General features: G+C 42.7%; 54 protein-coding genes (2 of these 54 cut by a window edge). 6 read left to right on the plus strand and 48 right to left on the minus strand.

From position 1 onward, the window contains the following. The 5 genes from hisC to V7D18_RS12200 all read right to left on the minus strand — a co-directional run. On the minus strand, window positions 1–561 hold the 5' portion of the coding sequence (hisC, locus tag V7D18_RS12180) for a histidinol-phosphate transaminase (RefSeq protein ID WP_426154544.1). Its footprint begins 498 nt before the window's first position; the window shows 561 of its 1,059 coding nt (coding positions 1–561); the start codon lies at window positions 559–561; the stop codon falls past the left edge of the window. Further along, entirely contained in the window at window positions 558–1,766 is a 1,209-nt protein-coding gene (locus tag V7D18_RS12185; protein WP_426154545.1) for a pyridoxal phosphate-dependent aminotransferase, read from the minus strand. The genes hisC and V7D18_RS12185 overlap by 4 nt, the downstream gene beginning before the upstream one ends. Window positions 1,767–1,842: 76 nt before the next feature. Beyond that, window positions 1,843–5,655 carry an EAL domain-containing protein gene (locus V7D18_RS12190; RefSeq protein WP_426154546.1) on the minus strand — a complete coding sequence of 1,271 codons (3,813 nt, stop codon included), beginning with the start codon at window positions 5,653–5,655 and terminating at the stop codon, window positions 1,843–1,845. Between the two features lie 432 nt (window positions 5,656–6,087). Then, window positions 6,088–6,948, minus strand: a complete 861-nt coding sequence (gene dapF, locus V7D18_RS12195; RefSeq protein WP_426154547.1) for a diaminopimelate epimerase — start codon at window positions 6,946–6,948, stop codon at window positions 6,088–6,090. 2 nt (window positions 6,949–6,950) lie between these two features. Next, window positions 6,951–7,970, minus strand: coding sequence for a D-alanine--D-alanine ligase family protein (locus V7D18_RS12200; RefSeq protein WP_426154548.1), 1,020 nt, complete (start codon window positions 7,968–7,970; stop codon window positions 6,951–6,953). 137 nt (window positions 7,971–8,107) lie between these two features. Between V7D18_RS12200 and V7D18_RS12205 the strand changes: the two genes are divergently transcribed. Continuing rightward, on the plus strand, window positions 8,108–8,962 hold the full coding sequence (locus tag V7D18_RS12205) for an AraC family transcriptional regulator (protein ID WP_426154549.1): 855 nt from the start codon (window positions 8,108–8,110) through the stop codon (window positions 8,960–8,962). Window positions 8,963–9,050: 88 nt separating this feature from the next. On the opposite strand, the gene V7D18_RS12210 is transcribed toward V7D18_RS12205, so the two are convergent. From V7D18_RS12210 to V7D18_RS12295, 18 genes are all read right to left on the minus strand, one after another. Continuing rightward, on the minus strand, window positions 9,051–10,343 hold the full coding sequence (locus V7D18_RS12210) for an O-antigen polymerase (protein WP_426154550.1): 1,293 nt from the start codon (window positions 10,341–10,343) through the stop codon (window positions 9,051–9,053). Between the two features lie 101 nt (window positions 10,344–10,444). Beyond that, entirely contained in the window at window positions 10,445–12,160 is a 1,716-nt protein-coding gene (gene ptsP, locus V7D18_RS12215; RefSeq protein ID WP_426154551.1) for a phosphoenolpyruvate--protein phosphotransferase, read from the minus strand. A gap of 34 nt (window positions 12,161–12,194) precedes the next feature. After that, complete coding sequence (locus V7D18_RS12220) at window positions 12,195–12,458, minus strand: HPr family phosphocarrier protein (RefSeq protein ID WP_426154552.1); 264 nt, start codon at window positions 12,456–12,458, stop codon at window positions 12,195–12,197. Window positions 12,459–12,504: 46 nt separating this feature from the next. Beyond that, a complete protein-coding gene (locus tag V7D18_RS12225; RefSeq protein WP_426154553.1) occupies window positions 12,505–13,815 on the minus strand; it encodes a CdaR family protein in 1,311 nt (436 codons plus the stop codon). Beyond that, window positions 13,793–14,665, minus strand: a complete 873-nt coding sequence (cdaA, locus tag V7D18_RS12230; RefSeq protein ID WP_426154554.1) for a diadenylate cyclase CdaA — start codon at window positions 14,663–14,665, stop codon at window positions 13,793–13,795. The genes V7D18_RS12225 and cdaA overlap by 23 nt, the downstream gene beginning before the upstream one ends. Before the next feature lie 26 nt (window positions 14,666–14,691). Next, window positions 14,692–15,639 carry an ABC transporter permease gene (locus V7D18_RS12235; RefSeq protein WP_426154555.1) on the minus strand — a complete coding sequence of 316 codons (948 nt, stop codon included), beginning with the start codon at window positions 15,637–15,639 and terminating at the stop codon, window positions 14,692–14,694. After that, entirely contained in the window at window positions 15,636–16,064 is a 429-nt protein-coding gene (locus V7D18_RS12240) for a hypothetical protein (protein ID WP_426154556.1), read from the minus strand. Before V7D18_RS12240 ends, V7D18_RS12235 begins: the two co-directional genes overlap by 4 nt. A gap of 121 nt (window positions 16,065–16,185) precedes the next feature. Then, window positions 16,186–17,397 (minus strand): ABC transporter permease, encoded by a 1,212-nt coding sequence (locus V7D18_RS12245; RefSeq protein WP_426154557.1) that lies wholly within the window; start codon window positions 17,395–17,397, stop codon window positions 16,186–16,188. 8 nt (window positions 17,398–17,405) lie between these two features. After that, entirely contained in the window at window positions 17,406–18,614 is a 1,209-nt protein-coding gene (locus V7D18_RS12250) for an ABC transporter permease (protein WP_426154558.1), read from the minus strand. After that, a complete protein-coding gene (locus tag V7D18_RS12255; RefSeq protein WP_426154559.1) occupies window positions 18,608–19,375 on the minus strand; it encodes an ABC transporter ATP-binding protein in 768 nt (255 codons plus the stop codon). Before V7D18_RS12255 ends, V7D18_RS12250 begins: the two co-directional genes overlap by 7 nt. Before the next feature lie 12 nt (window positions 19,376–19,387). Next, entirely contained in the window at window positions 19,388–20,767 is a 1,380-nt protein-coding gene (locus V7D18_RS12260) for an efflux RND transporter periplasmic adaptor subunit (RefSeq protein ID WP_426154560.1), read from the minus strand. Between the two features lie 161 nt (window positions 20,768–20,928). Beyond that, window positions 20,929–21,204, minus strand: a complete 276-nt coding sequence (locus tag V7D18_RS12265; RefSeq protein WP_426154561.1) for a hypothetical protein — start codon at window positions 21,202–21,204, stop codon at window positions 20,929–20,931. 7 nt (window positions 21,205–21,211) lie between these two features. Then, window positions 21,212–22,084 carry a glycine betaine ABC transporter substrate-binding protein gene (locus V7D18_RS12270; protein WP_426154562.1) on the minus strand — a complete coding sequence of 291 codons (873 nt, stop codon included), beginning with the start codon at window positions 22,082–22,084 and terminating at the stop codon, window positions 21,212–21,214. A gap of 37 nt (window positions 22,085–22,121) precedes the next feature. Continuing rightward, on the minus strand, window positions 22,122–22,961 hold the full coding sequence (locus tag V7D18_RS12275; protein ID WP_426154563.1) for an ABC transporter permease: 840 nt from the start codon (window positions 22,959–22,961) through the stop codon (window positions 22,122–22,124). Beyond that, complete coding sequence (locus V7D18_RS12280; RefSeq protein ID WP_426154564.1) at window positions 22,954–24,147, minus strand: quaternary amine ABC transporter ATP-binding protein; 1,194 nt, start codon at window positions 24,145–24,147, stop codon at window positions 22,954–22,956. The genes V7D18_RS12275 and V7D18_RS12280 overlap by 8 nt, the downstream gene beginning before the upstream one ends. Before the next feature lie 389 nt (window positions 24,148–24,536). Beyond that, window positions 24,537–25,175, minus strand: a complete 639-nt coding sequence (locus tag V7D18_RS12285; RefSeq protein ID WP_426154565.1) for a TrkA C-terminal domain-containing protein — start codon at window positions 25,173–25,175, stop codon at window positions 24,537–24,539. Window positions 25,176–25,254: 79 nt separating this feature from the next. Continuing rightward, window positions 25,255–25,521: a hypothetical protein gene (locus V7D18_RS12290; RefSeq protein ID WP_426154566.1), complete on the minus strand. Its 267-nt coding sequence runs from the start codon at window positions 25,519–25,521 to the stop codon at window positions 25,255–25,257. Between the two features lie 127 nt (window positions 25,522–25,648). Then, the gene (locus V7D18_RS12295) at window positions 25,649–26,257 is read right to left on the minus strand and encodes a flavodoxin family protein (RefSeq protein ID WP_426154567.1); all 609 of its coding nucleotides are present in this window, start codon (window positions 26,255–26,257) and stop codon (window positions 25,649–25,651) included. A gap of 377 nt (window positions 26,258–26,634) precedes the next feature. Here V7D18_RS12295 and V7D18_RS12300 point away from each other — a divergent pair, with 377 nt between their 5' ends. Beyond that, entirely contained in the window at window positions 26,635–27,084 is a 450-nt protein-coding gene (locus V7D18_RS12300; protein ID WP_426154568.1) for a DUF2798 domain-containing protein, read from the plus strand. Between the two features lie 46 nt (window positions 27,085–27,130). Here the strand turns inward: V7D18_RS12300 and V7D18_RS12305 are convergent, their stop codons facing one another. From V7D18_RS12305 to V7D18_RS12350, 10 genes are all read right to left on the minus strand, one after another. Continuing rightward, window positions 27,131–27,367, minus strand: coding sequence for an oxaloacetate decarboxylase (locus V7D18_RS12305; protein WP_426154569.1), 237 nt, complete (start codon window positions 27,365–27,367; stop codon window positions 27,131–27,133). Between the two features lie 110 nt (window positions 27,368–27,477). After that, on the minus strand, window positions 27,478–28,539 hold the full coding sequence (locus V7D18_RS12310; protein WP_426154630.1) for an electron transfer flavoprotein subunit alpha/FixB family protein: 1,062 nt from the start codon (window positions 28,537–28,539) through the stop codon (window positions 27,478–27,480). 25 nt (window positions 28,540–28,564) lie between these two features. Then, window positions 28,565–29,347, minus strand: coding sequence for an electron transfer flavoprotein subunit beta/FixA family protein (locus V7D18_RS12315; RefSeq protein ID WP_426154570.1), 783 nt, complete (start codon window positions 29,345–29,347; stop codon window positions 28,565–28,567). A 12-nt stretch (window positions 29,348–29,359) separates the two neighbouring features. Further along, window positions 29,360–30,511, minus strand: coding sequence for an acyl-CoA dehydrogenase family protein (locus V7D18_RS12320; RefSeq protein WP_426154571.1), 1,152 nt, complete (start codon window positions 30,509–30,511; stop codon window positions 29,360–29,362). 37 nt (window positions 30,512–30,548) lie between these two features. Next, window positions 30,549–31,988 carry an AMP-binding protein gene (locus V7D18_RS12325; RefSeq protein ID WP_426154572.1) on the minus strand — a complete coding sequence of 480 codons (1,440 nt, stop codon included), beginning with the start codon at window positions 31,986–31,988 and terminating at the stop codon, window positions 30,549–30,551. Continuing rightward, entirely contained in the window at window positions 31,975–33,180 is a 1,206-nt protein-coding gene (locus tag V7D18_RS12330; RefSeq protein ID WP_426154631.1) for an acyl-CoA reductase, read from the minus strand. The genes V7D18_RS12325 and V7D18_RS12330 overlap by 14 nt, the downstream gene beginning before the upstream one ends. Continuing rightward, window positions 33,170–34,243, minus strand: a complete 1,074-nt coding sequence (locus V7D18_RS12335; protein WP_426154573.1) for an acyl-protein synthetase — start codon at window positions 34,241–34,243, stop codon at window positions 33,170–33,172. The genes V7D18_RS12330 and V7D18_RS12335 overlap by 11 nt, the downstream gene beginning before the upstream one ends. A gap of 44 nt (window positions 34,244–34,287) precedes the next feature. Continuing rightward, window positions 34,288–34,524, minus strand: a complete 237-nt coding sequence (locus V7D18_RS12340) for an acyl carrier protein (protein WP_426154574.1) — start codon at window positions 34,522–34,524, stop codon at window positions 34,288–34,290. A 41-nt stretch (window positions 34,525–34,565) separates the two neighbouring features. Further along, window positions 34,566–35,288 carry a MaoC family dehydratase gene (locus tag V7D18_RS12345; protein ID WP_426154575.1) on the minus strand — a complete coding sequence of 241 codons (723 nt, stop codon included), beginning with the start codon at window positions 35,286–35,288 and terminating at the stop codon, window positions 34,566–34,568. A gap of 20 nt (window positions 35,289–35,308) precedes the next feature. Next, a complete protein-coding gene (locus V7D18_RS12350) occupies window positions 35,309–36,199 on the minus strand; it encodes a LysR family transcriptional regulator (protein ID WP_426154576.1) in 891 nt (296 codons plus the stop codon). A gap of 114 nt (window positions 36,200–36,313) precedes the next feature. On the opposite strand from V7D18_RS12350, the gene V7D18_RS12355 reads away from it, so the two are divergent. Beyond that, window positions 36,314–36,601, plus strand: coding sequence for a NifU family protein (locus tag V7D18_RS12355; protein WP_426154577.1), 288 nt, complete (start codon window positions 36,314–36,316; stop codon window positions 36,599–36,601). Window positions 36,602–36,606: 5 nt separating this feature from the next. Here V7D18_RS12355 and V7D18_RS12360 read toward each other — a convergent pair whose 3' ends face one another. The 6 genes from V7D18_RS12360 to V7D18_RS12385 are packed head-to-tail and all read right to left on the minus strand — an operon-like array spanning window position 36,607 to window position 43,610. Continuing rightward, entirely contained in the window at window positions 36,607–36,957 is a 351-nt protein-coding gene (locus V7D18_RS12360; protein ID WP_242996444.1) for a hypothetical protein, read from the minus strand. 21 nt (window positions 36,958–36,978) lie between these two features. Further along, window positions 36,979–38,286, minus strand: a complete 1,308-nt coding sequence (locus tag V7D18_RS12365) for an acetyl-CoA hydrolase/transferase family protein (RefSeq protein ID WP_426154578.1) — start codon at window positions 38,284–38,286, stop codon at window positions 36,979–36,981. 4 nt (window positions 38,287–38,290) lie between these two features. Continuing rightward, window positions 38,291–39,607, minus strand: a complete 1,317-nt coding sequence (locus V7D18_RS12370; RefSeq protein WP_426154579.1) for an acetyl-CoA hydrolase/transferase family protein — start codon at window positions 39,605–39,607, stop codon at window positions 38,291–38,293. A gap of 41 nt (window positions 39,608–39,648) precedes the next feature. Then, complete coding sequence (locus V7D18_RS12375; RefSeq protein WP_426154580.1) at window positions 39,649–41,097, minus strand: 4-hydroxyphenylacetate 3-hydroxylase family protein; 1,449 nt, start codon at window positions 41,095–41,097, stop codon at window positions 39,649–39,651. 27 nt (window positions 41,098–41,124) lie between these two features. Beyond that, entirely contained in the window at window positions 41,125–42,240 is a 1,116-nt protein-coding gene (locus V7D18_RS12380; protein ID WP_426154581.1) for a 4-hydroxybutyrate dehydrogenase, read from the minus strand. Window positions 42,241–42,251: 11 nt separating this feature from the next. Continuing rightward, window positions 42,252–43,610, minus strand: a complete 1,359-nt coding sequence (locus tag V7D18_RS12385; protein WP_426154582.1) for an aldehyde dehydrogenase family protein — start codon at window positions 43,608–43,610, stop codon at window positions 42,252–42,254. Between the two features lie 486 nt (window positions 43,611–44,096). Here V7D18_RS12385 and V7D18_RS12390 point away from each other — a divergent pair, with 486 nt between their 5' ends. After that, a complete protein-coding gene (locus V7D18_RS12390; protein WP_426154583.1) occupies window positions 44,097–44,990 on the plus strand; it encodes a LysR family transcriptional regulator in 894 nt (297 codons plus the stop codon). A gap of 129 nt (window positions 44,991–45,119) precedes the next feature. Here V7D18_RS12390 and V7D18_RS12395 read toward each other — a convergent pair whose 3' ends face one another. Together V7D18_RS12395 and V7D18_RS12400 are read right to left on the minus strand one after the other, a co-directional pair. Further along, window positions 45,120–45,797, minus strand: a complete 678-nt coding sequence (locus V7D18_RS12395; RefSeq protein ID WP_426154584.1) for a fructose-6-phosphate aldolase — start codon at window positions 45,795–45,797, stop codon at window positions 45,120–45,122. A 48-nt stretch (window positions 45,798–45,845) separates the two neighbouring features. Further along, window positions 45,846–48,260 (minus strand): glycyl radical protein, encoded by a 2,415-nt coding sequence (locus V7D18_RS12400; protein ID WP_426154585.1) that lies wholly within the window; start codon window positions 48,258–48,260, stop codon window positions 45,846–45,848. Between the two features lie 259 nt (window positions 48,261–48,519). Between V7D18_RS12400 and V7D18_RS12405 the strand changes: the two genes are divergently transcribed. Beyond that, window positions 48,520–49,434, plus strand: a complete 915-nt coding sequence (locus tag V7D18_RS12405) for a glycyl-radical enzyme activating protein (RefSeq protein WP_426154586.1) — start codon at window positions 48,520–48,522, stop codon at window positions 49,432–49,434. Window positions 49,435–49,555: 121 nt separating this feature from the next. After that, complete coding sequence (locus V7D18_RS12410; protein WP_426154587.1) at window positions 49,556–50,302, plus strand: DeoR/GlpR family DNA-binding transcription regulator; 747 nt, start codon at window positions 49,556–49,558, stop codon at window positions 50,300–50,302. A 67-nt stretch (window positions 50,303–50,369) separates the two neighbouring features. On the opposite strand, the gene V7D18_RS12415 is transcribed toward V7D18_RS12410, so the two are convergent. The 7 genes from V7D18_RS12415 to V7D18_RS12445 form a co-directional block, all read right to left on the minus strand. Then, the gene (locus V7D18_RS12415; protein WP_426154588.1) at window positions 50,370–50,774 is read right to left on the minus strand and encodes a DUF2809 domain-containing protein; all 405 of its coding nucleotides are present in this window, start codon (window positions 50,772–50,774) and stop codon (window positions 50,370–50,372) included. Next, entirely contained in the window at window positions 50,734–51,084 is a 351-nt protein-coding gene (locus V7D18_RS12420) for an MmcQ/YjbR family DNA-binding protein (protein ID WP_426154589.1), read from the minus strand. The genes V7D18_RS12415 and V7D18_RS12420 overlap by 41 nt, the downstream gene beginning before the upstream one ends. A 65-nt stretch (window positions 51,085–51,149) precedes the next feature. Next, the gene (locus V7D18_RS12425; protein WP_426154590.1) at window positions 51,150–51,551 is read right to left on the minus strand and encodes a (deoxy)nucleoside triphosphate pyrophosphohydrolase; all 402 of its coding nucleotides are present in this window, start codon (window positions 51,549–51,551) and stop codon (window positions 51,150–51,152) included. A 29-nt stretch (window positions 51,552–51,580) separates the two neighbouring features. After that, window positions 51,581–54,535, minus strand: a complete 2,955-nt coding sequence (locus V7D18_RS12430) for a DUF3427 domain-containing protein (RefSeq protein ID WP_426154591.1) — start codon at window positions 54,533–54,535, stop codon at window positions 51,581–51,583. Window positions 54,536–54,550: 15 nt separating this feature from the next. Beyond that, window positions 54,551–55,720 (minus strand): HNH endonuclease domain-containing protein, encoded by a 1,170-nt coding sequence (locus V7D18_RS12435; protein ID WP_426154592.1) that lies wholly within the window; start codon window positions 55,718–55,720, stop codon window positions 54,551–54,553. 54 nt (window positions 55,721–55,774) lie between these two features. Beyond that, window positions 55,775–56,116 (minus strand): nucleotide pyrophosphohydrolase, encoded by a 342-nt coding sequence (locus tag V7D18_RS12440; protein ID WP_426154593.1) that lies wholly within the window; start codon window positions 56,114–56,116, stop codon window positions 55,775–55,777. 734 nt (window positions 56,117–56,850) lie between these two features. Continuing rightward, window positions 56,851–57,671, minus strand: partial view of a type II toxin-antitoxin system HipA family toxin gene (locus tag V7D18_RS12445; RefSeq protein WP_426154594.1) — the 3' portion only. It continues 304 nt past the right edge of the window; 821 of the gene's 1,125 nt are visible here — the last part of the coding sequence; the start codon falls outside the window, past its right edge; it ends in the stop codon at window positions 56,851–56,853.

Raw genomic sequence — 57,671 nt, forward strand, 5'->3', positions numbered from 1 at the left:
GCCGAAATCAACGTAAGCTTCATCCACAATCACAACGGAATCCTGATTATGGGCAATAATGTCTTCCACTTCACTTAACGGCATAAATACACCTGTAGGCGCATTGGGGTTAGGAAATATGATTCCCCCATTCTCTCTGTAATAATCTTCCTTATGAATGAGAAAGTTCTCATCAACAGCAGGTGTTTCATAAGGAATGCAAAATAACTCCGCCCATACCTTATAAAACGAGTAAGACACATCAGGAAATAAGACTGGTTTCTGAGAATTAAAAAATGTCAGAAATGACATGGCGATGACATCATCGGAACCGACTCCCACAAAAATCTCATCTTCCTCCATCCGATAATATTCGCAAAGTGCCTTAGTCAGAACTGCGGATGCAGGATCCGGATATTTGCGGAACTTATCGTAATCCATCTCATCCATAGCCTTTTTTACAAACGGAGAAGGCGGATAGGGGTTTTCATTGGTATTCAGTTTCACTAAGTGCTCTCCCTTTGGCTGTTCACCTGGAACATAAGGGGTCACCGCCCGGATATTGGCCTGCCATGCTCTCATCTTAAGTCCTCCTTAACGGCTGTAAGTCCATATTCCTGTGCAATCCTTTTAAATGCCGGAAGCGAACGTTCAATCTGTTCATAAGAAACACAATAGGCGATACGTGCATAACCAGGACATGCAAAAGCACTTCCCTGCACCAGAAGAACCCGGTGCTTCTGGCAAAATTCACAGAACTTCTTATCATCCTCCGGAGTCTTTATAAACAGATAAAATGCTCCTTCCGGCTTAATACACGGAAAGCCGTATTCTTTTAAGCTGTTGTAAAGAAGTTCACGGTTTTTATTATAAGCAGACAAGTTCACTTTTTCATCCACACAGCGCAGAATCACTCTCTGCATCAGAGACGGAGCATTGACACAGCCAAGTACACGGTTTGAAATGGCAGCTGCGGCAATCACAGCCTTTGAATCCTCCACTTCATCCGGAATCACCAGATATCCGATTCTCTCCCCTGGAAGAGATAAGGATTTACTGTAAGAATAGCAGACGACCGTATTCTTATAAAAAAGCGTCACATAAGGAACCTCAACACCGTCATATGCAAGCTCCCGGTAGGGCTCATCTGAAATCAGGAGTATGGAAGTCCCATACTCGTTCTCTTTCCGTTCCAGAATGGCTCCGATCTGCCGCAGGGTTTCAGAAGAATATACCACTCCTGTCGGATTATTGGGCGTATTTATGATTACAGCCTTGGTCCTTTTCGTTATACTTCGTTCAAAATCCAGGAGACCTGGCTGAAAAGTTTCTGTATTGGGCGGAATAACCGTAAGTACACCGTCGTAATTGCGTACGTAAGAACCGTATTCCATAAAATAGGGTGCAAACACGATCACTTCATCGCCAGGATCCAGAATGGTTTTTAAAATCACATTCAGGCCGCTGGCTGCACCCACCGTCATAAGAAGATTGCCCCCATGAAAATGAGTCCCGAACCGCCGGTTGATGGAAGCTGCAATCACTTCCCTCACATCATCAAAACCAGCGTTGCTCATATATCCATGAACCATGGTTGATTCTTCCTCGTTCATAATATCAATGATTGCCTGTTTTACTGATTTCGGTGCGGGTACATTGGGATTTCCAAGGCTGAAATCATAGACGTTTTCTGCACCATATTCAGCGGCCATCTTTTTTCCTTCTTCAAACATGGCGCGGATGGCGGAATTGTTTTCTACAAGGGGTCTCATCTTGTCTGCTATCATATCATTATTCCTTCCTTTATCCTGAAATGGTTTACGTGGATTATAACACATATGAAAAAAGAGGTCCATTCTTAATTTACAATTCCTGATCTGTACTGAGGGCCGTATTTAACAGGGAAGCTCTCACTCTGGCGTAGCATTCCTCAAAGTCTTCATCCTGTACCCGTATAACAGTCATCCCCGCCCGGACAGGAAGAAGTGCTTTTGACGCCTGGCTCATCATCTGGTATCTTAGTTCCTTTAAAATGCGCCTGCATTTTATTTTTATATCCTCTTCTCTGATGTTCCGGCACAAAATCAGAATTTCATACTCACCATCCAGACACATAATGTCATCTTCTCTGAAAAACCGTTTCATAAACAGTGCCTGTTCAAGAAATGACTGTCTGGCATACTTCATCCCGGCAGCATCTGCATTTTCACTGTTGAATGAAAACAAAACAAGACCTGAGGTTAAGAATCTGTGGCGTGATAAATAATTCTGCATTCTTCCCACTGCCGCCTCACGGTTCTGGAATAAACGTACCCCCTCCGGCAGCATGGGAGTTCTGCATTCTTCCACCTGGCTGTACAGCTCGCCAAGCTCTTCAATATCCAGCATAACTCCATAAAGGAAACTGTCCCCTGATTTTACAGAAAGTCTGGAGTGACAGAGAATCCATTTGTAACCGTTGCGTGTCAGGATACGGTATTCCACACCCTTTAAACTCTCATCCGGACTTAAAGTTTCAGTCATGAGCCTGATTTTTTCCCTATCACCCGGGTGTATCATATTTAAAAGCCGATTCTGGAACAGCTCAGCCAGCTCATTGCTGCTGTAGCCAAGTATTTCAAGAAAACGGGGGCTTGTATACAAAAACTCCATGTCTTCCGTTTTTCTGCAGCGGTAATATCCACCCAGCATTCCGGAACTTAAAAACTCCAGCTCATCATTCTTAAACCGCAGGGTCCTGTTGGCTTCCTGAAGTCTCTTCTGTGCCAGTACCGTATCGGTAATATCCATACAGGCGCTTACAATTGCAAACCTGCCGTCTTCTGCCTGTACCACCCGGCCTTTCGCCACCATCCACAGCCATGTTCCATCCTTCTTTCTCATTCGGTGGCGGAAGGTATATTCCATGCCAGGGGCCATAAAGCGCAGCGAATGCCCCTGTATCATATTTAAATCTTCCGGGTGAAGGAGGTTTCGTCCCAGGCCGTCAACTTCTCTGGTAAATTCCTCGTAGGAATCATAATTTAAAATGCGAAGCATCTCATTATTGGCAAAATACAGAGGAAGTCCCTTATCGCAGTAGACTCCTATCAGGCCTCCCGGTGCCATCTGGGCAAAAATGGCGCTTGCTGCCCATTGATTCTCTTCAGCAATATTATTAAACGAAATATTCCTGCCTGCAATCTTTAATACATCTCTCAGCATCTTCTGGGAGTCTTTGAGCTTCTGCCTCTGCTCCATCTGTTCTGTCGCATCCCTTACCGCCCCATAGTAAAGGCGGTGGTCATCCTGTTCCCGCAAAAAGAAGACGCGAAGATGCACCCACATCAGTTCTCCGCTGTTACGGTAACGCCTAAATGTCCCTTCCGCGCCCTGCAGCGGGTTATTGTATGCCTCTTCAAAGATATTAAGAACCCAGTCCATATCCTCTCTGTAAACCTTGTTTAACACATACCGTTTCCGCTCTTCCATATCAATGGGATTGTCTCCGGTTACACGGTAATATTCTTCATTCACCCTGAGAATCTCGCAGCTGTCCTCAAAGATCTCATAGAGCGCAATGGCACCAAGCATATTATTAAGCATAGCTTCACTGATAATATTTTCATTAAACAGATCTTCCAGTTTCAGCTGCTTTAGCTGGCGTGCCTGGATTCCTCTGTAATCTAAATTGTTGTCTTCTTCCAGCAGCTTTTCCAGTACATCAACAGGAAGAGGTTCATGATAATAAAAGCCCTGTCCGTAAATACAGCCGATATTAATCAAAAAATCCACCTGTTCTTTTTCTTCCACACCCTCTGCTATGACCTTTAACTGCATCACTCTGGCCATACGGACAATGGTTTCTAAGATTCCCATGCCTCTGCCCTTGCTGTTCTCATTCATATCAAGGAATTTGGTGTCGATCTTGATTACATCCACATTCACATCCTTTAACATATTTAAGGATGAATATCCGCTTCCAAAGTCGTCCATAAATACAGGGAAGCCGGCCCTTCGCAGATCCTCCACAACTTTCCGGATCAGATCATAGTCTTCCGCATATGCACTTTCCGTAATCTCGATTTCCAGATACTTGGGATCAATCTCATAGCGGCTTACCAGCTGTTTAAACTTCTCAACCACGTCAATAGCATAAATATCCATGCGTGACATATTGACGGAAATTGGGATGGGACGCCGCCCTGCTTTGATCCAGGTATTTAACTGTCTGCATACCAGTTCCCAGACATACACATCCAGATATGTAATAAAACCGTTCTGCTCCAGCAGCGGAATGAATTCTCCGGGTGATATAATACCTTTTTGCGGATGCTGCCATCTGACTAAGGATTCCAGACCTATAATCCTGCCGGTCAGCATGTTGCACTGGGGCTGGGCATAGAATATGAACTCCTTTTTCTCAAGGGCTCTCTGAATCTCAGAAAGAAGAACCTGGTCGCTTTCCATCTTCCGTTTCATTCCGGGATCGTACCAGCCCACACGCTTCGTATAATTACCCTTTACGGAATTAAGCGCTATGGCAGCTCTGTCGTACATCATGCTGACAGGAAGACTTAAATCCTCCACCCGGTACACACCAAAAGCAGGCATAAACCCTGCATTACCGCCATACTGCTTGGCATATACGTTAATTACATCCTCCAGTTCTTCCAGCACGGATAAATCTTCCGGAATGAGAATAACAAAATCATCTCCGCCCATATAACCGGCGACAGAGGAGTAAAATTTCTCAATCTCTTTTAAGTAATCCCCGATTCTTATTAAAAAGCGGTCCCCTTCCTCTTCTCCATACCACTCATTAAACAGCTTAAAATGTTCAATATCGATTGCAACCATAAAAAAGCCGGTGGAATCGGGTTTCTTTAACAGCTGGTCAGCCTTCTCAAAGAATGGGCCGTAGCGGTAAAGACCGGTCATGGAATCGGTCTCTTCTCTTATCACCCTGAGCCGCTTTTCTTCTTCCTCATCCTTTTTCTTTCTCTCATCGATATCCTGGATATAACACATGATAATGGTATCCAAATCATCCCGGCAGCGGAAGAGAACCAGAATCAGGTTTACCCAGCAGTATCCGTCACCAGGCATCTTTCTGCGGAACTCTCCCTTTAATACCCTCCCGCTTTTCTTTAAGCGGTCGGCCATTGTAGATAAATCCCAAAACTCTTCAAAGCTCTGCTTTTCATCCGGGTGGACCATAAAATTCAATGCTTCTGTCAGAATCTGGTCCAGCCGTCCTTCCTCAGGCGATAAATCCAGTTTATCATTTTCATGAAAAAGAACCTTATAAGTATTCGATAAAAAATTCAGTTCAATCAGTCCATCATATACCGTCGTCTCTGTAAGATGGTAGAACATATTTTTATTTTTTTCATCCACAGGCCGGGACATAATAAGCCTGCTGTTTTCACTGCCCGGCCAGTCAATCATTCCGGAGGACACCGCCATCCATGTCTGAGTGGCAGCATTATAACGAATCACATGACCGCTGTTCTCATCAATCCACGGGCAGTCCTTACAGGGATCCGATACAACTCCTATTCCCTGATAGCAGTACATTCCTACCTGTAAATCCGGATAATATAATTTTGCCATATCATTGAGATATACAATCTTGTAATCCTGGTCAATTATGTAAATACCAGCTTCTCCGTTTTCACACGACATACGCTTCATAAGCTCCCGCCTCTCCTGCAATATATCTTTTATGCAGTAACTAAATTAAGGTATATTATAGTATGAAAACGCTGTTTTCGTCAACACGTTAACAATACACCACAGCAGAATTTTTATTCAAAATCAATAATAAATATTCATATTTATTCCCGGGTTGATCTGTTCTCACCCAAAGAGATCCGTTTTTTACTGGTAACTTTTTCCATTTACCTTGATAAACAGGGAACTTCAGGCTCTAAAATATCGAGTCTGCCAATTAAATTTATTGCAACATAATTTTAATAACAGGGTTTAATATGCAAGGAAATTTTCTTATTTTATAAATATTTTTTTTATCCCTTTCAAACAAAAAAAGCATGACCTGCCGTCTGCATCGGCCGGAATTTCCCATACGGCTTCCTGCAGGCGGCTGTCATGCCAGAATGCTCCTTTTTACTGAAGCGCCTTCACCTGTTCTGCAAATTCATGGGACAGGGTAAATCTGCCCACATAACCGACTTCACCTGTCATCAGAACACTGTAATTTTCTTTAATTTCCACTTCCAGGACTCCGCCGGGCATATGGACATACATCTTGGGATCTGTCAGACCCATGCGGTATGCGGCTCCGGCAGCTGCACAGCCGCTGGTCCCTGATGCAAGAGTATAACCGGCTCCCCTTTCATAAATCTCAATCTCAATATTCGTCCGGTCAAGCACTTTTAAAAGCTGGGTATTGATCCGCTCCGGAAAATATTCGGCATTTTCAGAATGCTTTCCGATCCGGCATACCAGATCCTTTGATATATCATTCAGCCAGATTACACAATGAGGATTTCCGATGTTTACACAGGTGACACGGTAAGGAATGCTGCCAAACAGCATGGTTTCATTTAAAACCTCTCTTCTCGGCCCTGTAACAGGTATTTCATCGCTGTAAAAGCTGAGTTTTCCCATGGAAACCTTGATTCTTGTTCCCTCTTCGTTTAAGTACTGAATGGTCTGTTCTCCGCTTAACGTGCTGATTACAAATTTGTTTTTCTGTACATAACCGGCATCCTTTAAGTACTTTCCAAATATCCGTACTCCGTTCCCGCTTAATTCAGCTTCACTTCCATCAGGATTTAATATTTTCACTTCCAGCTTATCCTGCCCCAGTATGGGTCCCACTAACAGCCCGTCTGAACCCACGCCGAAATTCCGGTCACAGATCAGACGGATATTTTCTTTTGTCAGCCTGCACTCATTTTTATTGGGATCAAAAATCAGATAATCGTTTCCAAGACCGTGATATTTTTCCAAAGTAATATTCATTTTTATTCCCCTTTCCCATGCTTCGCAATTGCGTCACACAGTTCCTGATAAGATATTCCTGCAGCCGCTGCTTCCTGAGGAAGTAAGCTGTAAGGTGTCATTCCCGGTAATGTATTTGCTTCCAGACAATAAAGGCTGCCGTCCTCTTCCATCATAAAATCCACTCTGGAGTAATAACCAAGCCCAAGCGTCTTATGTACGTTTAAAGCCAGGCCCGCCATATGGTCCGCTTCTTCTGCGGTTAAACTGGCAGGACAGATTTCCTCTGTCAATCCCGGCTGGTATTTGTTCTCATAATCATAAAAACCGCTTTTCGGCTTAATTTCAATAGCCGGCAAGGCAATTCCTCCGAGAATCCCGACTGAGAATTCTCTGCCGGAAATCTTCGCCTCAGCAAGAACTGTATTTTCACAGGAAAATGCTGTATCAAGCGCCTGTTTCCACTGGTCTTCCCCTTCCACCATGGTAACTCCCACACTGGACCCGCAGCCGCATGGTTTCACAACACAGGGAAATAAAAACGGCTCTGCCTGGGCTCCTTTTTCATAAAGTCTCCACTCAGGAGTTGGAATATTCACCTCCCGCATTAAAAGCTTGGCAAGGTGCTTATCCATCGCTTTTAAGCACCCTTCATATCCGGTTCCTGTATAAGCAATTCCATATCCGTCAAGAATTGCCTGAATCTGCCCGTTTTCACCGGCTCCTCCGTGAAGTGCCAGGAAAACCATATCCGACTGCATACAGACTTCTATTACCCGGCTGCCCATGATTCCCCTGGAGCCGGACTTTCGTTTTAACTGCTCCAAATCGGGAGCACTGCTGCCAATATGGCTGGAAAATTTCATTCCATCTTTTAAACTGTAAAACCGGATCTCTTCCCCATCCGGAATTCCCAGATACGAATCTGCAAGACATACTTCATGTCCCCGCTCCATCAGTGCGTTTGTGATCATGGCTCCTGAGGATAAGGAAACCTCCCGTTCCGGGCTGTACCCGCCCGCCAGTACTGCTATCTTCATCATTCATTCCTTTTCATTCCATTGTTTGGTTGATATCATCTATTATAAACAGCACTTTCTATCATTTCTATTAATATAATGCTTTATACATTGCAAATTGTGTTGTATTATAGAAAGGAAGGGAGGCGTAACCTGCCGCAATGAATAACTACGAAAAACGAGGATATTTAAACAGTAATTTTAAGCTGTTTCATCTTCTTGATGAAGGAAATCAGAACTACGACTACCATTACCACGATTTTGATAAAATAATTATTTTTATACAGGGATCCGTAACTTACCGGATTGAAGGCTGTGCCTATCGTCTGGAGCCATATGACATCATTCTGGTAAGCCATAACGACATACACCGGCCGGATATCGCCCCGCAGGTTCCTTACGAAAGAATCATAGTCTATCTTTCTCCCGGCTTCTTAAATGCATACCAGTCGGAAAGCTATGATTTAAGTGCGTGTTTTCAAAAGTCCAAAGAGCTTCATTCCCATGTTCTCAGAATTCATTCCATGGAAAAAAGCAGTTTATACCGGACCCTGACCAACTTAGAATACGCCTGCACCCATGACGGCTATGCGAAAGATTTATACTGTCAGGTGGTCTTTCTTGAATTTATGATCCAGTTAAACCGGGCTTCTTTGACAAACAGAGTTCAGTACCTGCCCCCATCTACGGGGGATGCCAGGATCTTAAGCATCATGGACCATATTAACACCCGCTTAACGGAGGATATGACGGTGGATTCCATAGCAGAATCATTTTTTATCAGCCGCTACCATCTGATGCATCTTTTTAAAGAAGAGACCGGCTATACACTCTTTGATTATATTACGGAAAAACGCCTGCTGCTGGCAAGAGAACGTTTAAGAACCGGTAATTCCGTTACAGAAGTATGCTTTTCCTGCGGATTTAAAAACTATTCCACCTTTTCAAGAGCCTATAAAAATAAGTTTCATATCTCCCCTTCCGAAACCATGAAGGAAGATACCATTCTGTTATAAATATAGCTGCCAGACATAAAACATGCGCATGAACCGGGCTTTTTGGCCAGATCCATGCGCATATTTTATAAAAGTTTCTATTTTCAAATTATTCATGCCTTCCGTTATTCTTACACGAACAGAACACATATAAAGCACCGGTCAGTGCGAAATAAAACCAGGTAGCCGGATTACTGAACCAGGTTGTGAAAAATGACAGAATCAGATACATGGCAAACTGGGCGTAAAACAGATAGCCGATTGGGTTTCTCACCCGCTTTACCAGCCGCATTAAGAAAAATGCAACCGCCCCCAGTATACAGCTGAACAAAAGAACTCCCACAATACCAAAATCATAAAAGGAATCATAAAAAAGTGTGACTGTTGTCAATTCTTCTTTTGTCACGTAAATGGGAAAATCCACCAGTGCAGGTACCAGGAATTTAAGTCCTGTTAATGCCCATAAAGGAAACAGCATTCTAAGACCGAATGTATGGGATGGAAGCCACTCCACCAGGCAGTTGAAATTATCGTAATTATTGGCGATATACATATACGGCTGCGTGATAAATATGGGCATCTGGCTGTATTTCATCTGAAAAATACCATTTAAATAAGCGACATCATGTCCTCTGGCTATGGTAAGAATCACATAGATGGGAATCATGCCAAGCATTAGCCCTGCACCGTATATGATCTTCAGCCTGTGCTCCATGGCGATGTAGGTGAGGATTGCCAGACCAACAGCCAGAATCAGCTGAAACCGGGAAACACATAAAACCGGAATGGCACAGGCAACAAGATCCATGATCACGGTAAGAACCAGCCTGACCCCGTTCCTTCCCTGCTCAATGCTGAAATACAGCACGGAAAGAGCAGGAACCAGAACGCAGGATACGGTAAAATAATGGATTCCCGTGATATGGAACGTGGAATACGCATGAGGCACTCCCTTGATAAAAAACGGGATAAAGCCCAGTACAGCTGCCTCTGTCAGAAATGCAGCAAGTGACAGTAGTGTAGTCAGCAGCATGGCCAGAAACAGCGGTTTTTCATATCCTTTAAAGCTAAACCAGCTGGAACGCTGCCCTCCTGCAGTGCCCTGGGTTCGGATCATAAACTCAAACATCACCCAGAAGCCTGACTGCGCCACCAGAAAACAAAGCCAGGTAATGATGCTCCAGTCAGAAGACAGTTCTGACAGCTTTAAGCAGGCAACGCCCTGTCCTCCAACCCAGAACAGGGAAAACAATCCCCGTAAATGAACGATGTTCTCCGTTCTCCTGTAATCATACCAATAAAGAAAGAGTGCCGCTAGCATGAGGATCAAACCGGAAAGCCAATAATAACCGGCTCTTGCAAATAGATAAGATGCTGCATAACTGATCAGATAAACGCTCATCGTAACATATCCCCTTTAGTAAATAATCGCCTTTTTACCTATTTTCGGAAAAAATGCAGCCGCCTTAACGGCAACAGCTGCATTTTTCCCGATCCATTCTATTATGAACGGCTGATAAAATCTTTCATATAATCCTCTACTTCTTTTACAGTGGCAAAGGACATGACCTTTTCGGCAACTTCCTTAAGCTCCTGTGTGCTGTATCCGGTAATCAGCTTTCTTGCGTTTAAGATTGCAGATGCACTCATACTGAACTCATTCAAACCGAACGCAAGAAGAAGCGGGATCAGCATGGGATCGCTTGCAGCCTCTCCGCACATGCCTACCATAATTTCTTCTTTTCTTCCGCACTCAATCACATGGCGTATGCTTCTTAAAACAGCCGGATTAAGCGGGGAATAAAGGTAGGATACCTTGTCATTGCCCCGGTCTACAGACATGGTGTACTGTGTCAGATCGTTGGTTCCGATGCTGAAGAAATCAACCTCTCTGGCAAATACATCTGCCATCAGGGAAGCTGCTGCTGTCTCCACCATAATTCCGACCTGGATATCTTTCTTATAAGCAATGGATTTTTCATCCAGTTCTTTCTTAATCTCTTCTACGAGGGCCTTTGCTTCCCGGTACTCCTCAAGACAGGTCACCATCGGCACCATAATCCGGATATTGCCAAATGCGCTGGCTCTTAAAAGTGCCCGTAGCTGGGGACGGTATACATCATCCTTCCGGTCCAGACAGAAACGGATGGCACGGTATCCAAGGAACGGATTCTCGTCCTTTTCCAGGCCCATATAAGGGATCTCCTTGTCTCCGCCGATATCCAGAGTCCGGATGATTACAGGCTTGCCGTTCATGGCAGCTGCTACCCTGCGGTATGCCTCAAACTGCTCCTCTTCCGTAGGCATGCCTGACCGGTCCATAAAAAGGAATTCGGTACGAAACAGACCAACCCCTTCCCCGTCATAATGAAGAACTTTTTCCACATCTTCCGGCTTTCCGATATTGGCAACCAGTTCAATGGTTACTCCGTCTTTTGTCACGGTTGGCTTTCCGATGTACTGTTCCAATTCCTTCTTTTCTTTTAAGAACGCATCTCTTTTCGCTGTATATTCTTCCCTGACAGCCTGATCCGGATCTGCAAATACAACGCCCTCTGATCCGTCTAATATAAGCTCTGCACCGTCTGCAATCCGGCTCATGAAGCCGTCAACTGCAACAACCGCAGGGATCTCAAGTGCTCTTGCAAGAATGGCACTGTGTGATGTCTTACCGCCCAGCTCTGTTACAATGCCGGTTACGTTCTGAGGATTGATTCCGGCTGTCATGGACGGGGTTAAGTCTCTTGCAACAATAACACTTCCTGCCGGAAGCGCCCCGATATCCACGGAGCTGACACCCAGAAGAATCTTCTGCATACGGGTTTTAATATCCCGCATATCGGTGGCACGCTGCTGCATCAGTTCATCTCCCATGGAGGCAAACATATCCGCATACGTATTGCATACAGTCTCGATAGCAAATTCACTGTTAACCATCTCACCGGAAATGGAATTTTCAATTTCACCAACCAGCATAGGATCAGAAAGCAGAAGCAGATGTCCGTTAAGAATCTCGGCTTCCTTTTCTCCTACTCTTGTGGCAAGATCTTTCGCCAGAGCGTCGGTTTCTTCCATCGCCTGGTTTACAGCCCTCTGAAAGCGGGCTTTTTCCGCATCCACATCTGTAATTGTGTCTTTCTTAATCTTCAGTTCTGTCTCTTCTACGATAACGGCTTTCCCAATTCCGATTCCCGCAGATGCGCTTGTTCCTTTAAACATAAAATCCTCCTTATTAATTAAAAAATGAAAAAATCTATTCGCCAAGGCCCCCCTCAACAGCCTTGATCATGGCAGCCAGAGCCTCCTCTTCATCTGCTCCCTCACAGACAAAGGTAATTTCATCGCCGCTTTTTACGCAGGCTCCCAACACGCTGAGTACACTCTTTGCGTTGGCAGTGGTGTTCTTAAAACGAAAACTCACTACTGAATTAAAGTTCATGGCTTCCCTACAAAGAATCCCTGCCGGTCTCAAGTGCAGGCCGGTAGGATTCTTTATAACAACTTTAGCACTGACCATACTGAATTCCTCCAATCTTTCTACATACTGCCCATCTTAAAGGCCCTTATTGCTGTGCCGCGCTCTCTGATGTGCTTGGCGCAGTGGTGTCCTGCGTCTGTGGTGCAGACTCCGTATTCTCCTTCGCTACCGTTACATTAAAAGGCGTGTAAACGGTAACTTCAAACCCTTCAGCAATCTCAAAATGAAGCAGTCCAGGATATGTGCCCGGATTCAGATCGGAGACATCAAGAATTGCATTTAAATTTTCTTCTTTCAATGCATCTAAATCTTCCTTCAGCCCCTTTACAGTAACATCACAGGTCGGTTTATCAAAACTATAGCTGTAATCCGCGGACATGCCCTTTTTGTCCAGGTTATCCAACTGAAGGGTAAATACCCGGGTGGTCAGCGGCTCCACCTTCAGCTTAACGGATACATTTTTATATTTATCACCTGCAATGGTGGTATTCGGCGGGAGATACTGGCTTAAATCCAGCTGTACTACTTTATCCTTTGTTGCCCCGTCAATATTCAGTTTATCCGAAGCTACTGCGACGGACGAAAGAGAGGCAAGCACGGATTTGGTGCCTACGACTGAAACAGACTTCACATCTGTTTCAAGTCCTGTATAACGGTATCCCTTTGCAACCTGACCCGTAACTTCATAATTAAGGGACAGGTCCTTTGCTTTCAGTATCTGGACATAATAATCGATTTCCGACTTATTCACAGTCACCTTATCCGAAAGGTCCAGTTTATTGCCGTTGGCATCGTAAAAAAGAGGAGCAGCAGATGAACTGATATCTGAATTCACATTATTAGCAATCTGAATTTCCACTCCCATATGGTTGATCTGACCTACCAAAGATTCCGGTCCCTGCACGGTTACATTGTCCGGAACCAGGTTAATCGTCCCGGTAGCATAGCCATCCTCGGCTTTTCCCTTGGTATTCACCTGCAAATCAAATTTTTTGGTCTGCAGCTGTTCCGTTCTGATCCGGATCACCATGGGTTTTGCCGTAATGGTATCGCTTTTCACCAGACTTTCCTTATCTTTATTTATCTCTACTGTAATGGGAACTGCGCCCGTTACATTATAATCCTTTAAATCCACATATGCATGAAAGTCTGATGCCTTCACAAGAGACCGGTCTCTGGTCCTTACCTGATAGCTGACTGCCACCACATCCTTGCCGTCGATTTCATAGGTCAGGTTCGCCGCCTCTAAAGCTTCCTCATTACGGATTTCAACCGTAACAAACTGGGAATCGGTAATGACGGGGTTTGATATATTCACTACCGCCATCCACACTCCAACAGCGAGCACCAGCGACGCAACTTTCAGTCCAAGGTTATTTAACAGCTTTTCCTTCATTCTTACGCCTTCCCTTCAAAATCCTGAATCTGCTTCCTTCCTCTCCCGCCTGCTTTACGCCGGCCAGAATGGTCCGCAGCATATCCGCATCTGCAATCCTTTTTAATCCTCCCTCCAGCGCAACCGTCACCCGTCCGGTTTCCTCAGAAACCACGATGGTTATGCTGTCACTGACTTCACTCACTCCCACTGCCGCCCTGTGCCTGGTTCCAAGATCCTTACTGATCGTCATATTATCAGACAGGGGCAGATAACAGGTCGCTGCTGCCACCCGGTTTCCCCGGATCACCACAGCTCCGTCATGAAGAGGGGTGTTATGCTCGAAAATATTAATGAGAAGCTGGCTGCTGACAATTCCGCCTACTTCAATTCCTGTCCGCTCAATCTCTTTTAAGGAATCGGTCCGCTCAATCACGATCAGCGCTCCCGTCTTTACTTTTGCCATCTCAAAGGTTGCTTTTACCAGTTCATTAATGGTCTTATCCGTAAAGCTGGAATTATCTCTTCCATCGTCAAAGGTAAGAATTCCGGTAAAAGGATTCTTGCTTCCCAGCTGCTCTAACGCCTTTCTCAGTTCCGGCTGGAAGATCACAATCACCATGGTCACCGCCGGAGCAGCGATCTTATTAAGTATCCAGAAAATATTATCCAAGCGGAAAACGTAAGCAAAGACATAGAATACAAAGATTACAATGATACCTTTTAACAGTGTCCAGGCTCTCGTATTCATAATCCAGGTCAGAAGCTCATACAGCAAAACAGCTATGATAACAATCTCAACCAGATTTGTCTTTGATATCCTGGGAAGGAACGATACCCAGGAATACATCTTATCTAAAAAATTTGCCATGTGATCCACCTCCCTTTTTGTTCTTCTTACCTTTGCGGTCTCTGGAGTTTTCTGGCATTAATTTTTTGAACTTTTACATCAGGGGTGCTGACCGTCAGCTTGGGAACCGCCTTAACGTAATAATAATAATCATCATCTTCAAACTGGACGTATTCCGTACGTGTGTAATCTACTGTAAAAACGAAAAACGTATAGATTGCTGCAAGTATAACGGAAACAAGAACTCCTCCAAAGAGTTCCAGAACAGATACCGATACATCCGCTGTAATGTCTCCGATGAAAATAACACTAAGTTGGGCAATTGTACCTGCTATAATCGCCACTACCCAGGAATAATCCATGGACAGTCCTTTTATTATTACCACAATTAAAAGAGCCAGAGTAAAAGCAAGCACCATAATTAACATGAGTTTGTTCGCCAGCAGGCTCTTCATCAGCTGCATGAACTTCTGCATCTCATCCGCTGATAAATCATTGGTTAAAACTCCGGCATTCTGTTTTACATAAAGAAGGGTAAAATAAATAAAAACACCACAGCCTACCGGTATCACGGAAACAATTCCTCCGGAAAGCCCTACAATCAAAGGAATTGCATAAGGAATCTTTAAAAGGAAAAAAACCGGTGTTAAAACCAGAAGATAACTGTCTCCCGGCTGGAAGCCATAATACAGCAGGCCAACCACCAGAATAAATACAGCCATAACCAGGGTAACCTCCATTGATATGCCCGATAAATGGACAAGCATAAAACTGGCTGCCAAGAAGGAAATGGCTCCATAAGGCAGAAAAGAGCAGACCAAAGCCAGAACCAGAGGGATAAACGGTTCTGTCAGCTTCGTCATAAATCCAATATTCTTGTTCATCAAGGAAAAAGCCAGAAAACTGAAAATAAACTTGATAACAGGAGTGATATAGATTCCATACCTTGCATAAAACTCTTTTAGTCGTTCTCTTAGTACAAGAAGGCCCATCATGATGTACGCCCTCCTTTTATTCTTTTTATTGATCTGGTGTTTCCATCATATCGCTTGTCCAGTCTCTTTAATTTTGCCAGATAAACCTTCATTCCCCGGCTTGCATGTTCGTAACGCTTCATATATATATAGATGCTGATGGCCAGATAAAACGCCAGTCCGGCAGCGTATATGATACCAATCCTTATTCCCGTTCCCGTCAGACTCGTTAAATCCATGGTATTCAGCCAGCGCTCCATGTAATAGAGTCCCCATAAAAGGAGGCAGGATAAAAAACTAAAGGTGTAGCTGAAAAAGGAGCGGAACAGCTTGCTGCTGACATAGTCACTTTTGAAGTACCGGTTAATCGGAAATATTCTCTTACCTTCCTGTTTCTCAAACATGGCGAGATTGGTCATGATTTTTATTTTTTCTTCACTCAGCATATGGTCTCCTCACTATACCATAAGATATCACCCTATTATAGCATAGAACATGATACTTTGCGAGCCTATTAAGGAATTTTTTATTTTTTGAAAAAAAAGCACAGCAAAGCTGCTGCGCTTTTTACTCATATCTTAAGGCTTCAATGGGATCTTTCCCTGCCGCTTTCGAAGCCGGATATATTCCAAAAAACAGTCCCACCAGTGCAGAAAATCCAACCGCCACTAAAATTACCATCGGTTTGATTACAACTGTCATTCCAAGAAGTGTCCCTCCAAGCAAAACCAGTCCTGCTCCCGATATGACACCAATGATTCCCCCCATTGCAGAAAGAATGGCCGATTCAGTCAGAAACTGGACCATAACATCCCATGTTTTTGCTCCAAGAGCCTTACGTATGCCGATTTCCCGGGTTCGTTCTGTCACGGAAACCAGCATAATATTCATGATTCCAATACCGCCAACTAAAAGTGAAATCGCTGCAATTCCGCCTACTGCCGCAGACAGACCGCCCATAACCTGATCAACGCTTCCCATTTCGTTTGATACGGAATAAAAGGTAACATCCTCTCTCTTTCTGTTTTTGGTATTTGCTATATATTGGGAAAACCGGTCAGAAAAAGCAGACATATCGGTTCCTTCCTTCGCGTAAAGCCTGATATTGTAATTAAAATCATTGGGCCAGACTAACAAAGTCTCAGGCATATAGCCTTCTTTCTTATCATCGGACCCGCCTGCCATCGCTTCAAATGGATTCTCCTCCTTGCGGTACACCCCCACCACGTCATAATCTTCTGTATCTCCGTAAATAGTCGTCCGGAAAGTCTTTCCTACAGCATTTTCCGTACCGAACAACTCTTTCGCGCCTTTCGCCTCCAGAACAACATGATTTTTTCTGCCCTTTATGTCCGCCTCATTTAAATTCCTGCCGTATATGATATTTATCTTATGAACGTCGGGATAATTGGCGCGAATACCCTCAAACGCGAATTTTACCTTGTTTCTGCCGAAAACAGCTTCCGCATTCTGCCGTGAGTCGCAGTCAATATAACTGATCTCATCTCCGTAAACTTCTTTGATCCGGTCTATATCATCCACGTTGAAATAATCGCTGTCTCTCATCTCACTGCCGTCGGAGGGCCAGATATATACAGAAGCAAGGGTTGTTCCCGCGTCCTTGTAGATATCAGAAACCATAAACCTCATGGTATCACCGATGGATACAATGGCAATGACTGATCCGATACCAATGATAATTCCAAGCATGGTAAGAAGAGACCTCATTTTGTTCGCTTTTATGGCATGAACTGCCATAGTCATATTTTCAAACAGCATGCTTCCTCCTATTCATACCTCAAAGCTTCTATCGGATCTGCCTTTGCCGCTTTCGAAGCCGGATAAATACCGAAAAATATACCAACCAATCCCGAAAAACCAACAGCCAGAACGACCACGGAGGGTCTTACGATTACGGCTGTTTTTAAAACCGCTCCTCCAATCATTACAATCGTCACTCCGAGGATGATTCCAATGATACCTCCGCATGCAGACATCAGTGCCGATTCTGTTAAAAACTGAATCATAATATCCCTGGTTCTGGCACCAAGTGCTTTCCGGATTCCGATTTCTCTGGTACGCTCTGTTACAGACACCATCATGATGTTCATGATTCCGATTCCGCCTACCAGAAGAGAGATGGCAGCGATTCCTCCTACCGCTGCAGACATGGCGGAAAGCTGGGCATCCACACTTCCCATCTGATCTGCTACAGACCTGACCATTATTTCTGATTCTTTTCTTCCTTTTGTCTTTGCAATATATCTGGTTAACTCCGGAAGAAATTCATTCATATTCACTCCGTCGCGGACATAAAAGTTCAGCACCTGAAACTTATCGCCTTTTCTGCTGACAACGGTGTCAGGTATAAATCCGGCCTGCTTCTGTCCGTTGCCCAGAAGCATGGCAGCCATGGGGGATAAGTCTTTATGATATACGCCCACCACAGTATATTCCTGAGTGTCCTTATTGACAGTCATGCGGAAGGTACGTCCTACGCAGTCAGCAGTACCGAACAGCGCCACTGCACCTTTATCCTCCAGCACCACGTGGTTTGCCGCCTTTTTTACATCTGCTTCATTTATAAATCTGCCGTAAATAATATTCTGCGGCTGAACGTTCATATAATTACTATCGACTCCCTGAAACTCGAACTTTACCTTCTTTAAGCGGTTCACAGCCTCTGTATCCGCACTGGAATTACTGTCAATATACTCGATCTTATCATGAAAGATCTCTTTTACACGCTCCATCTCATCTCTGTCAAAATAATCGGAGGACCGGAAATCTGTGACTTCCCATGATACCAGAATAAGCGCCCGGTTAATCCCCACGTCTTTATAAGCATCTGTAAAAACATTTCTCATGCTGTCTCCTACCGATACAATGGCAATCACTGCACCGATACCGATAATGATGCCCAGCATGGTAAGAAATGAACGCATTTTATTGGACTTTATGGCATGCATTGCCATACTCATATTTTCTCTCAGCATAATGCTTCCCCGCTCTGATTCGACACCGGAATATTGGGAGTATCACTGACCAGACTGCCATCCTTAAAGCGGATAATCCGGTTGGTGAATGCCGCAATATCCTCTTCGTGAGTAACTAAAACCACAGTTGCGCCTTCGTTGTGAAGCTTGGAGAACAATTCCATAATTTCTACCGATGAAGCTGAGTCTAAATTACCGGTGGGCTCATCTGCAAGAATGAGCGGCGGTTCATTGGCGAGAGCTCTCGCAATCGCAACCCTCTGCCTCTGACCTCCGGAAAGCTCATTGGGCATATGTTCATATCTGGTTCCCAGGCCTACCCGTTCCAAAAGCTCCAGCGCCCTTTTTTCCCTAGCTTTTTTTGAAATATGGGCATATGTCATGGGAAGCTCCACATTCTTCAAGGCTGAGGTTCTGGATATTAAATTAAAGGACTGGAAAACAAATCCGATCTTACGATTCCGGATGGCAGATAAATCATCAGACGGCATGTCAGCTGTATCGATGCCATCCAGATAATAATGACCCATGGTAGGCCGGTCCAGACACCCAAGTATATTCATCAGCGTGGATTTTCCGGAGCCTGACTGGCCCATGATGGCCACAAACTCTCCCCGCTTAATTGTTAAGTTCACCCGCTTTAATCCCAAAACCTTAATGGAACCGGTATCATATATCTTTACCATATCAACCAGTTTAATCAGATCCTCGCTGACATTCTGGGTAATGTAGTCAGGTATCACTTCTTTCTTTTTCCACATACAGCATCCCCCCTACGGCTGAGACGGAAGCGCATGTACCGTCATTCCATCTGTGATCATGGAGGATGGAGCTTCAATCAGCTGAAGACCTTCTGTCAGAGCACCCTCTTCTTCCGGAATAATCTCCGATTCAATATCACTTTCCACACCTGTTTTTACAGGAATGTATTTCACAGTGTTATTAACGACTGAGGCTACCGCCATACTCCCATCGGGATTCTGGATTAATGCTGATATGGGCACTACCCATGCATCTTCGGCTTTCTGCAGTTCAATTCTGGCCTTCGCCGTAATTCCGGCAATCAGCTTTGAGTTCTGATCAATAATACGGATGGTGGTAGGAATAACACGTTCCGTAGAACCGCCGCCCTTCTCTTCTCCTGTTGGTGAGATTGCAGTGACTTCCCCTTTTACGGTCTCACCATTTAAGATGTCGGCATTGATATCAACCGGCTGCCCCACTTTTACTTTACCGATGGAATATTCGCTGACATTGATCTTCATCTCTAACACATCCAGATTGTTAATGATAAACATGGGTTTGTCATCGTCTGTTTTATCTGCAAAACGGCCCACCTTACAATTTACACGCACAACGGTTCCTGCGATCGGACTGTTGACTTTTGTATTTTGCAGCGCTTCTTTTTTCTGTTCCAGCTCAAATGCTTCTTTTTCAATCTGCAGAGAATAGGATTCATTGGCAACCGGTTTTCCATCTTTCAGAGTATAGGTGGTCATCTCCCTTGCTTTATCATTCATGTTATTGGAAGCTGTTTCCAGCTCAACGCCTGTTGCACTTCCTCCCTGGTAAAGAAGGAGCGTCCTGTTGTAATTTGCTTTTGCCGCCTCAAAATCCTGCTTTGCCTTGGCATAACCATTTTCTGCTTCCAGCTGCTTATCCTTATATGTACTGACAGCAAGATCATAAGCATTCTGTGCGATATCCACCTCTTTTTTCGCATCTTTATCATCAAGAGTGGCCAGCAACTGCCCCTTTTCTACCCTGTCACCCTCTTTAACCGGAAGCTCCAGAATCTCAGCATGTAAATTGGAAACAACCTCCACGCTGTCGGTTCCCTGTACCGGACCGCTTACGGAAAGGATCTCCGTAACCTCACCTTTCTTTAATGGTGTAACCGTAACAGGCATTACCGCACTTTTTCCGCTTGCAGCACTGCGAAAGGCAATAAAAAGGAACACTGCAGCAATCGCAGAGCCCACGATTATTTTTTTCTTCCTGCTCCATTTTTTCTTAAACAGCTTTTTCTTCTTTTTACCTGCATGCTCCTCAGACATCAGATTCTTAAGTTCTTTTTCAAAATCATCATCAGCCATAGGTCCGGTCTCAGCCACCAAAACCTCTTCATCTTTTTTCTTCTTGAACAATTTCATGCCCGTACCCTCCATATCAGTATCAGTCTCTATCTTATTATAGCGGGGGGTTATAATGAATTAAATATTAAAATTCTTATAATTTTCTAAATTTTTCCAGTCAATTTGAAAAAAACTGCTATAAGGGGGTATTTTCCCTTAAGCAGTCTTCTATTACAGTTTTAATTTTTTAAAATAATAACCATACTTTTCAGAAATAGAAACGTGGCAATTAAAAATAAAATTCCTGCTGTCTCATAAAGATAAGGAACGGGAAAATGCTTTAATCCCCATAGCACAAATACGAGGAATGCATCTCCTTTTAAATAATTACTGAACAAAATACTGACCCGTTCTTCTTTCTGAGATAATTCGGTTTCTCCAGCCAGTAGCCAGCGGACTTGCTGACAGCCGAAAACAACGGACAATGACACAAAGACCAGACCTGCAAAAATCATAAAATCATCACTGCTTCCCGATCCATGTATTTACCAGATCTTCATTCTCATCCATCCATTTTTTAGCCGTCTCGATGGGTTCCGCCTTACTGTCCTCAATCTTAGCCATTAAATCAGATAATTGCTCATCGGATAATTTGAAATTCTTAATAAATTCGGCTGCTCCCGGCATGTCTTCCTCAAACCCTTTCCGGCTGTATGCATGTATGTTTTCTGCATCACCGTAAATCCCCTGGGGATCTTTTAAAATCTTTAAATCCCACCGTGCAAACATCCAGTGAGGCGTCCAGCCAGTTACAACAATTGGTTCCTTATTATCAATTGCCTTTTTTAAAGATGCGGTCATTGCAGGACCGCTTCCGCTTACCAGCTGATAATTAAGACCATACTTGTCAATTGTTGACTCTGTGGCATTCATAATTCCGGCTCCGGAATCAATTCCTATAATTTTTCCGCCAAACTCGTCTTTTTTGTCATTTAACTGATCAATACTGTCAATCTCAACATAAGACGGAACTACGAGACCAATACCTGCATTTTCATATTCAACGCCCATATCTACAATGTCTTTTCCATACTTATCCATATATTCCTTATGTGTAACGGGCAGCCACGTATCCAGGAACAGATCTGTATTTCCGCTTGCCAGCGAGGTGAAAACAGGCGCCACATCTGCAAGTACCATATCTACATCATAACCCAGTTTATTTTCAAGTATTGCCGCTGCCAGGTTCGTCATGGCAATTCCTTCAGACCAGTTCACATACCCGATTTTTATCTTCTTTGTCTCCACCTTGCTGCTGTTGGAGGAAGAGGAACATCCGGTTATCAAACCTGCCGCTAATCCTAATGTTAATACACATGCTAAAATTTTCTTCATTTAATCTTTCCTTTCCTGATTCCTGATTGATTGTTCACTACTTTGAGGCTTTCCCTTTTTTTGATTTGCCTACACTTTGTGTGATCCGGTCTAATATCATCGCCAGAATTACTACAGCAAGACCGCCTTCAAAACCATCACCGATCTTCATCTGGGATATTCCCTTCAATACAACATCACCAAGTCCTCCTGACCCAATCATGGCAGATATTACAACCATTGACAGGGACAGCATAATGGTCTGATTTAAACCAGCCAGAATTGTGGGCATTGCTAAGGGAATCTGCACCTTAAAGAGCATCTGTTTCTGGGTTGCTCCAAAAGACTTGGAGGCCTCCACCACATCGGCAGGCACCTGTCTGATCCCCAGACTTGTCAGACGTACAATCGGGGGCATGGCAAATATGATCGTTGCAACAGCACCTGGCACCGGACCCAGGTCAAAAAAGTAAACGGCTGGAATCAGATACACAAATGCAGGCATTGTCTGCATGAAATCCAGAACCGGCCTCATTATTTTATTCAGCCGGTCACTTCCTGACATCCAGATGCCCAGAGGGACACCAATCATAAGGGCAATTAAGGTTGCCGTTGTAACAAGGGCAAATGTACTCATGGTCATTTCCCATAATTCTATACTTTTAATAATCAGACAGCCTGCCACTGAAAATATTGCTGTTCTCTTTCCAGCTGTAAAGTATGCAAGCGCTGAAATCATAACCAGCATAATAACAAACGGTATTCCAATGTATATAAACTCAAATCCATTTATAATCGCCTCTATGCCTGTTTTTATCCCTGTAAAAAACGACGACCAGTGGATCGTCATCCAGTCAACACCCTTTTCTACGTAAATTCCAATTGGAAGTCTAATCATATACTGCCTCCTCTCCCATTATTCCGGCCAGTACGGAAACCTTAAAGATAATTCCCAGGATTCTGCGTTCCTCATCAGCTACCACAACCGGATATTTTGAATTCATAAATAATGGTATTAAATCTTCAATCAAAGCATCAGGTGTAACTTCACAGATATCACGATCGATAATATCACTTAAATCATCCTTGCCGGATTTGATTAACTGCATGGTATCTTCAATCGTGATAATGCCCTTTAATTTCTTTTCTTTATCTACCATAAAAACACTGGATATGTTGGCTTCCGTCATTTTTCTGACTGCCACTCTGGCACCGTCTTTGGCGTATACCAGTGTGCCTGCAGGTTTCATAATCGAACCGGCAGTTACGACTTTTACCCGGTTTACCCCCTGAACAAATTCTTTTACATAATCATTGGCAGGGTTCTTTAAAATCTCTTCCGGCGTTCCGATCTGAACAATCTCTCCGTCCTTCATAATCGCAATTCTGTCACCTATTTTTAATGCCTCATCAAGGTCATGGGTGATGAAAATAATTGTTTTCTGCATTTTAGACTGAAGAGAAAGCAATTCATCCTGCATTTCTTTTCGAATTAATGGATCCAGTGCGCTGAATGCTTCATCCATCAGTAAGATATCCGGATTGGTAGCCAATGCTCTTGCCAGACCCACCCGTTGCTGCATACCTCCGCTGAGTTCAGATGGCATGGATTTTTCATAACCCTTCAGCCCTACCAGTTCCAGAGCTTCGATTGCTTTCTTTGTACGGTCTTCCAGCTTTTCGTTTTGTATTTCAAGACCAAATGCCACATTTTCTTCAATGGTGCGGTGGGGCAGCAGCGCAAAGTTCTGAAATACCATACCTATCTTTTTTCTTCTTACTTCTCTTAACTGTGCCTTATCACATTGCATGATATTTTCATTATCAATATAGACTTCTCCGCTGGTGGGTTCGATCAGGCGGTTGAGGCATCTGATTAAAGTCGACTTTCCGCTTCCGGAAAGTCCCATGACTACAAAGATTTCTCCTTCTTCCACTGCAAAGCTTGCATTATTTACACCAATCCCATGATCTGTTTCTTTTAATATTTCATTTTTAGACTGGCCTTTTTTTAATCGTTCCATCACTCGGTTGGGGGTGGCACCAAATATCTTATACAGATGCTTCACTTCTAATTTGGTCATATATCGCTCTATTCTCCTTTTCTTTTATTTTACAAAACTGGCATACCAAACGATCAATATCCTCACTGCAACTATTGTTTAAAAAAAACGAAAACAAAAATAAACCGTAATATTACGTCCCATAACTGAAGAGTTGATTATCTAAGGGGATTTTTGATTTGTAAAAGATTAAAAGAATACTGATACCAGCTGCATTTTAACTAATTTGTTAGTCTTCTGTGAATTAGACCGAATTAACAACTTGATAGTTTTAATAAGTTGTCACTTTTAAAAATATAACATAATTATTAAGGTCTGTCAAGTTTCTTAACATGTTTTACTCTCCGGACCAAAAATAAGGCCGCAGGATTCTGGTGAGATTCCTGCGGCCTTACGGTCTTACTTTTTATCTATTTATCGGGATATAAAAATTTCTTTACACGGTCTGCCGTATCATCCTGGGCAATGAAATAAATGGTATCGCCCTCCGTCAGCGCTACATATGGTCCCGGTGATTTCATCACCATGTCCTTTCTGCTTACAGCGATCACAGTCGCGCCTGTATGCTGCCAGAACTGTATCTCCGTTACCGTCTTATTTAAGTAAATGCAGTCCTTTGTGATCCGGATCTCAAATGGCATAAACGGATTCATGGACCGGAAATGAACCGAAGCTTCAATCAGATCATTCATACACTCATTTAGGTAGTCCATCTCTTTCTTCTGGCGGGCTACACTTTTTAATAAATTCTCTTTAATGGTATCAATGGTCTCCAGCTTGCTGTTCTGCTGAATATAATCCGCCGCTTTTTTCTGGGATCTTATAATAATACCGCTGCCCTTTTCCGATGATACAATCCCTAAATCACTGAGTATGCAAATGGCCCTGCGGGCAGTTTCCGGCGAAACGCCGTACTGGCTTGCAAGTGAGGAGCGGGCATATATCTTCTCACCTTCTCCGTATTCTCCATTGGCAATGCGGGCCGCCACTTCGATTGCAATCTGCTGGTAGCGGGGAATAACGGTTCTGGTCTTTGGCTCTATGTCCATGTGATTATCATTTCCTTTTCTGAATTATAATATAAAACAGATTTAGTATAGCTTAAAACCAGACGAAAAACAAGCCATGTTAATTCTCATTTTCACCATCTGCATCCATGAGAATTTCCAGAATTTTAACAGCTTTCTGATAACTGATATCTTCCACCTGGTGGAGGCGGTTAACTACCTGCTGCGTAATCAGTCCCTGCTCCTCTTTTTCTTTCCCATCAGCAGAAGCGTAGTAAGTAATGCCGTTTGTCAATTTTACATAATCTTCTGTAATTTCTTCTACATTGTAACTGTTTTCATGATCTTCCTCACAGACCGTAATCTTGTCACCAATACAAAGATTCATACCATAACCTCCCATGGAAAAATTAGAATAAAGATAACTATTACTAATATAGCACAATTCTAAAGAAAAAAACAGTATTGCCAACCTTGTTTATTTTTTTATACAGCTTTCTGACATTCTAATTATATTACACCTTACCTTTTTCTGGCAAAGAACACATCCCACATTGTATACACGGTTCTCCATCTACGCAGACAACCTGATTAACAGCTTTATATTCCATAATTTTATTCTCCAAAAACGCCCCTGCACGTTCTATATCGGTTTGATCTGGATGCCTGCGCGACTCCTCATGGCGCCTTATTCCCTCATTATTTAAATAATGAGGGTGTTCCGGTGGCAATGTTTTTCGATATTCCGTCCGCTGAATGTCAATTTTTCCCTGGGACAAAAATACTCCCATACAGATGTTATTCTCCGAAATCAATTGAAAAACGGCTGTTTTCACCTTACTTCCGTACCCGCTGTCAGGGTATCCCCCCATGGTACCAATTGCTATAATCTTTTTATTTTTACAGTGTTCTAAAAACACCCGGCTGGCATAATCCAAATTACCGCGCCGGCACCAGAAAAACAGAATCACTAATTCACCTGTTTCATCAGAAGAGGTGATCAATTCATTGTCATGCAAAGAAAACAACCAATTTTTTCTGCTCAGAATCTCTAACACGCCTCTTGCAAGCTTCTCCGTATTTCCTGTCAGCGATGATAAATAAACGTAAATTTTATCGTTCAACTTTTTCACCTGTCTTTTTTACTATTTTAACTTTACCATATATTTAAAAATGGTATGTTGCACATGCAACATACCAAAGATGAAATGCCTAAAAATTCATCTTTTCTTCCTGCCATTCCCTTAATACTGCAGCATTATTTTCAATCTTATTTCAATGCAGTGCTTCCTCAATTTAATCATCTCTTTCCGTGTGAAAATAATTATAATCTTAATTTAAAAATTTGTAAATGCCATTATTGGGTAGAAAAAACTTGCATAAGAGCTGTATTTATGTTATGCTAGCTGAGCAAAATTTAAATATGGTACAAAATTGGAAACGCACACTCCTTCTGGATGATAACGAACAACACATTCATTATATTCCAGGAGGATTTTTTATGCCAAAAAACAAATTTCAAGACGTCGTTTTTACTGCCATTATGGCAACTGTTATGGTATGCGGAATGATTGTCTACAATGTTGCACTGAATATGGGAGGTGTTACCAGCGAGACATTTCTCGCAGCGCTTCTCGAAATGCCGATTATGGTTCCAATTGCTTTTATTTTAGAGTTCTTTGTGGTAGGAAAACTGGCAAAAATGCTTGCTTTTAAAGTTGTAAGACCGGAGGACCGGCCTCAATTTATTACATACGCGATCTCAATCTGTATTTGCTGCATCATGTGCCCGGTTATGAGTCTGATTGCCACAATTCTTTTTAAAGAACCTGATTTCGGAACCTGGATACAGACATGGGCGATGAATTTCCCAATGGCAATTTTATTTCAGATGTTCTATTGCGGACCTTTTGTAAGACTTATATTTCGATTAATTTTTAAGGAAATATGAATATCATAAAAGCAGGCAAAAATTCATCTGCCTGCTTTGCCTATTACTATTTATGATTTTTCAGATTTCTCACAACTATAATTATGGTTCCCAGAATGATGATGATGCCACTTGCCAACAGGACTGTGGAAGTAACTGGACTCGGCTTTGCTGCTATAAATATAGACGTTGGACCATCGGCTCCGCCAATCACTGTAACCGCCTTATTTCTTGTAAACAATGCACCGGCTATTACCAGAACACACCCGGCTATACCTGTAAAACCACAAATCCATTTCATCATTTCCGCTCGCCCCTTTTTTGATTATTTTAGTACTTTATAATAAATATATCAAATTGCCGGAGCTTTGTACAGTTAGTAGATGTTTCTTCTATAATTATAACTTTTATTCTTTATTTCAGAAAAGCAGCAGGGGCTGTTACTTTTTCATTCCGGATCTTTTTTATCAGCTCCGGCACAATCTTTTTCCAGTCTCCCACAATCCCATAGTCTGCCACATCAAAAATAGGAGCCGTTTCATCCTTATTGACAGCAATTATGATATCAGACTCTTCCATACCCGCCACATGCTGGATTGCTCCTGAAATACCAATGGCAAAATATACAACTGGCCTCACAGTCTTTCCGGTCTGTCCTACCTGCATATCCTTGGGCTTCCAGCCCGCATCTACAACCGCGCGGGAACAGCTGACCTGACCATTAAGAGCAGAAGCCAGTTCTTCCAGTAAACCAAAATTTTCCGGTCCGCCAATCCCCCTTCCTCCTGACACCAGTATTTTGGCATCCATGATGTCAGCGCACTCCGCTACCGATTTTACAATATCCAGTATCTCAACATATTTGTGATCGGGTGTGAATCCGGGATCAAATTCTTCCACGATTGCCTTCCGGTCTTTTATGGGTGTGATTGCCTGCATTACCCCGGGACGCACAGTCGCCATCTGGGGACGGTGGTTTGGGCACGCAATTGTGGCTATGGTGTTGCCGCCAAAGGCCGGTCGGGTCATCAGAAGCTGGTTGTGCTTCTGTTCTCTGCCTGCCACCGGTTTTAACGGAAAATCCCCAATCTCCAGTTTGGTACAGTCTGCAGTGAGCCCTGTAGCAACCCTGGCTGAAACTCTTGGTCCCAGATCACGGCCGATTGCAGTCGCACCCACCAATACAATCTCCGGTTTGTATTTCTCAATCACACCGGCCAGCGCATGGGTATATGGTTCTGTCATGTACTCCTTTAACACCGGATTATCAACCACGATGACATGATCCGCCCCGTATTCAGCCAGTTCATCTGTCATCTTTTTTACACCGGAACCTAACAGGACCGCCGTAACATCGGTCTCTAAACTTTCTGCCAGTTCCCTCGCCTTACCTAACAGTTCCAATGCAATCCTGCTAAGTTCATTATCTACCTGCTGGGCAAATATGTATACACCCTTATACTCCTCTAAACCCATTTTATTCACCACTTTTCTTTCCATATTAGATGATATGTCTTTCTCTAAGTTTGTTCATAATATAATCAACTGACTCCGGCACATCCAGATTCACAACCTCTCCGGCACCCTTTCTCACTTTGTCAGATGCCTTTGCAATCTGGGTGGGGGACCCTTTCAGACCAATATTGCTGTCATCAACCTCTTTTAAATCCTGTCTTCCCCACACGGTAATCTCTGCAGCATAGGCATCGAATATGCCGCCCGGCGTCATATACCGGGGAGAGTTGAGCTCAGAGAGAGCGGTAATTAAGCATGGCATCTTTGCTCTGAGCAGATGATATCGGTCTTCAAACTGACGCTCTGCAACCACATATTCCCCTTCGATCTTTAAATTCTGTACATAGGATATGACCGGGATATCAAGGTGCTCGGATAACTGAGGTCCCACCTGGGCTGTGTCGCCGTCAATAGCCTGACGCCCAGTGATAATCAGATCATAGTCAAGTCTTTTAAGGGCTCCTGCCAATGTGGAGGAGGTTGCCCATGTATCAGCGCCTCCCAGTACCCGGTCTGTGACAAGAATTCCGTTGTCTGCTCCCATTGCCAGAGCTTCTCTTAAAACCTCATCTGCTTTGGGAAGACCCATTGTAATAACTGTCACCTTTGCACCGTACTGGTCTTTTAATTTGAGGGCTGCCTCAAGACCCGCCTTATCGTCCGGATTCATGATTGCCAGCATGGCACTTCTGTCAAGTGTCCCGTCCGGATTAAATTTTACACCGCCTTTTGTATCAGGCACCTGTTTTATGCAAACAACAATATTCACTGTGTATCCTCCTTATTTTAGCACGTCGCTGGAAATCACCATAAGCTGTACCTCGCTTGTTCCCTCGTATATCTCCGTTATTTTCGCATCACGCATCATTCGTTCCACATCATATTCCCGGATATATCCATAGCCTCCGTGGAGCTGAACCGCTTTTTCCGTTACTTCCATGGCAGTCTTTGCTGCATACAATTTGGCCTTTGCAGCTTCCACACTGTATGTCTTCTGGGTTTCCTTTGCGAAAGCGGCTTTGTATACCAGCATTTTAGCCGCCTCTATCCTGGTTGCCATATCCGCCAGCTGAAACTGGGTATTCTGGAACTGTCCCAGCGCACGTCCGAACTGTTTTCTTTCTTTCACATATTTTACAGCGGATTCAAAAGCCCCTTCTGCAAGGCCAAGTGCCTGAGCAGCAATGCCGATTCTTCCGCCGTCCAGTGTATGCATGGCAATACCAAACCCCTTACCCTTCATTCCCAAAAGGTTTTCCTTCGGTACTTTGCATTCATCAAATATAAGTTCATAGGTGGCAGACCCCCGGATTCCCATCTTCTTTTCCTTGGTTCCAAATGAGAAGCCGGGCGTTCCTTTTTCCACAATAAAAGCGGATATCTCCTTTGATTTTTTTCCCCGCTTTTCAACGGTTCCTGTCACCGCTATGATGATATAGACATCTGCTTCCTTTCCGTTGGTAATAAAGCACTTGGAACCGTTAAGTACCCATTGTTCCCCGTCCAGATAAGCTTTTGTCTGTTGTCCCTGGGCATCGGTTCCAGCTCCCGGTTCTGTCAGTGCAAACGCTCCAAGCTTCCGGCCTGCCGCCAGATCAGGTATATATTTTTGCTTCTGTTCCTCTGTCCCGTATGTAAGAATGGGATCTATACAAAGGGAAGTATGGGCTGACAGGATCACCGCTGTGGTTCCGCATGCCTTTGCCAATTCTTCCACGCACATGATGTAAGATAATACATCACAGCCCTGCCCGCCGTACTCCTTTGGAACCGGTATTCCCATCAACCCGCATCCAGCCATCTTTTCTACGGTTTCCCTGGGAAATATTTCTTTCTCATCTACCTCATGCGCCATTGGCTTCACCTCATTTTCAGTGAAACTTCTGTACAGCGATTGTGCCAGAAGATGTTTTTTTGATAAACTAAAATCCATATCCTGCTTCTCCTTTTACACACCGGCATAAATGCCGTTATTTACGTTCCATTTTGTTGTATGCCGTTGTTTCCAGTTCTTTATACAGGGTTTTTCCAGATTCATTTTTAGGGATTTTATTCCTATACCTTACAGCTGCTGCCCTGCCGATTCCAGTTACGTGGTATAAGTATTCCAAAATCCCCTCCCCTTCGTCTGGTAATAAGCAATCCGTGTAAATCATAAGATTGTCATCGCTTCCCACACATGCAAAATCAATTCCTTCATATTGTTCCTTCAAAAGCCGTTCCACTTCTTCCAGATTCACCCTGCTGCCGGACACTTTGATAAAGCGTTTTTTTCTGCCTGTTATATAGTAATACCCCTCGCTGTCCCGACTGGCTATATCCCCGGTATGCAGAACTCCCTTCCATTCATCCTTTTTTATAAGATCGTCTTTGCAACAGGCGTAACCAAGTGTTACATTCTTCCCCTGATATACCAGTTCCCCCGGTATGTCTGGCTCTATGACCTCATTGCCCCGGTCATCCTCCAGCCAGAATCTGCCGCCCGGTATGGCAATTCCCATGCTTCCGCACTTCTCCAGCGATTTATCAGCAGGGAGATACCCCATTCTAGCTGTTGCTTCCGTCTGACCGTACATAACAATGAATTTCCTGTTGGTCTGTTTTGCGTAAAGGGCAAATTCTTTGTGCAGACTGGGCGGCAGCTTACCGCCTGCCTGTGTCATGGTTTTTAAATCCGGCAGATCCATATCCATAAAACCAATCCGCTTTAAAATCTGGTACGTGTAGGGTACACCGGCAAGTGACGAAGCCTTCTTCTCCCTTGCAAAATACCAGAAGGCCGGCTCCAGCACTCCATATGTGGTGAGTAAAAGCGTACAGCCCATTAAAACATGGCTGTTAATTATGGACAAACCATATGTATAATTCATGGGTAATGTGGTAATTGGCCGCTCATTGGCATCAATTTTCAGATAGCTGGCAATGGATTTCCCATTGGCATCAATATTCCCGCTGCTTTGCCTGACCAGCTTTGGGCTGCCCGTACTTCCTGATGTAGTCAGCAGAAGGGATAGTTCACAATACAGGGCTGGCGGCAGTTTTTCATTTCTTCTGCAAAGACAGTAACCGCCAAACAGCCATAGGACCTCGCTGCCTTCTGCCTTCTCAATGCAGGTTTTTGGTATGTACAGGAAGGCAGGCTGATATTCCCTTATGAGACCATTTAAAAGGCTTGGGTGGATATGACTATCCAGCATCAGAGGGACAATTCCTGTTTTCAGACAGCCAAGATAACCAAGCAGTGACTCTATGGTATTCTCACAGAGGATAAAAATCAGTTTTTTTCCCCCAACCTTACTATACAGTTCTCCTGAAAATGAATCCAGCTGATCGTATGTAACGTTCCTGTCCTTGTCATCCACTGCCAGAAGTCTGTCACCATATATCTTTTCCTTATCAAACAGATGCATCTTGCGCTTCCCTTCCGATCTGTCTGGACAGCACAGCGACGATATCCTGGCCATCCCATACAGGATCCATATCCGCCGCCCATCCGGCCGGCACGATCCGGTGGACTCCCAAGAGATGATTCTTTATTACAAAATCCACTATTTCCTGTTCTTCTATTCCATGGTATGTTATGGTCTGAAGACGGCTTGAGGCCAGACGGGTGACGGCTTTTCTCCAGTCTCCCCGGTATTCGAAAAACATACCAAAGGCACCCCGAAGCTGATCAGTGTTTGAGGGAATGTCCGGCAGCCTGATTGTATACAGGCGGTTCCCATAACGGCTGATCTTTGTTTCCCCTTCCAGTGTCATGGCATATCTGCACAGCAGTTCATATTTTATCATGGCTTTATTGGCTGTCAGATCATAAGACCGGGCTTCTCCCGCAACTGCATTCCACCAGCGCACTCTGGCGTTTTCTGCTTCTTTTGATTCTTCATCCTGGTTCCAAATGACAAATACAGGGCTGGAACAGGCATTCTGATCCAAAAGATAGGTGTCGTTATAAAACCTTCGGGCGAGATTCATTAATTCCTCCTCTGACATATATCCCAACTGCAAGGTATTCAGGATGCAGATGGAATACCGGTCCGGAAAATTCAGCTGCACCGCATCCGGCCTGATAGGCATGGATCTGATTTCCATTATGGTACGGTCACCTCCCCATACCACACAGCCTGCGCAGCCCGAAAGCGCCTCTCTCACTGCCAGGGAATCTCTCTGGCTGGAAAAGACAGATATCCGCCTGCGCATCCCCTTGTATTCAGGGCGTTTTAGAATACAATCCATGATGCGGCACAGGATTTGATCCTGTTCCTGGCATTTGGAAGAGATACGGACTGAGCAGCTGTTGCCTGCCAGCAATCCCATGACAAGGCTGTAGCCAAACAATACCGGAACATTTGCGGCTGATATATGAAAAATAATTCCCCGGCCCAGACGGGACCGCCCATCTTCATACCGTTTTCCGAATTCCTCCATATGGGATCTGCGGCACCAGAAACCAAAGGCCGCCAGCTGTTCATATTGTTTTCTCTCTCTGCGTATTTCACTGGACAGCTGCCCCAGAAAATCCAGTACCGGAGCTGCAAATAGTTCCCACGGCTCTGTCTCCGGCTGTCTTACCCCTGCCAGAATCACCACTTCATCCTTCATAGGTATCACTGCACCCCCTGACCGGGGCCTGTTTGATTCTCCCCGTTACCTTAAAATATTTACCCAGGCGTCCGCACAGGCAGTCATCCTCCCCTATGATAATCCCTTCATCCTCCGTGAGTATGGAGTGTCCCGGATAGGACCGGGGCAGGAGAGATAAAATCTGGATGATGCCTTTTTCCCCGTATTCACAGGGAGTAAAATCTACTGCCCTTCTCGTTATAATGTCCGAATAAACACTGGCATGAAGATTACCGCAGGGGCATTCCATGTAGATGCAGCCCGTCTGTTCGGCCATTCCATAATAATTATGGATGCGGCTGATCCCTGTCACCGAATAAATCCGCTTTTTAAACTCATCAGAGGAAACCGACTGGCTTATCAGCTTCTTCCATCCTCCTCCATGGACAAGGACAGCATTTTCCAGTTCCAGCTTCTTTCCCTGTCTGGCGAGGGCTTCGTAGAAGTATTTCCAGATTATATATGTAAAACCAAAGACAAGTATCCGTGTATCTTTATATCGTTTCAGGAACGCTTCCACGGCCACCATATCCAGCTCCATGTCACTGGTGAGTGCATAGCATATTTTAGAGGAAAAAATAGAAAACCCCAGTATCCCGGCCCCTCTGGCGGAAAACATCTCCCTGTCTTTGAGCACATCCGGACTGTCGATCACAAGAAACGGGAGCCGCTGATCTCCAAAAAAATCTTCCCCTATGCCAGCCAGCGCTATCTGCTGGTATCTGGCAGTGTCTGTATCCAGAAAAACCTTTGATACCTCCTGTCCTCTTGTTCCGGATGATGTCATAGTTTTGAAAATATGACCTGGGGGAACGCTCATCAGTTCCATGCTCTTAAAGAGACCAATGGGCAGCATGGGGATTTCCTCTTCCTCCATGTTTCTGCCCGAAGGAATTTCCAGAGCTCTTAACAGCTTCTTATATGGCTGGCAGTGCTGTCTGTGGTATTCTGTCAGTTCTGTCAGCCATTCCCTGAACAATTCCCTTTTTTCTGCCCTGCCAAGGGAATATGGTTTCCTTGCCAGAATCATTTCATAATCCATGTCAATCTTCCCCTTTTCTTCAGATACTTAGCCGGTCACGGTCCTTAAATAATTACACCATATTTTTTCAGTACCTCTTTCCCTTTTTCATAGGAAGAAAAGTTCATAACATCTGCTGTATTAAAGTGAATATCAAACGTTTCTTCCAAATCTGTAACCAGATCCATATGTCCCATGGAATCCCAGGTGCGGATGCCCCTGTATTTTAAATCTTCTAAATCTTCCTTTTTAACCCTTAAATCTTTTATAAACAACTGATCATATTTTTCCAAATTCGTCATTGTCTGCTCCCTTTCTACTGAGACTGGCATTGTATCTGTCTTCAGACAGGTCCGGCTGCTATGAATAAGCGTTTCATCATCATCTGGCTGCAGCTGGACGTCAGCACCCGTTCCCCGTACTGATTTTTGCAGGTTCCACGAAATAATCCCACATAGCAGTCGTCCCGTTCCTCATATGAGAGGAATTCCACCGTGATTTCTATGGTATCCCCCTGATAAACCGGGCGGATGAATCTGGTGGCATGATCCATATACAACGTGCCGCTGCCAGGAAGCTCCGTTCCCATGACAGCGGATACCAGAGAATCCAGAAACATGCCGTGAACCGGAGGACGTTTAAATCCAGCCATGTCTGCAAATTCAAAATCCAGATGCAGCAGACTTTCATCTCCTGTAAGCGCTGCAAAGCTTTGTACATCCTCCCCGGTCACCAACCTCCGTCTCACTGCCTTCTCATAGAGGTGAAGAACTTTCTTTTCCCGGCCGCCAGAGGAAGAGCTTCTTTCCTCAGCCCGGATCTCCTGTTCCAGACGTATAAACCCCGTCTCTTCCCACAAAAGCACCAACTTTTTGCAATCCTTAAGACTGCTCACATCTGCGCACCTGCGGCTGCACCCGCAGACCACCATCCAAATGTCGCATACGGCTGCTGTATCTGAGGTAACATACTCATGTCCGGGGTTGGCTTCTCTGAATTTGCGGACCCTGCTGCATCTGTCATATACCGGATTACAGCCGCCGCAGAATTTAATTCCGATTCTCATGTCATTTCTCCCGCATCATTCTATTCCCGGGATTCCAGCATACACTGCAGCTTCTTTGCGGCTGCGCTCAAAGGCCGTTTGCTGTCACTGACAATGCATATATCCCGCCGTGGTATCTGCTCATACAGATTTATCTCCACAATTTCTCCCTTTTCAACCAGAGGCCGCGCAAATTCCTCCGGCACAAACCCGATCCCAAGATTCTTAAGGATAATCGGGAGAATCAGATCCATGGACGCTACCTCAATGGATGGACGCATGGTCAGACCGCAGGAACGGTAAAATTCCTGAAAGAACTGAAATGTGGTGGTATTTTCAGACATTGTTATTAGCGGCAGTTTTCCAACCTCTTCCAGATATACAACTCTGCCCTGATACTCTTTATAGATCGGACCCCCAACCAGCACGCTGTTAAAATCCTTTACCTTTACCACCTTCAGTGACTGTTCCTGGTCAAAAGGCGTGGTAATAATGGCCAGATCAATCTTTCCGGCTTTCAGCTCATTGAGTGTCTGAGGTGTGTTATAATTAAAAATATTTAATTTCACCTGGAGATACTGCTCCTGGAACTGCTTTAAGCTGGACACCAGGTAAGAAAGCATAGCCATCTGCGTCGCTCCCACATTGATATACTCATGCTGCTCCCCAAGGAGTTCTCTCAGTTTTTCCTCACCCTGTATCAGCTGCTGGCAGGCAGGCGCAACATAGCTGTAAAGCAGTTCTCCCTCCGCAGTCAGCGTAACCCCTTTTCTGGAACGGATAAACAGTTTGCACCCTAATATATTTTCAAGATTCTGCATGCAGTAGGTTACTGATGGCTGGCTGGTCACCAGGGCATTGGCAGCTCTGGTAAGATTTTTATATTTTGCTACGTAATAAAATATTTTGTAATGTTCAAAATTTGCAGTCATACCACTACTTCTTTCTAATCATTTTTTATCTTTATCCATCAAGTTTTCATATCATGGCTTCCATTGACAAACCAACTGCCCGCTGTTAAACTACAAGGAAAAGGAGGGGTTACAATGGAAGCTACAATTCAACAAATAGAAGCGGTTCTTGATACAAAAGTGCGTCCGGCATTAGCTGAGCATAATGGTAATGTGATCATACAAAGCCTGGAGGATCATATTTTAAAAGTAAGGTTAACCGGAAAATGTTCCGGCTGCCCTGCTGCCCACAGTACCAACGAGGAACTGATCACCGCTGAAGTACGGTCTGCTTTTCCTTCCATCCTTGATGTCATTCTGATAGAAGAAATCAATCCCGAATTAATTGATATGGCCCATAAAATACTGAACCATCAGATCTAGCGGTATCAATCTGACCCGGGACACCCCCGGGTCCCCACCGGCTCTTCCTCTCTTGCCTTATCGAGTTTGACATTTCTTACATAAAGCCACATATCAAATGATATTTCAGCAAAATTCAGCACATAAAAGAACCATGACAGGAAGAACAGCCAGTCGTAAGTGGCCGCATAATGGTACTGAAGAAACTTCCTTGCGATGCCAAATATATAACCGAGCCATATAAAAAACTCGAACTGAAGGCTTTTGCCTCTGGCCGTTCTTGATACATACGATTTATATACGGAAAACGGCCAGGATAAACCAAACCCCACGATCATAAGCGTTTCCAGCAAATCTGAGATCATTGTTACATTCATATAGTACCCCCTTGTATTTTGTTACAGTGCTTCCCCGAAACGCTTCTCAAATTCCACTGACAGATCATCCCGGAATGCAGGTGCCGCGATATTGATCAAAGCCCTTGCCCTCGCCCGTAAGGATTTTCCTTTTAAATGGGCGACTCCGTACTCTGTCACAATATAGTCCACATCATTTCTGCTTGTAGTAACAGCTGCTCCCTGTGTCAGAAACGGAACAATCTTTGATATGGTTCCTCCCTTGGTGGTGGCTCCGAAGGCAATGATTGACCTTCCGCCTTTGGATGCGGACGCTCCCCTTACAAAATCCATCTGTCCTCCCACTGCTGAGTACTGCTTCAGTCCGATTGTTTCTGCACAGACCTGACCCATCAAATCCGTCTGCAAAGCAGAGTTAATGGATACCACATTGTCATTCTGGCTTATGATGAACGGGTCATTGACATAGCTCACCGGCTTCATGCAGATGGCAGGATTATCGTTGACAAAGTCATACAACTCCTTTGTGCCCATCATAAAGGTAATAACCATTCTTCCTTTATCAATATTTTTCCTTTTACCGGTAATTGCACCTGTCTCATACAGATCCATCAGCCCATCGGAAATCATTTCGGAATGGATTCCCAAATCCTTCTTATCACCGAGAAATTTAAGCACTGCATCAGGGATTGCACCGATTCCAAGCTGAAGACAGTCTCCGTCCTGTACAAGCTCTGCTATATTAGCGCCTATTTTTTCCTCCACCTCTCCGATCACCGGACGGCTATGTTCGTGGATTGGTTCATCACTCTCCACAATTGCTTCCAGATTGCTGACGTGGATGAAATTATCTCCCATCACCCTTGGCATGTTGGGGTTTACCGCACCGATCACCTTTGTCCCCTGCCGCTCCCCTGCTTCCTTGGCAAAATCACAGGAGAGTCCATAGCTGCAGTAACCATGCTCATCCGGCTCAGACAATGTTACAAGAAATACCTGTGCCGGGTCCATATTCGTCACATAGTCAGGAATGCGGTTGAAAAAAACGGGAACAAAATCGCCTTTCCCCTCTGCAACATAATTCCTGCTGCGGGCTCCTATAAAGAGGGAGGAGTATTTAAAATGCTTCTCCAGCCCCGGCTCAAAAAATTTGCAGGCTCCCATATCATGCTGCTGGACAATATGTATATCTCTCAAATCCTGTTCCACCGCATAATCCACCATTGCGTTCACAAGCCCATCTGGTTCCGCCGCTGCATGACCAATCAGAACCGTATCTCCTGAGTGGATTATCTTTACAGCCTCCTGAGGGGTTTTCAATTTTGAAGCATAGATTTCTCTCCAGTTCATACGGCTACACCTCCTTATATTTTTCAGCAAAACGACTCTCAAATTCTTCTGCAAGAACGTCCTGAAACTGCGGTGCTGCAATGCGGATCAGCTGCCGGGCCCGTTCTCTGAGCGTATTGCCTTTCATCTTAGCAATTCCATGCTCCGTAACGATATAGTCAACATCATTTCTGGATGTGGTTACCGTTCCTCCCTGGGTCAGATACGGTACAATCCTGGAAACCGTTCCCTTCTTCGCAGTGGAAGGGAATGCAAGGATAGATCTGCCGCCTTTTGAGAAGGAAGCTCCCCTGATAAAATCCACCTGTCCGCCGATTCCGGAAAACTGTTTCAGTCCCATCGCCTCGGAGCACGCCTCCCCCATCAGGTTTACTTCAACCGACGAGTTAATGGATACCATATTATCATTCTGTCCGATAATGACCGGATGATTGACATAGTCCACCGGCGCCATGTAGACACTTGGGTTATCGTCTGCAAAATCATACAGTTTGCGGCTGCCCATGAGGAATGAAACGACTATTTTTCCTCTGTTAAAATTCTTGGCTGCGCAATTGATGACTCCCTTTTCATATAAATCAATCACGCCGTCTGATATCATCTCAGAATGAATGCCCAGATCTTTTTTATTATCAAGAAACTTAAGCACTGCATCCGGAATCGCTCCGATTCCAAGCTGAAGACAGTCACCATCGTTCACCATAGAAGCGATGTGCTCTCCAATTGCCATCTCCACATCCCCAATCTGGGGAAGCCCAAGCTCGGGTATGGGGGTGTCATCTTCCACAATCACATCAATATCTGATACATGGATAAAGCTGTCCCCCAGCGTTCTTGGCATATTGGGATTTACTGCAGCAACCACCTTCGCGCCCTCAACTTCTGCTGCCGGTTTTGTATAGTCACAGGACACACCGAAACTGCAGTATCCATGCTCATCCGGCAGGGATAACGTAACGAAAACCACATCCGGTTTTTTTATGCTGCGGTAAAATTCCGGTGCCTGGTAAAAATAGCATGGGGTAAAGTCCCCCCTCCCGCTGTTCACACAGTCTCTGGTCTTTGCTCCAAGAAATAAACTGTTCTCCCGGAAATGTTTTTCCATCCCCGGCTGTGCATAAAGGGAATGCCCCATATCCACCTGCTGGTAAATCTCTATATCACTTAAATCGGCCTGCACCGCATACTCAGTCATTGCATCCACCAGCTTAATGGGTTCACCCACCGCATGGCCAATCACCACTTTGTCACCGGATTTTACCACCTTAACAGCCTCTTTTAACGGCTTTAATTTTGATGTATAGATCTCTCTCCAATTCATACCTGTGTCTAACCTCCCTCTTAGGTCTAAAATGGCCGTTTTTAATCCTTTATTTTCGCAATCGCCTTTGCAAGCTCTTTTTTTCTTCCGATATTACCCTGACGGGAAATCATAATTCTCTGTGCCTGGGGCGAGCCGGCTCCATGAAGGGATTCGGTCCTGTATCCCACCGCAGCAGTTCCAAGGGTCAGGTTCTCAATTAAGCGCAGGATCCTGAGACGGTTTTCGGTGGATACGCCTTCGATTCCCTTTAAATATTTCTCCACATAGCCCCCTACAACCGGATCATTTAAATCCTTCTCAGACGGGGCCGTTACCATAAGTCCTCCTGCAATATCTTCTGCCAGACGTGCAATCTCATATGGATATCTGGTCACATTCTGCTTACATACATTGGCGAGTAAAAGGTCAATAATATAATTACCGGAATCGGTGGGAGTCCCTTCCGCGGAACAAGCGATACCGCAGCAGTAAAGTGTTTCATTTAAATGTGTCATTTCAATCAGTTTATCCTTAATATGGGAAACCTTCGGTACGCCGTTATAATCCGCTGCCAGAGCTGCTGCTCCAATTAAAACATCACCTACGCCGACTTTGCATCCGCCGTAAGACTGCCTGTGGTATCCGGCAAACCGTTCTACCAGCATACCTGCATACTCAAATTCACCATTAAGGAAAATGCGGTCATTTGGGACAAATACATCATCAAAAACAACCAGTGCCTCTACGCCTCCAAACTCACTGTTGCCCACATCCATCCGGGACCCTTCCAGCTTCCTGGTATCACAGGACTGCCTACCGATAATCATTACGATCCCCTTTGTATCCACAGGAACTGCAAAGGATACTGCATAATCCTTATCATCCGGCCCCATGGCAACGGTAGGCATGACAATTACTTCCTGTGAGTTGATAATACCTGTCTGATGTGCTTTTGCACCTCTGACTATGATTCCGTCATCCCTGCGCTCCACAACTCTTAAATACATATCCGGATCTGGCTGGGCATGAGGTGCCAGCCCCCTGTCACCCTTTGGATCCGTCATTGCTCCGTCTACGGTTAAATCGTTATCCTGAACCATACGGAGATACTTTTTAAAATTCTCATGATAGCTGGTGCCGTATTTCGCATCGATCTCATAGGTGGTTGACCATTCGGCATTAAACGCATCCATACCCACGCAGCGCTGGAAACACGCAGCCGTCTTCTGTCCGCAGAGTCTCTGCATTTTCACTTTTTTAATTAAATCATCCGTGCTTCTGTGAATATTGGCAAACCGGTTGATTTTACGTCCATCGTCCAGAGTTACTGTCATCAGATCCTCGTATTCCGGCAGCTGAGCCAGATCGTAGGTAGCTTTGACAGAATTAAGGGACGGTCTTAAAATCGGATGGTCGATGGGGTTTTCAATCTTTTCCCCGAACATATAAATATTAAGTTTCAGTTTCCGCATGCTTTCCACATATTCTTCACCAGTCATTAATGCCATAATCTTCTTCTCCTCTTCATTCAGCTATTAATACAGTTCCTGATAAATTTTAAGTACCCGGTCCGCATCCAGGGGTACAAAGTTGTTTGCCATGAGGCGTGCCTGCTGTTCCATAACGCTCTTTGTAAATACAGCAAGTTCTTCCTGCTTTACACCATACTGACGAAGCGCTTTTTTAGGAAGTATTGCGCCAAGCAGTTCATCCAGCCTGTCATAAACCACATCTGCCGGGCAGCCAAGCAGTCTTTTAAGACACTGGTTCATAACTGCTATCTCGCCATCCTGTCTGATCTCCATGTAATTCTTAAGCACCCCGGTAAACATGGCATAGTTGCTCTCCCCGTGAGCTACGTGATAGGTGCCTCCCAGAGGATAGCTGGTGGCATGGACAGCCGCACACCCGGCCGTTCCGAATGCAATCCCGGCATAATTGCTTGCAATCAGGAAATCCTTCATAAGGGGAAGCCTTGCACCGATTCCTTCAGCTGCAATCTTCTGATATCCCCTGATGATCATTTCAATGGCCTTGTAACCAAAGAGTTTTGTAAATGGCGTTGCTTTAGGAGACAGACTGGACTCTACAGCGTGAACCAGAGCATCAATGGAACTGGTGGCAAACACGGCAAATGGCAGTCCATTTAAAAGTTCCGGCACCAGAACCGCATCATCGGCATACATGTGAGGTGATACAAGTCCTACCTTTGTTCCCAGCCTGGTCCGGTTGATAATGGAAATATTCGTGACTTCACTTCCTGTTCCGCAGGTTGTTGGCACAATGACAAGTTCCCGTTTCTTTTGGATTTTATCAGGTGCAGCATAGAGGGAATCCAGCGGGTCCCCTGAAGACACTGCCATTACTTTTGCGATATCAATCACCGTGCCGCCGCCTATGGCAATAATCCGTTTGCAGTCTGTTTTTGCAGCCGCTTCAAGGATTGCATCCACCATGATATCTGTCGGTTCCCCTGTCCCGTATGCCTCCTGAAAAATGGTATGGACATTCAGCCCAAGTGTTGTGAAATACGGTTTGTATATGTATTCGTTCGTCAATATGAGGTCACCGCTGCCAAGATTAAATTCTCTGGCAAATTCTTTGCAGGTATCGTAATAGGATATCTGGGATTTTAAAATAATCTCTTTCATTTCAGTCCCTCCTATGCAAAAATTTCTTCATCTGACGGCTGTTTCCAATCCTTTTTTACAAATGCGATCCGGCTCTTGTTCATCAGATGGGTATAGAACAGGTTCTCGCTGATTGCATTGTTGCCCCAGCTTCCGCACCCCAGTGTGGTGGTGGGATTCAATGAGTTTGCAAACGCTCCGCCTGCCATGCTGGAACAGGTCTGATTGACTACCACACGGCTAACAGGAAGCTTTAAACCTGCATATTCAATATGTTTCTTATCGTTGGACTGGATGTCTGCGGAATGACCCTCTCCTTCATATACCAGATTGTCATATGCGATTTGTACAGCCTCTTCCCAGGTCTTATAGCTGTATGCAGCCATCATCGGGCACATCTTCTCCTTGCTCCAAACAACTCCTGCGCCATGTCTCTCAGGCTTTACAATCAGGACCTTTGTGCCCTGTGGTACTGTAATCCCGGCCAGGTCTGCTATGGTTTTGACTGACTGTCCAACCACCTTTTTGTTGATCACGCCATTTGGAAATACCACTTCTGCCAGTTTATCAATAACAGCCTTATCATCAATATAGAAGGCTCCCTGGGATACAAACTCTTTTATCACCGTATCGTAATCCTTCTCAGGTGCAATGATGGTCTGGGTTCCGGAACAGATAATACCATTGTCAAATATACGGCTGGCAATCATTCGTCCTGCAGCAGCCTTGTAATCAATTCCCTCATCAATCAGTCCCTGTACATTGCCGGGTCCCACACCATAGCTTGGTTTTCCGCTGGAGTAAGCGGACTTTACTACGCCGGCACCGCCAGTAGCAAGTACAACATCACAGGCAGCCATCAGCTCGTTGGTAAGTTCGATAGACGGTTCCTCGATTACCAGGAAAATATCTCTCGGGACTCCCATACGGTCCAGCTCTTTGTAATACAGATCAGCCACTGCCATGGCACATTTCTTACTGCGTGGGTGAGGTGCAATAATAATCGTATTCTGGCATTTTATGGCGTACATGGCGTTACACATGGGAGTGACAATGGGGTTGGTGCACGGTGTTGCGGCTGCAATAACGCCCATGGACTTTGCCACCTCAACCAGTCCGGCCTTCTCATCCGTTCCGATGATGCCAATGGACTTCTTACTCTTTAATGCATTCCATATAATTCTGGATTTTCCTTTATTCTTAGTGACCTTGTCTTCGTAAACGCCCATCCGGCTTTCTTCCACAGCAAGTTTCGCCAGTGGTTCTGCATTGTCAAAAATAACTTTTGCAAACATCTTTACAATTGCATCTGTCTTTTCCTGGTCATAAGTACGCAGGACCTGCTGTGCATTTCTGGAACGTTCCACTAATGATTGAATTAATTGGCTCATTTTTGTTATCTCCTTAGATAGTGATTTTTTTAACATTGTTTCTATGGTTAATTCTAGTTCCTTTTTCCTGCTTTTAAAAATACTAAAAACTTATAATAAATAATAGGATTTTTTATGGTTCATTTTTGGCATATTTACCAATTCATTAGTGTGTGGCAGCCATACCCGAATTTTGCAAGGAATATTTTGCGGATTTTATTGTTAATTTATTAACTTGAAAATGCTAAAAAAGCCGTATACAGAGAGACAATAAACGGATAAGGAAAGTTATACTGGAACGAAACAGATGTGATATGAGGCGGGTTAACCGGAAATATAAATCCGTGTTATCGTGATAGACCGGGGAACAGCTGGTCCTGAGGTAAAATAATGGTGCTTCTCTTTACTTCTTATATCTAGAAGTATATAATAGCTGTTAATATATGTAAAATATATATATTGTATATTAATTATGTAATATTTATATAGAAGATAAACGGAGGGTATATGGATATCACATATGACTATTACAGGATTTTTTATTATGTTGCAACATGCAAAAGTTTTTCCAGGGCAGCTGGTCTCCTTTCGGCAAACCAGTCCAATCTTTCACGATTCATCAATAATCTGGAGCATCAGTTGGGGTGTAAGCTTTTCGTGCGGTCCAACCGAGGTATCTCATTGACGCCTGAGGGGGAGAAGCTCTATTCCCATGTAAAAATTGCCCAGGAACAGTTCAGGGCGGCTGAGCTGGAACTGATCAATGACAAAAACCTAAGCGGAGGCACGATAACCATCAGTGTCAGTGATACGGCGCTGCATGGTCATCTTCTTCCCATACTTGCAGCGTTCCACAGTACCCATCCTGGTATCCATCTGCGCATTCTTAACCACACCACACCACAGGCAATCCAGGTTTTAAAAAACCGGCTGGTTCACTTTGCAGTTGTGACATCTCCTTCCAACATCAGACTTCCACTGAAAGAAACATGTCTGAAGTCTTTTCAGGAGCTATTAATTGGAGGGAGACATTATTCCTTTTTAAAAGACACGCCACACAACCTGTCGGAGCTGCTGCAGTACCCATTTGTCTGTCTCGGAAAAGATACCATGACTTATGAGTTTTTTTCAAACCTTCTCTTAAAATACGATCTTGTTTTTAAGCCGGATATCGAAGTTGCATCAACGAATCAGCTGATGCCTATGATTAAAAATGACCTGGGTATCGGTTTTATCCCGGAACAATTTGCCAGGGAAGCCCTTGAAAGCGGGGAGGTTTTCTCCATTCCTCTTAAGGAACAGATTCCAAGACGCAGCATCTGTCTGGTGGAGAATACCAGCCGATGCCCAAGCATTGCTGCAAATGCATTAAAGCAGATGATACTATCCCAGGATTCCTGATAACGCCAGTAAAAAAAAGACACTTCCAGAATTTTTCCCGGAAATGCCTTTTCTACATCTGTTAAATTGGAGTTTAATTCGTAAGTTAAATCATTTTTATCCAGATACTATATCTGTAACGTGTGTTAATTAGCAGTTACTCATTGTTTTTCCTTTTCCAGTCAATTCCTCAAAGTCTTTGATAAAATCATCAACAGCAGCTGTAATTGCGGTATTCTTTACCAATGCATCAATCACATCTGGAGAAATTGTTGATGCGCCAATACCATACTCACATAATTCCAGAACCTGTTGTGAATTTTTAAAGCTGGCAGCAAGCACCTGTGTTTTTAAATCATTATTTTTGAAAATATCATGAATATTCTTTGCAGTCTGGATACCGTTATATCCCATATTATCAATACGATTGATATATGGCGCTGCATAATCTGCTCCACATTTTGCAGCAAGATATGCCTGCATAGGTGTATAGATTGCAGTTGCCGTAATACGAATACCTTCTTTTTTTAACTCCTTCATAGCCTTAAAGCCTTCCGGAATAGACGGAATCTTCACATAGGTTATATCTCCAAGTTCCTTAATAATCGCATATGCATCCTCAACCATGCCCTGTGCTTCCAATGCAACTGCCTGTACATGAAGCTCTGCTTCCTTGCCAATAAAAGTTCTTATTTCCTTTAATACTTCAAATGGTGGTCTTTTGCTTTTTGCAAGAATGGACGGATTGGTCGTTACACCATCAACGGGATAATATTCATAAATTCTTTTTATTGCTTCAATATTTGCATCATCAATGATAAATTTCATGTTTTGGCTCCCCTTTTTGATTAATTTGTTATTATGAACCTTGCTTCATTATAAAGCCTGCTCTGTACGTTCAATAATGTCATCCTGTGTTTTCCTGGATAGTACATTGAAAAAAGCACTGTAACCTGCCACACGTACGATCAGGTCTTTATGGTCTTCCGGATGAATCTGTGCATCCAGTAAGGTTTCTCTGGATACGATATTGTACTGTACATGATATCCATGTAGTCTGTTAAAAAATGTACGGATCAACATTTCAAGTTTCTGCTTATTTTCTTCTGTAGAAAGCATCAGCGGTGTCATCTTCTGATTCAGTAAGACGCCTCCGGTAATCTTCTCCGTTGGAAGTTTGGACACTGTCTTAAATACTGCTGTGGGGCCGTTCTTATCTGCATTATGTGCAGGACTGCAGCCTTCTGCCAGAGGTTCATATGCATTTCTTCCATCTGGTGTTGCCATTGTCCCCATCCCCTGTCCCACATTTGCACTGATAGAGGAAGTTCCACCATAGCGGATACCGCCAATTGGTCCCCTCTGATAGCGGGTATTTGGATATTTCTTAATTTCTTCCAGATAAGAATCATATGCTTCAACAACCAGCTGATCTACATAATCATTATCATTCCCATACTTAGGAGCTTCATTGATTAGCATTTCCTGAATTTTACGATTTTCAGGAGACTGGAAATCATCCAGAATTGCATTCCATAACTGCTCTCTTGTAATCTTCTTATCTTCATATACCAACTTCTTAATTGCAGCCAGGCAATCTGCCATATTCGCTATTCCGACCTGTAATCCTGATATGAAGTCATATACAGCACCACCTTCCTTGATCGTCCTGCCTCTTCCAATACAATCATCCGTAAGTGCTGAGCAAAGGACATCCGGTACATCTCTTTCAGATGCCTTATCAATGACATTTTCTACAATCACACTGTATCTGGTCATCTCTCTTACCGTCTTATCCCATGCTGTCAATAAGTCTTCATAGGTTTCCATATCCTTGAATTCCCCACAACCTTTGGTGAATCTTTTTCCACTTGTCAGATCTACACCATTATTCATTGCACAGAGCAGAACTCGGGGAAAATTGATGTAAGACATTCCGGTACAACGATATCCCCATTTTCCCGGAACAGCTGTCTCTACACATCCGATTGCACTGTAGTTATATGCATCCGCTTCCCTCACTCCCCAATTAATAAAGGATGGAATGATAATCTCATCATTGTTCAGTGCAGGCATTCCAAATCCAAGCTTCATGACCTCAATACATTCATCAAAAAAATCTTTATTCAGATTCTTATGATAACGAACTGTCAGATTCGGCTGAGTCAGTCTTGTCTGTGCCACTGACTTCAGAACAAGAAAACTCAATTCATTAACAGCATCTTCTTTCTGTGAAGTCTGCCCGCCAATCGTTACATTCTGATACATAGGTGAACCCGCAGAGCTTAATGTATGTGCCTGTGATCTTACTTTATTGATCGTCAGCGTCTTAATCCACAAACAGGTCAAAATCTCTAATGCTTCTTCCTGTGTTGTCCGTCCTTCCTTCATATCTCTCATATAATACGGATACATATATTGGTCAAATCTGCCGTAGCTTAAGGAGTGTCCATTGGATTCAATCTGAAGAATCAGCTGTATAAACCAGACAGACTGTACCGCTTCCCTGAAAGAAGCTGCCGGTTCATAGGGAACCTTTGCACAGATTCTGCTCATTTCTTCCAGTTCTGCTTTCCGCTGCGCGTTTGTTTCCTGTATGGCTAATTTCATTGCCAGTTCGCTGTAACGCAATGCGAAGTTGTGTACTGCTTCTATCACAATCAACACTGCTTTATAAAAGGAATTCTTATCAACGCTCTCCGGATCTGTAAAATCAAGTGCATCTTGTAATGCTTTCGTTCTTTCTTCATACCCTTTTAATCCATCTGAAAGAATCTTTGCATAATTAACTGCTAAATGTGCATCCCCCGCATTGAGTTTTCCTTCCATACCGAAAACACCAGTCTCCATGAATACGCTTACTTCCTCTGGCAAGAGTGCCTCTCCTCTTGCTCTCAGATTATTATTCTCCCAGAAAGGTGCAATATCGCGAAGCTGCTTCTTAGTTTCTTCTGTAATATAAAAGACATCTCCATCTCTTTTCTCAAACAGATCCAGTTCTTTCAATATAAATTCCATCGTATATTCCGGGAAAACCGATGCATTCTTATTCTTGGTTGCCTGATTACCGGCTATCAGAGTCTTCTCTTCAATATAAATTGTCATTCCTTCCAGAATCTTCTTTAACATGAGCGCCCTGACAAGCACTCGAGGCTGATTCTGATTTTTCCTGTATGCTTCTGTCGCCAATATTGCACGCTGCGCATCAATATATGGCTTTTCTTCCAACACTTCTTCGCGAAAAGACTTCATACGCTCTGTCAATGCCCCAAAATGTAACTCATTTTCCATGTCATACCTCCTTCTTTTTCAATAGTAATACAAATATGTTTTGTTCGTAATTTTATTCTATTTCGTTCTTCCATGTTTGTCAACCATGATTTATATACGTAATATTTTTATGTTTCATACATAAGTTATAAACTTTTATTTAGAAGCAAAATATGATATGATAGATATCAGAAAATATAAAACTCACAATACATATCGTTTTTATAAAATCGCAGATTTTTGCGATTAACTGGTACAAAAATAAAAAGGAGATGCTCAGATGCGAAAAATTGATTACAGAAAATCCGGTGTCGTATTTAATATTCAAAAATTTAGTGTCAATGATGGTCCAGGTATTCGAACCGTCGTCTTTTTGAAAGGCTGTCCCTTACGATGCCTCTGGTGTGCAAATCCTGAAAGTCAGCTTTCCAAAGTGCAAATATTGTGGAATCATAAAAAATGCCTCCTTTGCCATCATTGTATTGATATTTGCCCTTCGAAAGCAATAACACTATCAAATGGACACATTCATGTAGATGCAGCAAAATGTAAAGGCTGTCTTCAGTGTGTTCAGAAATGTCCTGGCAAAGCCTTAGAAAAAGAGGGAGAAATGAAAACTGTTCAGGAAGTCATAGATGTTGTTATTCAGGATGAAGCCTTTTATGAAGAAAGTGGCGGTGGTATTACGTTATCTGGCGGAGAGATACTTTCACAACCAGCATTTGCTACAGAGTTATTGCTTGCTGCCAAAGAAAAAGGACTGCATACCTGCTGCGAAACAACTGGTTTTGGGAGTGCTTCTGTTTTTGATCAGGTCATAGAATACGTTGATTATATGCTTTTTGATTTAAAACACTGGAATTCTGTAAAACATAAACAGGGAACTGGTGTAACCAATGAATTGATTTTAGAAAACCTGAAACATGCTGCAAATATGGGGAAGACCATTCTTCCGAGATTACCTGTTATCCCTGATTTTAATAATACTTTGACGGACGCGCAGGGTTTTGTCAAAATATTACAGGAAATCGGAATATCGCAAATTCAGCTCCTACCTTTTCATCAGTTTGGAGAAAATAAATATGATTTATTAGACAGGCCTTATTTTTATACAGATGTTCCGGCATTACACAGAGAAGATTTAGAACAGTTCCGAAATGTCTTTTTAGAGGCGGGTATCGATGCCTTTTTCTAAAACATGATAAAAGAAACATTTACTATTTTATATAGTTTCAAATGAAAGTATTATTTGTTGAAGTTGAAACTTATTTGTACTATAATGTATTATATAAAATTTTATTAGGGAGGACACTGTTGTGAAAAATAGATGTAATCAGATATTAGAGCTTTTAACCGATGAAAATAAAATAGAAGTTTCTGTCCTCGCAGAAAAATTAGGCGTATCACAGGTTACAATTCGAAAGGATTTAGATGAATTAGAAGAAAAAGGCATTATCATCAGAGAACATGGTTTTGCACTATTAAGAAGTATGGATAATATTAATGGCCGTATTGCATATCATTATGAATCCAAAAAGATGATTGCATCAAAAGCAGCCACTCTAGTCGAGAATGCATCTACACTCATGATAGAAAGTGGAAGCTGTTGCGCTCTTTTGGCTGATGAGCTTTGTTCTACCAAAAAAGACCTGACCATCATTACAAACAGCGCATTTATCGCCGACTATATTCGCAATAAGTCTAACTTTCAGATTGTCCTGTTAGGTGGAATCTACCAGCCAGAGTCCCAGGTTCTTGTTGGTCCAATGATCAAACAATGTGTTGAAAATTTCTGTGTTGATTTATTTTTTATCGGAACAGATGGATATTCTGCCAAAACAAGCTTTACCAATCGTGATCAGATGCGTGCCCAGGCAGTTCGTGACATGGCTCCGCAAGCAGAAAGAATTATCGTACTGACAGAAAGCGAAAAATTTCAAAAGCATGGTGTCGTTCCTATAAATCTGAAAAATGCGAACATAACTGTCATTACTGATGACAAAATAGATGATACTGCGGTTTCTGAACTCTCTTCGCATGATATTCAATTAATTTATGCATAAAACTCCCCGCTATGGAACTTGATCATCGCGGGGTTAATATTATTTTGTGTTCAAAATGCATGAACTTTTATTCTTGAAGTCTATTTATGCTTTTTATCCTCTCGAATGCTTCAAGCAATATAGACCCAACACCATAACAGGCAATATCTTTTATATCAAACACCGAACCTAACACGATCCGCAGAAACCTGTTATTTTCCAGTCCAAGTACCTGTACTAATTTGAAATATTGCAGCACCTCAACTCCTGCTGCAAACAGGAAAACGTACAAGGGAAGTAATCTGCATCTCTCCGGAATAAAGATTCTAGTAAAGCTATACACTAATATCACTACCAGCATGTCTCCTACATATGGCCGTACAAACGTATCATGTACATATAATGCTATCATCACTTCCACAAATAGAATCAGTACAAACGCAATCGCATACTTAATTCTTAACTGATTTCTTTTTGTCATTTGTAAGTTCATAACTCTCCCCAATCATTCTGATAATATCTGTATCTGGAATTGTTCCATCCAGAATAATGGAACTCCAGTGCTCTTTGTTCTGGTGATATGCCGGGATCACAGACGCATATGTGTTTCTCCAGAAATCTCTCCACTCTGGATCACATTTTACATTGATCCAGATGTTGCCTTCTCTTTCATAGATCCAGGCAAACGCTTTCTTATTCTTTTTATGACGCATCAAAGTCCAGTTTGTATCGTGAAACGGATAATCCTCATAGACTTCCTTTAATTTTATGCATATGGCTATTACTTCTGAACGTTCTTTCAAAGCGATTACCCCACAAGTTATTTTTCATTCACATTACGCAATTGGACAGGAATGAGAATGGAAATTTATATTGTCAAACGAATTTTATCCACCAGAGTTATATCCGCTGGTAACCATCCCACAGAATTCATCTCATCCTTCGTCAACCACTTTGCAGCCTGGTGCTCTTTCAACACCAAATCGCCAGCAACAATTTCTGCCCAAAAGCAATCCATAGAAAGATGAAATGTCGGATAATCATATTCAATTGTATGTATCAATTCTCCAACGGAAATCTCTGTATCTAACTCTTCCTTTATCTCTCTCATTAATGCCTCTTGAGGAGTCTCACCATCTTCAATTTTTCCACCAGGAAATTCCCAACCACCTTTTAAAACACCATAACCACGTTGGGTAGCAAAAATGATTGGCTCTCCCTTTTCGTTCAAATCTTTAATCACTGCAGCCACTACTCTAACTATTTTCATCCTACCTTCACTTCCTCTTATTTCTGTTATTATCCTCGAATAATATACTCATACACATCTTCTCTAACAGGTGTATCTAAGATCCACTCTATCTCAACAGCTTTTTTATCCGTGTTTGCCATCGTAAATTCTTTTGCAAATCCAGATGCATGCATCCTGCCAAGATAATAAAATTCTTTTGAAATCTTGTCATCTTTATTCTTTCGCACAAAAAGCTGGACATCAATACCGCGTTCTCTTGCATGAAGGAAATTCTGTACATCATCAGATTTTATATTTCTTCCGCTCTTAGATATTGCAATTAAATTAGTAGCACTGATAAAATGATCTTCGTATTTTGTCGTATCGCTAATATTCTCTGTCTTGTCGTAATTTACAAATACTGGAAGTGTCTTCGTTTCTTTATCGAGCATATAACCATTCATTACGGAAGATAAATTCTTTTTCCACCCAAGAATTCTACATACATCTTCATATGTATACTTTTGATACAACACAAAATCAGTATCCTGATATCGATTTCGATAATTTGTTTTATATCTTGATATACCAAAAGAAACTAATTCTTTCACAATATTGTAAAAATCAATATTATTCAACATCTGTTCAAACGATTTTGATATTCCATATTCTTCTGTATCCTCTTTTTCAATAAATACACAAGATTCATAATTTTTTTTACTGCTTTCTGGTTGAAACTCGTTGGTCATAATTTTAATCAATCCACCCATAGAATTCTCATTTATTTGAGTGGCATACTCTTCCTGTAATGTTTTCTTCAATTTGCCAATTAATCCCTGACGATAACTCAACATTCGATTTAATAACTCTAATTCATAAATCCGCTTTCCGTTTGCAAGCTTTTTCGAAATAAACTCAACAACCTTCTCCTCATTCTCGGATAAACGTACCTTGTATTCCTTCTCATACTTCACCAGAAACTTGTAATAAGAGCCAAGACTGGTGTTATCAAAAATACGAAGCACATCCATCTCTCCGTATTTATCGAAATCTGCTAATACCGGGATATGTCCAAGCTTATTCTTTAATGTAAGATAGTTTTCTTTAATCAATTTCACATCACTAAAATTGGCGTTATCAATTGCCTGGAAAATCCTCTTTCTTGATATTTCATCAAAATGTACAGTACTTTCTCCAGGAATTACCCTTCCGCCTTCCGCAACATATCTTCTGACATTATCCTTATTATAACTACGATCACCAGAGAGTGCAATTGGAATCATGAAGTTGTTCTTGTAGTTTCCAATAAAATCAAGTACAACAACATATTTCTTATTCTCCGCTTTTCTAAGGCCACGCCCAAGCTGTTGAATAAATACAATTGGTGACTGTGTTGGACGAAGCATAATAATTTGGTTTATTTCTGGTACATCAACACCCTCCGAAAAAATATCAACAGACAATATGTAATCTAAAGCATCAGCACCATCATCACCTGCTAATCGTTCGATTGCACTTGCTCTATCCATTTCAGAGTCAGCACCTGTCAAAACCTCTGTTCTTAATCCTCTTTCATTAAACTTAAGGGATAGTACTCTAGCTTCATCTATGCGACTACAAAAAATCAACCCCCTCACTCTATCCCCACTATATCCAAAATATTCAGCATTCGCTATAACATATTTAACCCGCTCATCGGAAGTAAGATATCTAAAACTCTTTAACTGCTCTTCTCTCGTCTTTCCAGTATCAGATATAACACTAAGATCCGTGATTCCAAAATAATGAAATGTACAAAGCAATTTCTCTTTCATGGCATCCTGCAGACGAATCTCATATGCAATCTGATAATTGAAAATCTCATAGATATTTCTACCTTCCATGTTGTCATCACGCTTATCAGGTGTTGCTGTCATACCCAACGTAAACTGAGGTGTGAAATAATCCATTACCTTTTTATAGGAATCTGCTGTTATATGGTGTGCCTCATCATAGATAATTACATCAAAATGATTTTTTGTAAAATGCTGCAGCGTATCATCTTTACTAAATGACTGAATTGTTGCAAAAATATAATCCTTATCATAATCTGCTCGTCCAAGTGTACCCGAAATCATACCCATGGATACAGAATCACCAAAAACCTTGCGAAAGGATTTATTTGCTTGCTTTGCAATCTGATTGCGGTGAACCAAGAACAGTACTTTTTTATATTCTAATTCTCTCATCGCAAATGCCGATGCATAAGTTTTACCTGTACCTGTAGCCGAAATCAGAAGTGCTTTTTTTTCGCCAGCAGCTAATATTTTTCTAAGGTTCGTAATAAATCCAACCTGCATACTATTTGGCTCTAATCTGTATTTTTCAATCGATGTTATCTCATCTTGCTTCGCTATCTCGCGTTGGCGCTTGATAATTGCATATCGCTCTTTATAATTCTCATAAAATTCATCAAACCCAAGTGAATACCTTGACTCCCAAAGCTCATTAAATTCAGCAATAATCTCCTGCGCCACCTCTCCCTGCTCAGTAGATACAACTTTCGTATTCCATTCACGATTACTGGTTAATGCTGCGCTTGTAATATTAGTACTACCAATTATAATTCGGTAGATTTCTTCCTTTTTAAAAATATATCCCTTCGTATGAAAACCAGCTTTGGCAGTTTCAACATCAAACATTTTGAGAGTAATATTCTTAAGCCTATTTAATTTTTCTAATGCGGCAGGCTCACTAAAATTCAAATAATTAGTCGTAAGAATCTCTCCAGGAATGTTTTTCTTCTCAAGTTCTCTCAACGTCTGAAGAAGAGGAGTAATTCCACTCATTGTAATAAACGCAACACTTATCTGGAACTGATCACATAATAAAAGTTCATTTTCAATGGTTGATATTACTTTTTTTCCTTCTTTATAATTATTGGAAATAAATTGTGGCCTGTATGCCAAATTAGATGAAAACGTTTCATCAACGTATGCCGTTTCAAAACCATTCCTTATTTCAGTTAACTTCTCTTTTGTCATGTACCCATTCCCCTTTTACCAAACTTGGTACCCTTGTCTTCTTGCCGAATCATAGACCGGCTGCATGTTTTTCTCAAGAATATTATAGAATTCCTCTTTTGAATTTCCTTTTCTATAGAGTTCCTGATTGGCCCATATGGAATGTAAATTGTCTCGATAGCAAGATTCATATTTTTTTCTAATCTCTGGCTTTCTATCATCATGAATCATACTATACAAAATGAACTGGTTACTTGCAAATCGTTTAAAAAAAGGATCCCATTGGGGAAGCTTATTACTTTTTGAAGAATTTAACGCCGAATCCATAGGCATTAAATTCCACAATTCATCGTTCATCACAAAGGACCAAGGAATAAAATGATCGACATCATAATTACCTTTTCCAATAGGTGCATTTTTAAATACATCTACAATAGACTGATTATCCATAACTGCTTTCCACAGTTTTCTAACGTTGTTTAGTTTGCGCATTTTTTCATTCATTGGCGCAAGCTTATATATAAGTCCAGGGACTTCAGGATTATTGTTCTGAAGCCACTTAACCTTTTCATATTGTATCCAGCCTAGAATGGATACTGTATTATCCTGTATCATCTTTATCCAGGTTTCATTAAAAAAGACTTCCTTCTTAAATGAGCTTCCTGTTCCAAGTGTATATGGCAGTAATGATATCTGATTGACTCTTTCAATATAAGAAACCATTCTTTGAGTGCTGCCCCAATCCGCTCTTTCCTGACATTTATCGAAAAATCCTGAAAGCGCTCTATACGGAACCATATGGGTTAGTTGTTCTTTATAAAGTGCCAGTTCTTTATCATATTCTTTTATTTTATTCTTAATTTCTACCTTAGAAGCATTTCCCGGAAGCTGACTCAACTCTTGCAGCGTTAGAACGGCTCTTTCCAATCCATCTTTTATCCGACCTTCAATCATACCGCTGAGATGAATATGAAATTCTAAAACCGTATACCATGCATTTGCAATCATCTCATCAATTATTTCATTAAAGCTTGTCTCTTTTACACCTTCTGAAATCAGATGAACGATTGCCTCAAGCCAATAAAACTTATAACAGTATGACGGATTCTTCATCATAAGAGAAAATGCGTCTATATCAAGTCTGTTATAATATTTGTCATCAATATTTAATTGATAGCCGATTTTCTCAAAATCAAATTGAGCCATTTATCTTCATCCCTGCCTTGTCTTATGTATGCTGTTACCAATCGATTTTCTGCATCAACTCCTTTTCAGTTGATCATATTTTTCTTTACTGCCCTTAGCTAATTCTATTGGATATTTTTCATTGTTTTTTTTAATCTTCGCCTGCACAATCTCATCTAAATCAAGACCGCATGCATCAGCCATAAGCACACAGTAATTTATAACATCTGCAAGTTCTTCCCTAATCTTGTCCATTTTCTCTGTGCAGTTCACATCTTCCGCACTCCACTGAAAAATTTCCAGTAATTCAGCCGCCTCCAGTGAAATGGATATCGCTAAATCTTTCGGATTATGAAACTGCTTCCAGTTTCGGTCGTCTCGGAATCGTAAAATCTTATTTATTGTGTCTTGTGTCATTCATTTTTTCCTCCACCACATCTATATACAGCCACAAATAATTTTAAGAATCAGTCAGTTACTCCTTAAAATCTTCCTTTAATAAATAGCCACTCTTTTCTAAGAAATATGCCATTTTTCTATTAACTCTAATATAGTTAAATACTCCATAATTGCCCCTACCGTCTGGCATATACTACATATTATATTCTTATATTTAAATATTTTCAACGAATATCGTCGATTATAGCGCCTAGTGCCTTATCGAGCCTTTTTCTGAATGTTTTACGCATCCTCCATCATAAATCTTTCAAAAACGAAGAGCTCAAATAATTTTCCTGTTTCAGATCTCACAACTTCTGGATTATCCGGACAACTTATAATTTGCTACTTCCTCAGGAAACCTTCCTCATTTCCTCCGTGCACGGCGACAGTTACAACTTCCAATTAAAACAATTCGGAATAATGCGGTTCTGTACCACCAGATACAAGAGGCATCCCCTTGGCCAGAAAAGGACGACTGGAACTTCATTATTTCCGTTCTGAACGCAGAAGAAACAGCTTTAGCTCAAATGACAGAAGAAGAGCTTAATCTTCAAATAAACTGTGAATCTTGGTATTGTTAAGACATATGGACGCAATGAGTGAGACCAGTCCTTAACTAGTTTCTTTCTCATGCGTCCATGCCATACATTTTCCGACCCGTCCCCCCGTGATAAGAGCCTGACCCAGTGCAGAATTTCCCTTCGCCAATTTCACCAAGTCTTTCTTAAATACTTACCCAAATTCTCAGCTACGGTTTCCTTTATTTCATCGGCAATCAGTCTTGCCTTCTGCTCGTCCATATTTGCCTTTTTCGCAACCTCAAGAATATCTTTGATTCCCGGATTCATACCATTTCCATTTACTGTAGTAGCATGTTCTCCTCCGATAGAATTACTATATGTCAAATCATAGGCCGGAGACAGTTTCCAAACTCCATCCTGATATAAATAGGAAAAATTTTTGGAATGATCATCCCTATTATGAGCAAACACATTGAAGCACATAAGTCGAAATAGCTTTTCCACTTCTTCATAACTATGTGTCAGTTTTAAAGTTAGTTGCATCAGAATGTTGTAATCCAGATTCGGGATGCGATGTGAAGTTTCCAGCAAGGCACTCACAGAAATCATATGAGTCTTTTGTCCATTTTTTCTGTCAAATCTCTTTGTAGCAAAATATCCATCATATAAGTCTGATGGCAAAAGCTTCGTGTCAGCCATCGGAATCTTGCATTTTTTAGCACATAAAGAATAATCATATTCCTCCATGCCAATGCCGTTCCTATCAATGGAAGAAGGAAACTTTACAATCCATTCCTCTCCATTCAATTCATAATTAACCTTAGGTCTGGCACCACCAGAAGAACCTCCCAGGCGAAACAATTCATCTAAGCACTCTGTATTTTCTGTTTCAAACATTTTGGAACTTTCTGTTGCCAGTTCATCAAGAGACATTTCAGACATTTGGACTTTCATTTCATTGGATGGATGGTACTCCAATCCTCCCATTCCACTATCGCCAACTATTGCCA

Source organism: Lacrimispora sp. 38-1, from assembly GCF_049890855.1.
GTDB lineage: Bacteria > Bacillota > Clostridia > Lachnospirales > Lachnospiraceae > Lacrimispora.

Excerpts from the sequence above, each read along its gene's own strand:
- V7D18_RS12185 (WP_426154545.1), bottom strand. The coding sequence starts at position 1,766 with ATGATAGCAGACAAGATGAGACCCCTTGTAGAAAACAATTCCGCCATC.
- V7D18_RS12190 (WP_426154546.1), bottom strand. The coding sequence starts at position 5,655 with ATGAAGCGTATGTCGTGTGAAAACGGAGAAGCTGGTATTTACATAATT.
- dapF (WP_426154547.1), bottom strand. The coding sequence starts at position 6,948 with ATGAATATTACTTTGGAAAAATATCACGGTCTTGGAAACGATTATCTG.
- V7D18_RS12200 (WP_426154548.1), bottom strand. The coding sequence starts at position 7,970 with ATGATGAAGATAGCAGTACTGGCGGGCGGGTACAGCCCGGAACGGGAG.
- V7D18_RS12205 (WP_426154549.1), top strand. The coding sequence starts at position 8,108 with ATGAATAACTACGAAAAACGAGGATATTTAAACAGTAATTTTAAGCTG.
- V7D18_RS12210 (WP_426154550.1), bottom strand. The coding sequence starts at position 10,343 with ATGAGCGTTTATCTGATCAGTTATGCAGCATCTTATCTATTTGCAAGA.
- ptsP (WP_426154551.1), bottom strand. The coding sequence starts at position 12,160 with ATGTTTAAAGGAACAAGCGCATCTGCGGGAATCGGAATTGGGAAAGCC.
- V7D18_RS12220 (WP_426154552.1), bottom strand. The coding sequence starts at position 12,458 with ATGGTCAGTGCTAAAGTTGTTATAAAGAATCCTACCGGCCTGCACTTG.
- V7D18_RS12225 (WP_426154553.1), bottom strand. The coding sequence starts at position 13,815 with ATGAAGGAAAAGCTGTTAAATAACCTTGGACTGAAAGTTGCGTCGCTG.
- cdaA (WP_426154554.1), bottom strand. The coding sequence starts at position 14,665 with ATGGCAAATTTTTTAGATAAGATGTATTCCTGGGTATCGTTCCTTCCC.
- V7D18_RS12235 (WP_426154555.1), bottom strand. The coding sequence starts at position 15,639 with ATGATGGGCCTTCTTGTACTAAGAGAACGACTAAAAGAGTTTTATGCA.
- V7D18_RS12240 (WP_426154556.1), bottom strand. The coding sequence starts at position 16,064 with ATGCTGAGTGAAGAAAAAATAAAAATCATGACCAATCTCGCCATGTTT.
- V7D18_RS12245 (WP_426154557.1), bottom strand. The coding sequence starts at position 17,397 with ATGCTGTTTGAAAATATGACTATGGCAGTTCATGCCATAAAAGCGAAC.
- V7D18_RS12250 (WP_426154558.1), bottom strand. The coding sequence starts at position 18,614 with ATGCTGAGAGAAAATATGAGTATGGCAATGCATGCCATAAAGTCCAAT.
- V7D18_RS12255 (WP_426154559.1), bottom strand. The coding sequence starts at position 19,375 with ATGTGGAAAAAGAAAGAAGTGATACCTGACTACATTACCCAGAATGTC.
- V7D18_RS12260 (WP_426154560.1), bottom strand. The coding sequence starts at position 20,767 with ATGAAATTGTTCAAGAAGAAAAAAGATGAAGAGGTTTTGGTGGCTGAG.
- V7D18_RS12265 (WP_426154561.1), bottom strand. The coding sequence starts at position 21,204 with ATGATTTTTGCAGGTCTGGTCTTTGTGTCATTGTCCGTTGTTTTCGGC.
- V7D18_RS12270 (WP_426154562.1), bottom strand. The coding sequence starts at position 22,084 with ATGAAGAAAATTTTAGCATGTGTATTAACATTAGGATTAGCGGCAGGT.
- V7D18_RS12275 (WP_426154563.1), bottom strand. The coding sequence starts at position 22,961 with ATGATTAGACTTCCAATTGGAATTTACGTAGAAAAGGGTGTTGACTGG.
- V7D18_RS12280 (WP_426154564.1), bottom strand. The coding sequence starts at position 24,147 with ATGACCAAATTAGAAGTGAAGCATCTGTATAAGATATTTGGTGCCACC.
- V7D18_RS12285 (WP_426154565.1), bottom strand. The coding sequence starts at position 25,175 with ATGGACATAGAGCCAAAGACCAGAACCGTTATTCCCCGCTACCAGCAG.
- V7D18_RS12290 (WP_426154566.1), bottom strand. The coding sequence starts at position 25,521 with ATGAATCTTTGTATTGGTGACAAGATTACGGTCTGTGAGGAAGATCAT.
- V7D18_RS12300 (WP_426154568.1), top strand. The coding sequence starts at position 26,635 with ATGCCAAAAAACAAATTTCAAGACGTCGTTTTTACTGCCATTATGGCA.
- V7D18_RS12305 (WP_426154569.1), bottom strand. The coding sequence starts at position 27,367 with ATGATGAAATGGATTTGTGGTTTTACAGGTATAGCCGGGTGTGTTCTG.
- V7D18_RS12310 (WP_426154630.1), bottom strand. The coding sequence starts at position 28,539 with ATGGGTTTAGAGGAGTATAAGGGTGTATACATATTTGCCCAGCAGGTA.
- V7D18_RS12320 (WP_426154571.1), bottom strand. The coding sequence starts at position 30,511 with ATGGATTTTAGTTTATCAAAAAAACATCTTCTGGCACAATCGCTGTAC.
- V7D18_RS12325 (WP_426154572.1), bottom strand. The coding sequence starts at position 31,988 with ATGCATCTGTTTGATAAGGAAAAGATATATGGTGACAGACTTCTGGCA.
- V7D18_RS12330 (WP_426154631.1), bottom strand. The coding sequence starts at position 33,180 with ATGAAGGATGAAGTGGTGATTCTGGCAGGGGTAAGACAGCCGGAGACA.
- V7D18_RS12335 (WP_426154573.1), bottom strand. The coding sequence starts at position 34,243 with ATGGATTATGAAATGATTCTGGCAAGGAAACCATATTCCCTTGGCAGG.
- V7D18_RS12340 (WP_426154574.1), bottom strand. The coding sequence starts at position 34,524 with ATGACGAATTTGGAAAAATATGATCAGTTGTTTATAAAAGATTTAAGG.
- V7D18_RS12345 (WP_426154575.1), bottom strand. The coding sequence starts at position 35,288 with ATGAGAATCGGAATTAAATTCTGCGGCGGCTGTAATCCGGTATATGAC.
- V7D18_RS12350 (WP_426154576.1), bottom strand. The coding sequence starts at position 36,199 with ATGACTGCAAATTTTGAACATTACAAAATATTTTATTACGTAGCAAAA.
- V7D18_RS12355 (WP_426154577.1), top strand. The coding sequence starts at position 36,314 with ATGGAAGCTACAATTCAACAAATAGAAGCGGTTCTTGATACAAAAGTG.
- V7D18_RS12360 (WP_242996444.1), bottom strand. The coding sequence starts at position 36,957 with ATGAATGTAACAATGATCTCAGATTTGCTGGAAACGCTTATGATCGTG.
- V7D18_RS12365 (WP_426154578.1), bottom strand. The coding sequence starts at position 38,286 with ATGAACTGGAGAGAAATCTATGCTTCAAAATTGAAAACCCCTCAGGAG.
- V7D18_RS12370 (WP_426154579.1), bottom strand. The coding sequence starts at position 39,607 with ATGAATTGGAGAGAGATCTATACATCAAAATTAAAGCCGTTAAAAGAG.
- V7D18_RS12375 (WP_426154580.1), bottom strand. The coding sequence starts at position 41,097 with ATGGCATTAATGACTGGTGAAGAATATGTGGAAAGCATGCGGAAACTG.
- V7D18_RS12380 (WP_426154581.1), bottom strand. The coding sequence starts at position 42,240 with ATGAAAGAGATTATTTTAAAATCCCAGATATCCTATTACGATACCTGC.
- V7D18_RS12385 (WP_426154582.1), bottom strand. The coding sequence starts at position 43,610 with ATGAGCCAATTAATTCAATCATTAGTGGAACGTTCCAGAAATGCACAG.
- V7D18_RS12390 (WP_426154583.1), top strand. The coding sequence starts at position 44,097 with ATGGATATCACATATGACTATTACAGGATTTTTTATTATGTTGCAACA.
- V7D18_RS12395 (WP_426154584.1), bottom strand. The coding sequence starts at position 45,797 with ATGAAATTTATCATTGATGATGCAAATATTGAAGCAATAAAAAGAATT.
- V7D18_RS12400 (WP_426154585.1), bottom strand. The coding sequence starts at position 48,260 with ATGGAAAATGAGTTACATTTTGGGGCATTGACAGAGCGTATGAAGTCT.
- V7D18_RS12405 (WP_426154586.1), top strand. The coding sequence starts at position 48,520 with ATGCGAAAAATTGATTACAGAAAATCCGGTGTCGTATTTAATATTCAA.
- V7D18_RS12415 (WP_426154588.1), bottom strand. The coding sequence starts at position 50,774 with ATGAACTTACAAATGACAAAAAGAAATCAGTTAAGAATTAAGTATGCG.
- V7D18_RS12425 (WP_426154590.1), bottom strand. The coding sequence starts at position 51,551 with ATGAAAATAGTTAGAGTAGTGGCTGCAGTGATTAAAGATTTGAACGAA.
- V7D18_RS12430 (WP_426154591.1), bottom strand. The coding sequence starts at position 54,535 with ATGACAAAAGAGAAGTTAACTGAAATAAGGAATGGTTTTGAAACGGCA.
- V7D18_RS12435 (WP_426154592.1), bottom strand. The coding sequence starts at position 55,720 with ATGGCTCAATTTGATTTTGAGAAAATCGGCTATCAATTAAATATTGAT.
- V7D18_RS12440 (WP_426154593.1), bottom strand. The coding sequence starts at position 56,116 with ATGACACAAGACACAATAAATAAGATTTTACGATTCCGAGACGACCGA.